The 56,451-nt window shown below is 61.0% G+C and carries 51 protein-coding genes and 12 pseudogenes (1 of these 63 only partly in view); 26 read left to right on the forward strand and 37 right to left on the reverse strand.

What is annotated here, in order from left to right; translation table 11 throughout:
• Positions 1–993 precede the first annotated feature (993 nt).
• The 5 genes and pseudogenes from A4G99_RS26570 to A4G99_RS24185 all read right to left on the reverse strand — a co-directional run.
• Entirely contained in the window at positions 994–1,212 is a 219-nt protein-coding gene (locus tag A4G99_RS26570) for a hypothetical protein (protein ID WP_223301581.1), read from the reverse strand.
• Positions 1,205–1,810, reverse strand: a complete 606-nt coding sequence (locus A4G99_RS01875; RefSeq protein WP_223301582.1) for a hypothetical protein — start codon at positions 1,808–1,810, stop codon at positions 1,205–1,207. The genes A4G99_RS26570 and A4G99_RS01875 overlap by 8 nt, the downstream gene beginning before the upstream one ends.
• Positions 1,811–1,974: 164 nt before the next feature.
• Complete coding sequence (locus tag A4G99_RS01880) at positions 1,975–3,561, reverse strand: response regulator (protein ID WP_066138768.1); 1,587 nt, start codon at positions 3,559–3,561, stop codon at positions 1,975–1,977.
• 123 nt (positions 3,562–3,684) lie between these two features.
• A complete protein-coding gene (locus tag A4G99_RS01885; protein ID WP_066138958.1) occupies positions 3,685–4,407 on the reverse strand; it encodes a ThuA domain-containing protein in 723 nt (240 codons plus the stop codon).
• 282 nt (positions 4,408–4,689) lie between these two features.
• Positions 4,690–5,205 (reverse strand): annotated as a pseudogene (locus A4G99_RS24185) (ferredoxin--NADP reductase); the annotation flags it as partial.
• A gap of 212 nt (positions 5,206–5,417) precedes the next feature.
• Here A4G99_RS24185 and A4G99_RS01890 point away from each other — a divergent pair.
• Positions 5,418–5,789, forward strand: a complete 372-nt coding sequence (locus A4G99_RS01890; RefSeq protein WP_066138771.1) for a DUF4112 domain-containing protein — start codon at positions 5,418–5,420, stop codon at positions 5,787–5,789.
• An 18-nt stretch (positions 5,790–5,807) separates the two neighbouring features.
• Here the strand turns inward: A4G99_RS01890 and A4G99_RS01895 are convergent.
• Together A4G99_RS01895 and A4G99_RS01900 are read right to left on the reverse strand one after the other, a co-directional pair.
• Positions 5,808–6,865 (reverse strand): annotated as a pseudogene (locus A4G99_RS01895) (TrmB family transcriptional regulator).
• A gap of 26 nt (positions 6,866–6,891) precedes the next feature.
• A complete protein-coding gene (locus A4G99_RS01900) occupies positions 6,892–8,985 on the reverse strand; it encodes an alpha-amylase family glycosyl hydrolase (RefSeq protein ID WP_066138774.1) in 2,094 nt (697 codons plus the stop codon).
• A 105-nt stretch (positions 8,986–9,090) separates the two neighbouring features.
• Between A4G99_RS01900 and A4G99_RS29685 the strand changes: the two are divergent.
• A pseudogene (locus A4G99_RS29685) lies at positions 9,091–11,149 on the forward strand (glucan 1,4-alpha-glucosidase).
• A 12-nt stretch (positions 11,150–11,161) separates the two neighbouring features.
• On the opposite strand, the pseudogene A4G99_RS01910 reads toward A4G99_RS29685, so the two are convergent.
• A pseudogene (locus A4G99_RS01910) lies at positions 11,162–12,293 on the reverse strand (ABC transporter ATP-binding protein).
• 191 nt (positions 12,294–12,484) lie between these two features.
• On the opposite strand from A4G99_RS01910, the gene A4G99_RS01915 reads away from it, so the two are divergent.
• The 3 genes and pseudogenes from A4G99_RS01915 to A4G99_RS01925 all read left to right on the forward strand — a co-directional run bounded on the left by A4G99_RS01915 (position 12,485) and on the right by A4G99_RS01925 (position 15,830).
• Positions 12,485–13,768 carry an extracellular solute-binding protein gene (locus A4G99_RS01915; protein ID WP_066138776.1) on the forward strand — a complete coding sequence of 428 codons (1,284 nt, stop codon included), beginning with the start codon at positions 12,485–12,487 and terminating at the stop codon, positions 13,766–13,768.
• A 6-nt stretch (positions 13,769–13,774) separates the two neighbouring features.
• Entirely contained in the window at positions 13,775–14,767 is a 993-nt protein-coding gene (locus A4G99_RS01920) for a carbohydrate ABC transporter permease (protein ID WP_066138779.1), read from the forward strand.
• A pseudogene (locus A4G99_RS01925) lies at positions 14,764–15,830 on the forward strand (sugar ABC transporter permease). Before A4G99_RS01920 ends, A4G99_RS01925 begins: the two are co-directional and overlap by 4 nt.
• Before the next feature lie 279 nt (positions 15,831–16,109).
• Here the strand turns inward: A4G99_RS01925 and A4G99_RS01930 are convergent.
• The 3 genes and pseudogenes from A4G99_RS01930 to A4G99_RS01940 all read right to left on the reverse strand — a co-directional run bounded on the left by A4G99_RS01930 (position 16,110) and on the right by A4G99_RS01940 (position 18,127).
• On the reverse strand, positions 16,110–16,316 hold the full coding sequence (locus A4G99_RS01930; protein ID WP_066138782.1) for a hypothetical protein: 207 nt from the start codon (positions 16,314–16,316) through the stop codon (positions 16,110–16,112).
• 93 nt (positions 16,317–16,409) lie between these two features.
• A pseudogene (locus A4G99_RS29690) lies at positions 16,410–17,403 on the reverse strand (MBL fold metallo-hydrolase).
• 127 nt (positions 17,404–17,530) lie between these two features.
• Positions 17,531–18,127 carry a hypothetical protein gene (locus A4G99_RS01940; RefSeq protein WP_066138785.1) on the reverse strand — a complete coding sequence of 199 codons (597 nt, stop codon included), beginning with the start codon at positions 18,125–18,127 and terminating at the stop codon, positions 17,531–17,533.
• A 373-nt stretch (positions 18,128–18,500) separates the two neighbouring features.
• Here A4G99_RS01940 and A4G99_RS01945 point away from each other — a divergent pair, with 373 nt between their 5' ends.
• From A4G99_RS01945 to A4G99_RS01955, 3 genes are all read left to right on the forward strand, one after another.
• Positions 18,501–18,851, forward strand: coding sequence for a hypothetical protein (locus tag A4G99_RS01945; RefSeq protein WP_066138788.1), 351 nt, complete (start codon positions 18,501–18,503; stop codon positions 18,849–18,851).
• Positions 18,852–18,888: 37 nt separating this feature from the next.
• Positions 18,889–19,077 (forward strand): hypothetical protein, encoded by a 189-nt coding sequence (locus A4G99_RS01950; RefSeq protein WP_066138791.1) that lies wholly within the window; start codon positions 18,889–18,891, stop codon positions 19,075–19,077.
• 182 nt (positions 19,078–19,259) lie between these two features.
• The gene (locus A4G99_RS01955) at positions 19,260–19,448 is read left to right on the forward strand and encodes a hypothetical protein (RefSeq protein ID WP_066138798.1); all 189 of its coding nucleotides are present in this window, start codon (positions 19,260–19,262) and stop codon (positions 19,446–19,448) included.
• Here A4G99_RS01955 and A4G99_RS01960 read toward each other — a convergent pair.
• Positions 19,414–20,052: a uracil-DNA glycosylase family protein gene (locus A4G99_RS01960; RefSeq protein ID WP_066138961.1), complete on the reverse strand. Its 639-nt coding sequence runs from the start codon at positions 20,050–20,052 to the stop codon at positions 19,414–19,416. The genes A4G99_RS01955 and A4G99_RS01960 overlap by 35 nt on opposite strands.
• A gap of 549 nt (positions 20,053–20,601) precedes the next feature.
• Positions 20,602–21,868 (reverse strand): annotated as a pseudogene (gene tuf, locus A4G99_RS01965) (translation elongation factor EF-1 subunit alpha).
• A 170-nt stretch (positions 21,869–22,038) separates the two neighbouring features.
• On the opposite strand from tuf, the gene A4G99_RS01970 reads away from it, so the two are divergent.
• The gene (locus A4G99_RS01970) at positions 22,039–22,476 is read left to right on the forward strand and encodes a hypothetical protein (protein ID WP_066138802.1); all 438 of its coding nucleotides are present in this window, start codon (positions 22,039–22,041) and stop codon (positions 22,474–22,476) included.
• 68 nt (positions 22,477–22,544) lie between these two features.
• Here the strand turns inward: A4G99_RS01970 and A4G99_RS01975 are convergent, their stop codons facing one another.
• Positions 22,545–23,537, reverse strand: a complete 993-nt coding sequence (locus tag A4G99_RS01975) for a YihY/virulence factor BrkB family protein (protein WP_223301589.1) — start codon at positions 23,535–23,537, stop codon at positions 22,545–22,547.
• A gap of 125 nt (positions 23,538–23,662) precedes the next feature.
• On the opposite strand from A4G99_RS01975, the gene A4G99_RS01980 reads away from it, so the two are divergent.
• Complete coding sequence (locus A4G99_RS01980) at positions 23,663–24,718, forward strand: zinc-dependent alcohol dehydrogenase family protein (RefSeq protein WP_066138810.1); 1,056 nt, start codon at positions 23,663–23,665, stop codon at positions 24,716–24,718.
• Between the two features lie 52 nt (positions 24,719–24,770).
• On the forward strand, positions 24,771–24,998 hold the full coding sequence (locus A4G99_RS01985) for a hypothetical protein (protein ID WP_066138814.1): 228 nt from the start codon (positions 24,771–24,773) through the stop codon (positions 24,996–24,998).
• Between the two features lie 22 nt (positions 24,999–25,020).
• Here A4G99_RS01985 and A4G99_RS01990 read toward each other — a convergent pair whose 3' ends face one another.
• Positions 25,021–25,296, reverse strand: a complete 276-nt coding sequence (locus tag A4G99_RS01990) for a helix-turn-helix domain-containing protein (RefSeq protein WP_066138817.1) — start codon at positions 25,294–25,296, stop codon at positions 25,021–25,023.
• A gap of 119 nt (positions 25,297–25,415) precedes the next feature.
• Here A4G99_RS01990 and A4G99_RS01995 point away from each other — a divergent pair, with 119 nt between their 5' ends.
• Together A4G99_RS01995 and A4G99_RS02000 are read left to right on the forward strand one after the other, a co-directional pair.
• Positions 25,416–25,613 (forward strand): HVO_2901 family zinc finger protein, encoded by a 198-nt coding sequence (locus A4G99_RS01995; protein WP_066138820.1) that lies wholly within the window; start codon positions 25,416–25,418, stop codon positions 25,611–25,613.
• Positions 25,614–25,705: 92 nt separating this feature from the next.
• Positions 25,706–26,146, forward strand: coding sequence for a hypothetical protein (locus A4G99_RS02000; protein ID WP_066138823.1), 441 nt, complete (start codon positions 25,706–25,708; stop codon positions 26,144–26,146).
• A gap of 4 nt (positions 26,147–26,150) precedes the next feature.
• On the opposite strand, the gene A4G99_RS02005 is transcribed toward A4G99_RS02000, so the two are convergent.
• From A4G99_RS02005 to A4G99_RS02035, 9 genes and pseudogenes are all read right to left on the reverse strand, one after another.
• Positions 26,151–27,095, reverse strand: coding sequence for a glutamate-cysteine ligase family protein (locus tag A4G99_RS02005; RefSeq protein ID WP_190303663.1), 945 nt, complete (start codon positions 27,093–27,095; stop codon positions 26,151–26,153).
• 242 nt (positions 27,096–27,337) lie between these two features.
• Positions 27,338–29,167, reverse strand: a pseudogene (locus tag A4G99_RS02010) (SLC13 family permease).
• Between the two features lie 302 nt (positions 29,168–29,469).
• The gene (locus A4G99_RS02015) at positions 29,470–30,579 is read right to left on the reverse strand and encodes a cation diffusion facilitator family transporter (protein ID WP_066138826.1); all 1,110 of its coding nucleotides are present in this window, start codon (positions 30,577–30,579) and stop codon (positions 29,470–29,472) included.
• Between the two features lie 139 nt (positions 30,580–30,718).
• Positions 30,719–31,819 carry a TaqI-like C-terminal specificity domain-containing protein gene (locus A4G99_RS26595; RefSeq protein WP_223301590.1) on the reverse strand — a complete coding sequence of 367 codons (1,101 nt, stop codon included), beginning with the start codon at positions 31,817–31,819 and terminating at the stop codon, positions 30,719–30,721.
• Positions 31,816–32,220, reverse strand: coding sequence for an Eco57I restriction-modification methylase domain-containing protein (locus A4G99_RS26600; protein ID WP_223301591.1), 405 nt, complete (start codon positions 32,218–32,220; stop codon positions 31,816–31,818). Before A4G99_RS26600 ends, A4G99_RS26595 begins: the two co-directional genes overlap by 4 nt.
• A 20-nt stretch (positions 32,221–32,240) precedes the next feature.
• Complete coding sequence (locus A4G99_RS26605; protein WP_223301592.1) at positions 32,241–33,005, reverse strand: N-6 DNA methylase; 765 nt, start codon at positions 33,003–33,005, stop codon at positions 32,241–32,243.
• Positions 33,006–33,121: 116 nt separating this feature from the next.
• Positions 33,122–33,394: a hypothetical protein gene (locus tag A4G99_RS02025; RefSeq protein ID WP_066138829.1), complete on the reverse strand. Its 273-nt coding sequence runs from the start codon at positions 33,392–33,394 to the stop codon at positions 33,122–33,124.
• On the reverse strand, positions 33,391–33,762 hold the full coding sequence (locus A4G99_RS02030; protein ID WP_066138832.1) for a helix-turn-helix domain-containing protein: 372 nt from the start codon (positions 33,760–33,762) through the stop codon (positions 33,391–33,393). The genes A4G99_RS02025 and A4G99_RS02030 overlap by 4 nt, the downstream gene beginning before the upstream one ends.
• A gap of 55 nt (positions 33,763–33,817) precedes the next feature.
• Entirely contained in the window at positions 33,818–36,553 is a 2,736-nt protein-coding gene (locus tag A4G99_RS02035; RefSeq protein WP_223301593.1) for a heavy metal translocating P-type ATPase, read from the reverse strand.
• A 207-nt stretch (positions 36,554–36,760) separates the two neighbouring features.
• On the opposite strand from A4G99_RS02035, the gene A4G99_RS26610 reads away from it, so the two are divergent.
• From A4G99_RS26610 to A4G99_RS02050, 3 genes are all read left to right on the forward strand, one after another.
• Positions 36,761–37,585 (forward strand): hypothetical protein, encoded by an 825-nt coding sequence (locus tag A4G99_RS26610; RefSeq protein WP_066138835.1) that lies wholly within the window; start codon positions 36,761–36,763, stop codon positions 37,583–37,585.
• Positions 37,586–37,644: 59 nt separating this feature from the next.
• On the forward strand, positions 37,645–37,998 hold the full coding sequence (locus A4G99_RS26615; protein ID WP_066138839.1) for a hypothetical protein: 354 nt from the start codon (positions 37,645–37,647) through the stop codon (positions 37,996–37,998).
• 82 nt (positions 37,999–38,080) lie between these two features.
• Complete coding sequence (locus A4G99_RS02050; protein WP_066138964.1) at positions 38,081–38,557, forward strand: acyl-CoA thioesterase; 477 nt, start codon at positions 38,081–38,083, stop codon at positions 38,555–38,557.
• 9 nt (positions 38,558–38,566) lie between these two features.
• Here the strand turns inward: A4G99_RS02050 and A4G99_RS02055 are convergent, their stop codons facing one another.
• The 5 genes and pseudogenes from A4G99_RS02055 to A4G99_RS02075 form a co-directional block, all read right to left on the reverse strand.
• A complete protein-coding gene (locus tag A4G99_RS02055) occupies positions 38,567–39,559 on the reverse strand; it encodes a ribonucleotide-diphosphate reductase subunit beta (protein ID WP_066138842.1) in 993 nt (330 codons plus the stop codon).
• 31 nt (positions 39,560–39,590) lie between these two features.
• Positions 39,591–42,038 carry a ribonucleoside-diphosphate reductase subunit alpha gene (locus A4G99_RS02060; protein WP_066138845.1) on the reverse strand — a complete coding sequence of 816 codons (2,448 nt, stop codon included), beginning with the start codon at positions 42,036–42,038 and terminating at the stop codon, positions 39,591–39,593.
• A gap of 16 nt (positions 42,039–42,054) precedes the next feature.
• Positions 42,055–42,539: pseudogene (gene nrdR, locus A4G99_RS02065) on the reverse strand (transcriptional regulator NrdR).
• A gap of 239 nt (positions 42,540–42,778) precedes the next feature.
• Positions 42,779–44,540, reverse strand: a pseudogene (locus A4G99_RS02070) (Rieske (2Fe-2S) protein).
• Between the two features lie 63 nt (positions 44,541–44,603).
• Positions 44,604–45,200: an AsnC family transcriptional regulator gene (locus tag A4G99_RS02075; protein WP_066138848.1), complete on the reverse strand. Its 597-nt coding sequence runs from the start codon at positions 45,198–45,200 to the stop codon at positions 44,604–44,606.
• Positions 45,201–45,466: 266 nt separating this feature from the next.
• Between A4G99_RS02075 and A4G99_RS02080 the strand changes: the two genes are divergently transcribed.
• From A4G99_RS02080 to A4G99_RS02090, 4 genes are read left to right on the forward strand one after another with little or no spacing between them, the layout of a single operon-like run.
• Positions 45,467–45,664, forward strand: coding sequence for a heavy-metal-associated domain-containing protein (locus A4G99_RS02080; RefSeq protein WP_066138851.1), 198 nt, complete (start codon positions 45,467–45,469; stop codon positions 45,662–45,664).
• A gap of 41 nt (positions 45,665–45,705) precedes the next feature.
• A complete protein-coding gene (hemE, locus tag A4G99_RS02085; protein WP_066138854.1) occupies positions 45,706–46,710 on the forward strand; it encodes a uroporphyrinogen decarboxylase in 1,005 nt (334 codons plus the stop codon).
• Between the two features lie 34 nt (positions 46,711–46,744).
• Positions 46,745–46,996: a hypothetical protein gene (locus A4G99_RS26630; protein WP_223301598.1), complete on the forward strand. Its 252-nt coding sequence runs from the start codon at positions 46,745–46,747 to the stop codon at positions 46,994–46,996.
• Between the two features lie 35 nt (positions 46,997–47,031).
• Positions 47,032–47,562 carry an ABC transporter permease subunit gene (locus tag A4G99_RS02090; protein WP_255358982.1) on the forward strand — a complete coding sequence of 177 codons (531 nt, stop codon included), beginning with the start codon at positions 47,032–47,034 and terminating at the stop codon, positions 47,560–47,562.
• On the opposite strand, the gene hemG is transcribed toward A4G99_RS02090, so the two are convergent.
• From hemG to A4G99_RS02105, 3 genes and pseudogenes are all read right to left on the reverse strand, one after another.
• A complete protein-coding gene (gene hemG / locus A4G99_RS02095) occupies positions 47,563–48,846 on the reverse strand; it encodes a protoporphyrinogen oxidase (protein ID WP_066138857.1) in 1,284 nt (427 codons plus the stop codon).
• Positions 48,843–49,892, reverse strand: a complete 1,050-nt coding sequence (hemH, locus tag A4G99_RS02100; protein WP_066138859.1) for a ferrochelatase — start codon at positions 49,890–49,892, stop codon at positions 48,843–48,845. The genes hemG and hemH overlap by 4 nt, the downstream gene beginning before the upstream one ends.
• A 223-nt stretch (positions 49,893–50,115) precedes the next feature.
• Positions 50,116–50,423: pseudogene (locus A4G99_RS02105) on the reverse strand (winged helix-turn-helix transcriptional regulator).
• A 234-nt stretch (positions 50,424–50,657) separates the two neighbouring features.
• Between A4G99_RS02105 and A4G99_RS02110 the strand changes: the two are divergent.
• Both A4G99_RS02110 and A4G99_RS02115 read left to right on the forward strand, forming a co-directional pair.
• A pseudogene (locus tag A4G99_RS02110) lies at positions 50,658–51,105 on the forward strand (universal stress protein).
• Between the two features lie 173 nt (positions 51,106–51,278).
• Positions 51,279–51,530, forward strand: a complete 252-nt coding sequence (locus A4G99_RS02115) for a hypothetical protein (protein WP_223301600.1) — start codon at positions 51,279–51,281, stop codon at positions 51,528–51,530.
• 7 nt (positions 51,531–51,537) lie between these two features.
• Here A4G99_RS02115 and A4G99_RS02120 read toward each other — a convergent pair whose 3' ends face one another.
• Positions 51,538–52,080, reverse strand: coding sequence for a SprT-like domain-containing protein (locus A4G99_RS02120; protein WP_066138865.1), 543 nt, complete (start codon positions 52,078–52,080; stop codon positions 51,538–51,540).
• Between the two features lie 68 nt (positions 52,081–52,148).
• Between A4G99_RS02120 and A4G99_RS25000 the strand changes: the two genes are divergently transcribed.
• Positions 52,149–52,331 (forward strand): hypothetical protein, encoded by a 183-nt coding sequence (locus tag A4G99_RS25000; protein ID WP_150123007.1) that lies wholly within the window; start codon positions 52,149–52,151, stop codon positions 52,329–52,331.
• A 345-nt stretch (positions 52,332–52,676) separates the two neighbouring features.
• Here the strand turns inward: A4G99_RS25000 and A4G99_RS02130 are convergent, their stop codons facing one another.
• Positions 52,677–53,006, reverse strand: coding sequence for a hypothetical protein (locus A4G99_RS02130; RefSeq protein ID WP_223301601.1), 330 nt, complete (start codon positions 53,004–53,006; stop codon positions 52,677–52,679).
• A gap of 164 nt (positions 53,007–53,170) precedes the next feature.
• Here A4G99_RS02130 and A4G99_RS02135 point away from each other — a divergent pair, with 164 nt between their 5' ends.
• The 3 genes from A4G99_RS02135 (at position 53,171) to A4G99_RS02145 (ending at position 55,044) form a co-directional block, all read left to right on the forward strand.
• Positions 53,171–53,737, forward strand: coding sequence for a response regulator transcription factor (locus A4G99_RS02135; protein ID WP_066138874.1), 567 nt, complete (start codon positions 53,171–53,173; stop codon positions 53,735–53,737).
• 72 nt (positions 53,738–53,809) lie between these two features.
• Positions 53,810–54,604: an alpha/beta fold hydrolase gene (locus A4G99_RS02140; RefSeq protein ID WP_066138878.1), complete on the forward strand. Its 795-nt coding sequence runs from the start codon at positions 53,810–53,812 to the stop codon at positions 54,602–54,604.
• A gap of 77 nt (positions 54,605–54,681) precedes the next feature.
• Positions 54,682–55,044, forward strand: coding sequence for a hypothetical protein (locus A4G99_RS02145; protein ID WP_066138881.1), 363 nt, complete (start codon positions 54,682–54,684; stop codon positions 55,042–55,044).
• Between the two features lie 96 nt (positions 55,045–55,140).
• Here A4G99_RS02145 and A4G99_RS02150 read toward each other — a convergent pair whose 3' ends face one another.
• The 3 genes from A4G99_RS02150 to A4G99_RS02160 form a co-directional block, all read right to left on the reverse strand.
• Entirely contained in the window at positions 55,141–55,626 is a 486-nt protein-coding gene (locus tag A4G99_RS02150) for a GNAT family N-acetyltransferase (RefSeq protein ID WP_066138884.1), read from the reverse strand.
• A gap of 77 nt (positions 55,627–55,703) precedes the next feature.
• Positions 55,704–56,231, reverse strand: coding sequence for a DUF192 domain-containing protein (locus A4G99_RS02155; protein ID WP_066138887.1), 528 nt, complete (start codon positions 56,229–56,231; stop codon positions 55,704–55,706).
• A gap of 102 nt (positions 56,232–56,333) precedes the next feature.
• Positions 56,334–56,451, reverse strand: partial view of an EthD domain-containing protein gene (locus A4G99_RS02160; protein WP_066138891.1) — the final stretch only. It continues 638 nt past the right edge of the window; the window shows 118 of its 756 coding nt (coding positions 639–756); the start codon falls outside the window, past its right edge; its stop codon occupies positions 56,334–56,336.

Below are 56,451 nucleotides of genomic sequence, written 5' to 3' on the forward strand. Positions count from 1 at the left end.
CGTCTTCGCCCCGCCACCACCCCTCCACCCCACCCCCACCCTCTCCAACCGCCAAAACAGCGAAACGATGGGGTGGGTGTCCCCTCCCCCATAATCTCGATTTCTCGTTATCGTCCGCTTCGTGTCTTACACACCGAACAACGGAAATCATGGGGTCTCTGTGTTCCCGTCTAACCCACCGATGACAACGAGTTCATGGCAGAATCCATGGGAGCGTTGAATTGCTCTGGAATCGATTTCCGTGATGTCTCGTCCGTTCGATCTCGATTTCCTCTTCCCGAGACTCAGCATCTTTTCTACCCAACTTTATCAATGATCGTTCATACTTGTTTCCGGAACGAAATATGTTGACCCGATTTGTAGTGATCCGACCTCAATACCGGGTGTCTACACGACAAACCGGGATCAAAACGTCGCAAATAACAACGGAAACGATGGGGTCGATTATGACGGACGGTTATCGCCGGAAACAGCGGAAATCACGGGGTTGTTTATATATCACCCGAAATCCGGTGATCATGCGATCCGACATTCAGCGGTGACCCCCCTCGATAGAACTGAACCTGAATTCGTTCCGTTGCCACGAGCTCTCAGCTGCTTACAACAGTGATTAAGCACACTTGGACCGTCTCCCTCGATCCATGCCGCTGGCCGAAACGCTTCTGAGTACTCTTGTACTTCGCTTTAGAACAGCGGAAACGGTGGTGTTGTGATGATCGACCGGTACTCGTATCGAACGACTTCTATACTGAATCCTTCCTGCATTCTTCTTGGACCTATACCGCATCTATTCCGCATCCATACTGCATCTATTCCGCATCCATACTGCATCTATTCCGCATCCATACTGCATCTATTCCGCATCCATACTGCACCCACCCTGCATCCTTTTTGCATCCATACTGCATTCACATCGACCGATACGCGTACTGGTCGGTCGAACTGTAACTGAACAATCTGGCCAAACTATAACTAGTCACTATTCGATTTTCGCTACTGATTCTGTTCGACTTCGAGGATACGGGCATCACATCCTTGGCAGGTGGCGGCGACGACTTCCATCGAACGGCAACAGGATTCGACCGTTTCCTGTTCCGCGGTGATGTCGCCACCGCACTCGGGGCACGTGTCGAGGAAGATGCGGAGACCGCTCAGGATCCGACTCTGGTTATCGACCGAGAGTTTGTCCCAATCGTCGTAGCGATCACTCAACTCGCGAGCGGCGGCGAGGTACGGCGACGAGTGCGGCACGGGATTCCCACTGGCCGAGTCGCCGACCGTCCATTCGGGCGATGAAGGCGGCGTCGTGTTCTTCGAACTCCAATTCCTCCTCGTCCGCGCCGAGGATTCGACTCAAATCGCTCTTTTCCGCGCCGTCCTTCATGACTCGTTCCATGTTGTTGTGCCATACTTGGCGAAACTCATCGTCGAGACAGAGGTCGTCGATTTCCTCACAGGGTTGAACGACGTTCGCATCGACGAGAACGTTTTCCGGTTCGCGGTCCGTCGGTTCCGGTGATGCAGTCTGGACGGTCTGCATTTCGTGTTTGTCGAATTTTTTGAGCAGCCAGTCGGGGAAGTACGTTTTCGTAAACCACGGAGTTCCGGGTACGAGATACCCACGAACGTAAATCGCGGCCATACTGAACACAAAGAATGCGATTCCAATCGGCATCGCCGCAAATGTCAGTATCGTACTAGCGACGACGGCGATAACGACGTTAACGATCGTACACGGCGTACAGCGGTTTTCGCCGATGTATTCCGGCTGCCGGAAGCGGTCGATAACACCTGAAAGCTCGGTACTCATTCCATCTCAATCATTTTGCCTCATCACTATATACTTATTGTTGGATAACTCCGACACTGTTTAAAAACAGATTAGAATAAAACAAAACTGACGCGTTACCCGACGACTGGCAAATTGATTCCGTCGATAGTGGCAAATCGATTCGGTCGGTAATGACAAATCAGCTACTCAGTTGGCGGCTCCGCTTGTTGGAGGCGAACCGTCACGACGCTCCCCTGCGGATGATTGGTTTCGAAGATGAGTTCGCCGCCGAACTTTCCGACTATCCAGTTCGTCAACCACAGGCCCAGACCGCTTCCGTGCTGGAGCGCGGTCTCCCGCCCCTCGTTTAGCACTGCTTGTTCTTCCTTCGGTATTCCCGGTCCATTGTCCGTGACTTCGATCTCGATCCAATTTTCCCGTTCGGACTTCACCGAAATCATCACGCTAGGTACCTCCTGATCGTTATGCTTGATTGCGTTTTCGACGATTTCAGTGATGACCGTATCGAGCGTCTTGTCCGCACAGACCCACGCCGTGTCCGGAAGGTCGGTAGCGAGGTCCACGTTCGGATACGTTTCCCGCAAGTCCGAACACGTCCGCTCGATCAAAGCAGTGACTTCGACGGCTATCCGCTTCTGACTGCGCTTGTCCAGCGTTCGACCGATTTCACGGGCCTTCTCACTGACGTCTATCAGGTCGCTCGCTTTCCGCTTGATGATCTCGGCACTCTCGGTGGCTTCGGGAATCGCTTCCTTGAGGTTGTCCGCATGCCCGAGGACGACGTTGAGGTCGTTTCGAAGGTTGTGTCGGAGGATTCGATTGAATACCTGCAGTCGTTGTTCCCGCCTGAGCAACTCCTGTCGTGTTCGAACCGAGTTGATGGCGTACGCCACGCTGTTCCCGAACTTCGAGAGAACACGTCGTTCCGTTTCGTCGAACGCGTATGGGTGATCGGAGTAGACGCTCAAAACACCGTATACGGTTCCTTCGTGTTGTATCGGAATGGTCGCCTTCGAGTAGTACTCCCGGTTTGGTCCGTTCCACCGTCTTTCGGACGACGAATCGGGACCGATATCGTGTGTCACCTGTATCGCCCCCGTTTTCAACGTACGGGAGGCATGTTCCAACTCGTCTCGATCCGCGTCGTCGGAAACCACCGTATCGAGACGTCCCGTTTCGTCTCCGGCGCGGACCCGAGGGACAACTCGACCATCATCGTCCACTTTCCCCATCCATGCGAAGAGATACGATTCGGACGCCGCGAGTCGTTTGCAGACGGCTTCTTCGATCTCTTCACGAGTCGTTGCTTCGAGGAGCGATTGGCTGACGTCCCAGATGAGGTCGTTGATGGCCATCTGGCGTTGAACCGTTTGTTCGGCCCGGCGGTGAGCCACGGCGTTCTCGATCCGGTTTGCGAGGGCGACGAACTGCCGCTTTCCGGTTCCTTTCTTCAGATAGTCGGTTACCCCCGCGGAAATGGCCTCACTCGCTGTTTTTTCGCTTCCACCGCCCGTCATGAGAATGTACGGTGTTTGGGGGGCGATCTCTTTTACCGCGCCGAGCAGTTCGAGCCCGTTCATTTCCGGCATCTCGTAGTCACTGACGACGCAGTCGAACTGTTCCAGTTCGAGGCGGGCGAGAGCGTCCGTCGGGATGGTCTCCGTGTGAACGGTCACATCCGATATTTCCTGTGTCAGGATTTCGGACGCGACCTTTCCGAAGAACTCGTTGTCTTCGACATGTAGCACCCGAATCGGGCGACGTTCCATTCTACAATACAGGTCTCGTATGTGATCAATATATAACTTTGTCCTCCACGCAGCGATCGAACTGCATTCTCTTTTAGTGATTATTCCTCTCGGTCAGCCTATCGGGGGAAACTTCCACCGACGTCAGTTGGCTTCCGGTGGCTCGGGAACGTTGCCGAACGACGGTCGCGATGCCTCGTCTGGAGCGGCCCATTCGACGGCGTTCCCCAGGATTTTTCGGATTTCCGGCTGTCGGTAAATCGGATACGTCTCGTGTCCCGGTCGGAAGTAGAAGACACGCCCCGACCCGCGGCGGTAACAACAGCCACTTCGGAACACCTCGCCACCCTCGAACCAACTGACGAAGACGAGTTCGTCCGGAGCGGGGATGTCGAACTGCTCGCCGTACATCTCGGCGTTCGGGACGACGACCTGTTCGTCGATACCGTCGGCGATGGGGTGCCCGGAGTCAACGACCCAGAGGCGTTCGCGTTCACCGTCTTCTCGCCATTTCAGGTCACACGTGGTACCCATCAACTCCTTGAATATCTTCGAGAAGTGGCCGGAATGGAGCACGATGAGTCCCATCCCGTCGAGCACGCGTTGCTGTACGCGCTCCACGATTTCGTCCGCGACTTCGTCGTGTGCGATATGTCCCCACCACATGAGGACGTCCGTCTCCGCGAGTACCTCCTCGGTGAGGCCGTGTTCTGGTTCGTCGAGCGTCGCCGTCCCGACGTCGAATCCCTGCTCTCCAAGTGCCGACGCGATGACCGTGTGAATGCCGTCCGGATAACACTCCTCGCTCGCTTCGTCTTCACGTTCGTGTCGAAACTCGTTCCACACCGTGACGCGCGTGCTGTTCATATACGGTTCCTCGTGGGTCGGTCGATTCACTGTTTCGGAACCCGCAATCGCCGCAGGGACGAACCGTTTTTCCTCACTCCTCCGAAACCTCGTCCTCTTCCCACCCTTCGCTGTAAATCCGCTCCTCGGGAACCCCAATCGCCTCCAATTCCTCTTTCGTCTCCACGACCATTCCGGGGACGCCACAGCAGTAGAAGTCGGTGGATTCGGGATCGCGACGACGCTTTCGACGTGTTCTTGGACGTGTCCGGTTCGGCCGTCCCACTCCTCGTCGGAGAGCGAGTAGGCCACGGTCAGGTTTTCGTTTTCAGCTTCCAGTTGATCCAGCGTCTCCCGGTACATCACGTCGTCCTGTGTCTTTTCCCCGTAGAGGAACGTCGCGTGCCCGTCGCCGTCGCGGAGGTAGTGTTTCACCATCGCCACCATGGGCGTGATTCCGGTCCCCGTCGAGACGAACGCCACGTCGGAGTCGAGATTCCGAAGATACAGGTTGCCGTCCGGTTCCTCGATTCGGATGGTATCCCCGAGCGTTCGCTCGTGCATGTACACGGAGGCAGTTCCCTCGTCGTATCGTTTTATCGCCAGGACGAGGTGATCCGTTCCCGGAATCGTCGTGGGCGTGTACGGACGAACGACTTCGTCGTCGCCCGACGCATCCACCTCGCTTGCTTCGCTCGCATCGAAGTGCAACTGTGTGTGTTGCCCGGGTTCGTAATCGAACGGTACGTCGTCGGCCAGTTCGAACTGCTTCACTCGGGGCGTCATCCGATGTATCGACGTGATTTCTACTTCGCGCATGGCAGAGGAGGACGGCACGATTGTCCGTAAACGAACTGCCCTGCACCTTCCACCCTGCACCTTCCACCCTGCACCTTCCACCCTGCACCTTCCACCCTGCACCTTCCACCATTCCACCGGAATACTCCTCAGAATCTAGCGCTGGCGGCTTCGTTTCGACTTTCGACATACGCCGGAACGCATAACCCGCCCGAGTACCTGGATATACTCCCATGAAACACGCCGACCTCCCCGAAAATCTACCCCGCTACAAGCGAAAATCGATCGAGCGGGTCCGAACGGTGAGCGACCTCCTCGACGAGGCGTTCCGCGTTCCCGGCACGAACTTCCGGGTCGGTATCGACCCGATTCTCGGCCTCCTCCCGGTCGGCGGCGACGCCGCGTCGGCGATCATCTCGCTTTACATCGCCCTCGAAGGCTATCGAATGGACGTCCCCCGTCACGTCCTCGGCCGCATGCTCGCCAACATCGCCATCGACGCGTTCGGCGGCGCGGTTCCCGTCCTCGGGTCGGTGTTCGACGCGACGTGGAAGGCGAACCGCAAGAATCGAGAACTGCTCGAAAAACACGTCTCGAACCACTGATCCCCTTTTCGATTTAGACTACTCCGCGAGTTCGAGCGTCACCGCTTCGGCTTCGAAATCCTCGACGAACGACCCCGAACCCCCGACGCTTATCTCGCCCTCGTCGGTTTCGATGACGAGCGCCGCTTCGACCGGGAACGCGTTGGATGCGGGTTCGAGCAGTCCCTGCCGAACGTCGATGAGGAGGCCTTCGATGGTTACCATATCGCTATCACCGCCGACCGGTCGCCCCCGAATTCGTGCGACGATGGCGTCGTTCTCGCGGAGGTGGAGCGTCGCTTGGAGCACGGCCGAGCGGAAGTCGTCGAACGTCTTCGGCAACTCCACAGGTTCTGCGGCGTACACTTCGTTCGCCATCGGCCAGTAGTTGCCGAGGAACGACCCGACGAGGACGGGGACGAGTTGTTCCTGTGCGAAGGTGATCGCCTGTTTTTCGCTGTTCGACCGAACGATCATCTCGGTCGGAGCGACGAGACCGAACTGCTTGTCCACCGTGAGCGTCGTCGCCATCGGTTCGCGCCAGACGCGGACGGTACTTGCGAGTCCACCGAACTCCGCCGCATCGACGTCGTCACGATGGATTCCGCTGAGGACGAGCAGGACGAGGACGCCGCGTTCCACCGCGTCCGCGAGTTCGTCGGCGACTTCTGGGAGATGTTCGTACGGTATCGAGAGGGTGACCTCCTCGTTCGCCTCGGCGAGGCGGTTCTGAATCCGCTTGATGACCGTGACGCGGGATTTGATGACCTCGAACTGGTCCGGTTCGCTCGTCGTCGCGGAGTAGCGTTCGTCCAGCGCGGCCGCATCGTTTCCACCCGGTCGGAGAGCGTCCCGATGACCCGTTCGGGCGGATTCGCGCGGATCATGGTCGGGACGACGTGGTCGTTCACCTCCACGAATCCCCTGTCTGCCAACTTCTCGCTGGTGCTGTAGACGTAGCGTTTCGAGACACCGGCGTCGTCGGCGATGGTGCTGGCTTTCGCCTCGCCCTGTTCGAGAATGGCGAGATAGGTATCGACTTCCTTTTCGGAGAGACCGAACTGGCGGAGGAGGCTTTCGAGCGTGGTGTCGTCCATTTCCTGACTCATGATTTCTCGGGTACCTATTTACTTTCCTCGGTGGTCCGAACGACGACGACGTCCGAAACCGACAGTTCGACTTTCGAATCCCTTCCAGTGGCGGTCGGAACCCGTTCTCCGGACACGAGGTTCACGTCCTCGACGCGCTCGCCGATTCGAACCGTCTCGCTTCCGTCCGCGAAGTTCAACGCAACGACGACCCGCGATTCGCCATCGTCGCGGGCGAACGCGACCACGCTCGAAGATTCGCTCTCCCATTCGATTCCCTCGACCGTCCCGCCTTCGAGCACGGGATGTTCGTTGCGGACTTCGACCAGCGACCGGTGGAACGCGGTCAACTCGTCGTCGCCGTCGTCCCAGCGCATCGTCCCGCGGTACTCGGTCATCCCGCGCTCCTGCCCGTAATAGATCATCGGTGCACCGGGGAGCGTGAACGTCGCGGCGGCCGCGGCTTTCAGCGCGTCGCGGTCGCAATCGTCGAGATACCGCGATTCGTCGTGGTTTTCGACGTACCGGAGGTGAACGGCGCTTTCGGGGAAGCCAGCACGCTCGGCGTCGGAGAGCGCGTCGAACACGGCGGATGCGGGTTTTTCACCGTTTCCGATTTTGCGCAGGGTCCCTGTACAGCGTCGTGTCGTAGTGATAGTGAATTCGCCCTCGTGGTAGGCTGGGTCGCGCGGAATCGTCTCGTCCAACAGCAGGAAATCGTCGGGGACGCGCGCGGCGAGTTCCTTCCAAAACTCGTGTGGGACGCCCCACGCCACGTCGCAGCGGAACCCGTCAACGACCCCCGCCCACTCGTCCACTACGTCGAGCAGGAATCGCCGGACTGCGAGTGAATCGAAGTTGTAGTTCGGGATTCGGTCCCAGTTGAAGTAGCGTTGTGCCTTCGGTTCCCCGGTCTCCTCGTCTTCCTCCCAGATGTACCAATCGCGGTACTCGGGCACCCCGGCGGCGCTCATCTGGAACGCCGGGTGGTCCCGCGAGGAGTGGTTGATGACGAGGTCGAAGACGACCCGAATTCCGGCGTCGTGGCAGGCCGACACGAAGGATTCGAACTCCCCGCGCGTGCCGAGGTCCTCGGCCGTCTCGAAGTAGTTCGTCGTGTGGTAGCCGTGGTCGGTCGGGCTTCCCAAAATCGGGGTCAGCCAGACGCAGTCCACGCCGAGCCATTCGAGATACGGGAGCCGTCGTTCCAACTCCTCGAACGTGGTATCGACCGTCTCGCCCGCGAACGACCGGACGAAAATCTCGTACACCGTGGCGGATTCGGCCCACTCCGGCGGGTCGTTGGGCCTGTGAATTCCCACTCCCTCGCTCCGTGGCACCTCGCTTCGCTCGGACCCGCTCCGCTCGGACAGTCCGAGTTCACTTTTTCCGCCAATCTCCACGCAGTCGGCGATGCTGTGGCGTTCGCCGACTGCGACGGCGTGAATCCTGAGTCCGTCCCCGATGTCGTTGCGGGGAATTCGGACGGTTCGCGGGCCGTCGGTCACGGCCCGCGAACCGTTTTCGTAAAGTTCCACCGTCAACTCGTCGTCCGCGAACTCGCTGTCGGGTGCGGATTCGGTCGTCGCCGTGACGACGACCGAATCCGTTTCCACCGTGGCATCGAGGTGAATCCGTGGCCGTCCCGGTCCGGGGACGGTGAGCGTCCCCTGCACCTGCTCGGTTAGGTCGTCGTTCAGCAGGAATCCGTAGGGGTGCTCGCCCGGCGGAAGTTCCGTCTCGTACACGTACGCCCCGTTTTCGTACGTCGGCCGGTCGCGGCCGACGAGGTGCTCGTTGAACGGCCCCGCGATGCAGACGGACTCCAGTTCCTCGTGGGGAATCGGCAGGTCCGACAGCGGCAGTTCGAAGCGCGCGGGTCGGCGCTCGTCGGGGAACGCGCGGACGGTTCGTTCGTGGTCGCCGTCTGGCGCGGAGAGTCGGAGTCGGTAGACGCCCGGGACGTCCGGCGCGAAGTGGACGACCGGCGCGTCGTCCACGACCGCCGAACTGCCGTCCGGGCGCGTTTCGAGGTGCCACTCGTACTCTCCGTTCGGATTCGGGTCGTGCGGCGCGAGTTCGACCGCCGCTCCGACCGTCGTGAATCGAGGGGGATCAGCAGTGTGCATGTGTTTCACGCCACAGGGGAGTTATAACTATCTTGCGTTCTGTTGAGAATCTGTGAAGGATTATTTCACCAAGTCTTTTACCACCCCGACTCGTGGTGCTACCTGATGACGCTCCGCGACGCACTTTCCGATTTCAAACGCCACCGCGGGAACGCGACCCGCTTCCCCGGTGAGCGCCGGACGACGGCGGGCCGGTTCTCCGGTTTCGACGCTCGACTCGTCCACGTCGGCCCGCATGGGTCGCTCCGCGACTACTCCTACCCGCTCTCCGGCCGCTACGGACTCGACCGCTCACGATTCGGGGTTCGGAGGGACGGAAACGCCGACATCGTGTGGTTCGACGCCGTCGATTCGACGCAACGCTATCACGAGGGGAGCGCCCTCGTCGTCACCGAACACGGGACCGCTGACTGGTCTATCACGCAGTACGATCTGACGTTCGGCGATTTCCATCTCACCCATTTTGCGGTCGACGATGCCGACGAAAACGACGCCGTTCCCGACGAACTCGTGGCCTACTTCGGGTTCGCGCCGGACGGCCGGGACGACAGAATCGGACAACTTCGCCACGGCGACGTGGTCGAGGTGTACCACACCGCGGAACACGATTACCTCGGAATGTCCGCCGCTCCCTCCGAAATAGACGGTCTCGTTCCGGCGGATTTCGAGGCGCTGGTCTCCGAGCAACCCAACGCGGTACCCGGTATCGCCGACACCGGCCGTTACGAGGAGAGTCGCCTCAGCGGCGAACTCGTCGTCTCCCTCCCGCTCGATGGTGCGACGACGTTCGTTTCCCTGCTCGCCGACCACCGTGAACTCCCCCGTGAGGATGCTCTCCGGCGAGTTCGGGAACTCGCCTCCGAGTACGATTCTCCCGCCCGAATTCGGGCCCTCGCCACCGACGAGACGTCCCGGAACCTTCTCGATACGACGCTCGACGCGCCGACGACGGACGGCCATCACCGACGACCTCCGGGTGCTCTCGTTTCTGTCGGCGGAGACGGGGGCGCGAATCGCCGGGCCGGATTTCGACCCGTTCTACCAGTACTCGGGTGGCTACGGCTACACGTGGTTCCGCGACGACGCGGAGATTTCCCGCTTCTTGCTCACGGCCGACGACCACTTCGACCTCTCGCTGGCCGATTGGCACGAGAAAAGCGCCCGGTTGTATTGTAAAACCCAACGCCCTGACGGGACGTGGCCCCACCGCGTCTGGCCCCGCGACGGGACCATCGCCCCGGGGTGGGCGAACGCCCGCGTCGAGGCCGGTGACGGCGCGGACTATCAAGCGGACCAGACAGGAAGCGTGATCGCTTTCCTCGCCACCTATCTCCGAACGTCCGACCTCGATGCGGAACTCGAAACCGAAATCGAGGGAACCCTTCGTGCCGCGCTCGACGGATTGGACGACACCCTCGAAGCGGATGGCCTGCCGATCCACTGCCAGAACGCGTGGGAGAACATGACCGGGCGCTTCGCCCACACCGCCGCGACGTACCTCGAAGCCTACGCGGAACTCGCCCGCGCGCCCGTCTCGGACGACGTTCGGGACCGAGCGCTGGAGGGAACGAAAGCGGTACTCGCCGGACTCGACCGCCTCTGGACGGGCGAGTTCTACGCGCTCGACTTCGTCGAGGACGACCGCGACGAGCGCCGTGATTCGAGCGCGCTCGCGCTCGCGGCCGCACACCGCGCGGCCGCATCGGTCGTCGACCTCGACTCCGAGCAGGTGGACCGACTCGTCTCCCACACCGAAGCCGTCCTCGACGGTCTCTGGCGCGACCCGGAGGAGAGCGAGATTCGCGGCCTCGCGCGTTTCGACGGCGACGATTGGCGCGTGCGCGAGCAGACGACGCCCAAAATCTGGACGGTTTCGACGGCGTGGGGAGCCAACGCCGCGAACGAACTGGCGGACCTGCTCGCCGAGCGTGACGACCGCCGCGGCGTCGAGTTCGCCCGCCGCTCGCGCGACCTCCTTTCGTTGCTCCTGCCCGGCGGTTCGCTCTGTGCCGAAACCGGCTACCTCCCGGAACAGTACTTCGACGTGGGCGAGGCCGACAGCGCGACGCCGCTCGGGTGGCCCCACGCGATTCGACTGGCGACGGTCGCGTCGCTGGACGAACGGGGGGAACTGGGACCGGCAAAACGAGCCGCAAACGACTGAATCGAATCGATTTCAGACCGACGCTTTTCCCGCCACCGTTTCGCTCTCACCGACGACGTCACCGGTCTCGCCGTCGAAGACGTGCAGGTCGTCCTCGTCGAACGTGATCCGAATCGTCTCGCCGGGTGCGGGTTCGACGTCGGAATCGACGCGCGCGATGAAGTCAGGTGCGAGATCGAGATAGAGGTAGTTGTCGCTCCCGATGGGTTCGACCACTTCGACGGTGGCCGAGAGGGCGTTCCGGTCGGACTCCGCCGCGGGGAAAATATCCTCCGGTCGGATACCGATGGTAAACGCCGCATCCGTGTTCTCGATTCGGTCGGAAAAGGACGGGGCGAGACGGCACGAAAACGCACCGTGGTCGTCTTCGAGGACGACGGCGTCGCCGTCGCGCGCGCGCGAACGTCGATGAAGTTCATGCTCGGCGACCCGATGAAACCGCCGACGAAGCTGTTTACGGGTTGTTCGTACACGTTCGTCGTCGCGCGCCCATCTGCTGGAGTTCGCCGTCACGAAGGATAACGATGCGGTCGCCCATCGTCATCGCCTCCTCCTGGTCGTGGGTGACGTACACCGACGTGATCCCGAGTTCCTGCTGGATGCGCTGGATTTCGGTTCGCATCGTGGTCCTGAGTTTCGCGTCCAAATTCGACAGTGGTTCGTCGAAGAGGAAGATGTCGGGTTCGCGGACGATGGCGCGGCCGAGCGCGACGCGCTGTTTCTGCCCGCCGGATAACTCGTCGGGTTTGTCCCCGAGCAGGTCCTCGATACCCATCATCTCGGCGGCTTCGTACACCTTCTCGTGGCGCTCGTCCTTCGAGAGGTCGGTACTCATCCGAAGTCCGAATCCCATGTTCTGCTCGACGGTCTTGTGGGGGTAGAGCGCGTAGTTCTGGAACACCATCGCCACGTCGCGGTTCTTGGCGTGAACGTCGGTCACGTCCTCGTCGCCGATGTAGATGTGACCGTCGGTGGCGCTTTCCAACCCGGCTATCATGCGGAGTGTCGTGGTCTTCCCACACCCGGACGGACCGACGAGCGTGACGAACTCGCCGTCCTCGATATCGAGGTCGAGACCGTCCACGGCGACGATTTGGCCGCGGTCGAACTCCTTTCTGAGCGTCTCCAGTCGAAGGCTTGCCATTACTCGTGTGGTGTCGTACCACGGTAAAGTTCTTTCCCATCGAACCAAATCTGTGATGGGATATTTCATACTACTTTTCAAGGCCGATATTCGACCGATTCGTCCCCTTTCTCAAATATGTCGATGAGAAAACGACACGAAAATCCCTAACGGTTAAATACGTGAAGTCATATTTCATAACGGATACAACCATGTCGTACCCACGGCGGAAAATTCTACAGACAGGCGGCGCAGTGGCTGGTATCACCCTTGCGGGATGCATCAGCGTGAACAGCGACGAGAAAGACGGCAGCGGCGACAACGGCAACGATGGCGGTGGTGGCGACGGAAACGGCGGCAACGGCAACGACGACACCTCCGGCGGCACCGGACAACTCTGGCATTCGCGTCCGAAGGGACCGAAGAAGAGCCTCGAATCGAACGTGAAGAAGTTCGAGGGACAATCCGACTATGCGATAAAACTCTCCGAGATTTCGGACCTGCAGAAGACCATCGAGAACAAACTCCCCGCCGGAAAAGGCCCGCATCTATTCCAGTGGGCACACGACTGGATCGGCGAGTACCAACCCGCCGGGTTCCTCTCGGACCAGAGCGACAACCTCTCGGTGGACCTCGAATCCACGTACACCAGCGCAGCGGCGGAGGCGGTGCAGTTCGACGGCGAAACGCTCGGCCTGCCGTACGCCGCCGAAACCGTCGCACTGCTCTACAACAAGGACATGGTGGACGAACCGCCCGAAACGGTTGCAGAGATGCAGTCCATCATGGAGGAACACCACGACCCGTCGAACGGGAAATACGGCCTCTCGTTCCCCATCGACCCCTACTTCATCAGCGGCTACGCGCAATCCTTCGGCGGCTACTACTACGACGAGAAGAAGGACGAACTCGGCCTCACGAAGTCGGAGACGCTCGAAGGATTCCGATTCGTGCGCGACGAACTGGCGAAGTACATCCCGAAGGATCAGAAATACGACCCGCAGGCCGCCGTGTTCAACGAGGGCAACGCGCCGTTCGCCATCAACGGTCCGTGGTATCTCGGCACCGTCCGTGACAAGGGTCTCGATGTCGGCGTCGCCCCGCTTCCGAAACCGAAGGGCGGCAAACCGAAACCGTACACCGGCGTGAAGATGTGGTACTTCGCCAAGAAGATGAACGAGGAGAACGGGAACACCGCGGCCGCTCGGAAGTTCACCGAGTGGCACACCACGAACACTGACCTGCTCCTCGACCTCGCCAAGGATCACGGCTTCATCCCGGTTCACAAGGACCTCGCGGGCAGCGACGACCTTCCGCCAGCAGTCAAAGGCTTCTCCGAATCCGTCCAGATGGGAGAACCGATGCCGACGGCCCCGCACATGCAGAAGGTGTGGGATCCGGTCAAGTCCGCGTTCCTCAAGGTGCTGAAAGGCAAGCAGGACGCGAAACCGGCGTTCGAAGCGGCGGAGAAGACGATCAAGCAGAACTGGGACTGAGGCCACATGAGTATTCGCTCGACGTTCAATCGCGGCGCAAACGCGCTGGAAAATCCCGTGTTCGACCGGGACGACCTGCCCCTGCTACTGATACTGCCGGGGCTGTTTCTGTTCTCGGCGTTCATGTTCTACCCCATCCTCTATTCGTTTTATCTGTCGTTGACGGATGCGACGAACCTGACGCTGTTCACACACGAGTACTCGTTCGTCGGATTCGACAACTACCGGAGGGTGCTGTTCGGCACGCCGCACTTCAAGCTGATTCTGTTCGGATTCAGCACGACGCTCCCGCTCAACGCGGGCTTTTGGAACTCGATGGGCATCTCGTGGCTGTTCGTGTTCACGAGCGTGGCCCTCAAAGTCGCGCTGAGCATCGGCATCGCGCTCGTGTTGACCAATCCCTACGTCATCGGTCGGCGCTACATGCGTTCGCTCATCATCATCCCGATGGGCCTGCCGACCATCTTCACCATCACCGTCTGGCGCGGCATCTTCAGCAACGCCCGATACGGCCTGGCGAATCAGGTACTCACCGGACTGCACCTTCAGCCGGTTTTGTGGCTCGACCAGCGGTGGACCGCGTTTCTGGCGTACAACGTCACCGAAGCGTGGTTGGCCTACCCGTTCATGGTCATCATCATCGTGAGCGCGCTGCAGGACGTGCCCGAGGAACTCCACGACGCGGCGATGGTGGACGGCGCGGGATTCCTCAACCGGTTCGTGCACGTCACGCTTCCGTCCATCAAGCGACCCGTGCTCTTCGCGTCGATACTGACGGCGGCGGCGTCGTTCCAGCAGTTCCTCATCCCGTACGTGATGAACAAGGGTGGACCGCTCCGCCAGAACGAACTGCTCATCGTCTACGGCTACCGTGAGGCGTTCCGCTTCGACAAGTACGGGAAGGGGGCCGCCATCATGACCGCGACGTTGATCGTTATCAGCGGCTTCATGTTCCTGAACGTGAAACGCGGCCGCCTCGCGGAGGGGGTGAGCGAATGAGCGACGGAATCCTCGGCGGCTTCGCCGAGGACGTTCGACGTGCACTCGGGGCACCCGTCCGCGCGTCGAGTCGGCGCGGTACACCGTCCACGGCCTGCGAACCGGCGAAGTGTCGGCGCGACGAGTCGCGGCGAAACTCGTCGCCACCGCGTTCGCGCTGTTGATGGTCGGGACACTGCTGTTCCCGATCTACTGGATATTCCTCGCCTCCCTCTCCGGGACCGGCGGGTCGCTCTATAGTTCGAGCGGGATCCATCTCCTGCCACAGAAACCGTCGCTCGACGCCTACAAATGGGTACTCGGCGGCATGTCGATACCGAGCTACACGGTCGCGGTTCACCTGTTCGGCACGGAGATAGCGCTACGGACGCCCGGCGTCTCTACCACGGTGAACTGCGCGCGCTTCGACGGCTGTTCGCAGTTTCCGCTGTTCCTTTGGAACAGTTTCACCGTCGCGGTGCCCACCGTCATCCTGACGATGGCAATCGTGATCCCGGCGGCGTACGCGCTCTCGCGGCGGAAGTTCCTCTTCCGATCCAAGGTGCTCTACCTGTACGTCCTGTTCACGCAGGTCGGCGGCGGACTCGGCATCGCGGCGCTCATCGCGCTGTACGCCACGTTCGTCCAGTTCGGCCTCGACAACAGCAAACTCGCGCTGTCGTCGTACGACGCCGCGACCGCCGTCCCGTTCAACACGTGGCTGTTGAAAACCTACATGGACAACATCCCGACCTCCTACGAGGAGGCCGCGATGATGGACGGGGCGCCCACGTGGCGCATCGTCTGGGAGATAATCATCCCGCTGTCGAAGGCGGGACTGGCGACCGTCCTCGTCTTCAGCTTTCTCACCGGCTGGACCGAGTTCATCGTCGCCCAACTCCTGCTCAGCACCGGCAAGTACACCCTCCCGGTCGGCCTCTACAGCCTCGTCGGGAAGTACTCGACCCCGTGGGCGCGGTTCTCGGCTTTCGCGCTGACCTTCGCCACGCCCATCGTCTTGGTGTATCTGTTCGCACAGCGGTACATCGAGAGCGGGCTATCCTTCGGCGGTATGGAAGGTTAGGGCGAGTTGGGTGGATTTGATTCTTTCTTTCGTTCGGTGGCTACTGGGTGGTTCTGGTTTTTCGATGGTTGCAGTCGTTGGGAGTCGGATTTTGAACACTTTATCGGTCGTGAGGTGTTCTGTTTGATCTTGGTTTTGGTCTTGTTGTGACCGCAAATACAGACGTCAGTGAAAACCCCACCGCCCTCTAACCTCCCCAGCCTCCTCGGTTGCTTACTCGCGGATAAACCGCGCACATCAGCGCGCCCGCACGGGGTCTGGGCGACAGTGCTCTCCGACCTAACTCTCCTGATACCCGGCAAACACACTCCAGACCGTGTTTACGAGCGTGAAAGCGATGTACAGTCCGAACGTGAGCATCGCCAACTGCTGCAGCGCGGCGTCCATCGTGTGAATCCTATCGAGGACGGTGTAATCGAGTCCGACGGATATCACCGCGACGACGAAGACGAACAACAACTGGCGCCAATTGACTATCGTGCTCATATACGATAGTGGTCGAAACGCCGCATAAGTCTTCTTCACGCGTTTTCTTTCCAACTCGAACACCGTGGTCTATTCCGGGCGGCGGTGGGCCGGTTACCGCGAACTCACGACCATCCGCTCCGCGAACAGCGCGTCCAAATCCGGTTGCTCGATCAACTCGTACTCGTCACCCGCTCGTTCCACGTACCCTGCGTTCGCCAGATGTTCGAGGTGGGCGTAGGACTCGCCGGGGCCGTGGAGGAGGTGGATTCCTTCGAGTTCGCCGAACAGGTGGGCACCCATGGTCCACGGGTCGGTCGGGCCGTTTTCGTTCAGCACGCCGACCACGTCCTCGGCGCGTTCGCGGTGGTGGGCGTGGATTTCACGGGCGCGGGAGACGGCGTCGAGGGGGTCGCCGTGGCCGGGCCACGCGCGGGTGTAGGACTCCGAAACGACGTGCGAGAGGGTGTCGAGGTAGGCCTCAAGTGGGTTTTCGAGGCGAACGTCCGCGCGCCGACGTTGGGGGTGTACGCTTCGAGGAGGGCGTCGCCGCAGAAGAGTTCGCGGCCGTCTTCGCCGTCGAAGGCGAACCCGGCGAGACCGGCGGTGTGTCCGGGGAGATGGACGGCTTCGAGTTCGTAGTCGCCGCAGTCGAAGGTGTCCCCGGCGGAAAACGGTTCGACGGTGGGGGTTGGGCCGTCGAGGCGTCCGGCTTTGACCGCGTTCCGGAACACGGGTTCTTGGATCGGTTCCGGGAGTCCCCACTCGCCCAGTAGTCGCTGCTGTCTGGTTTCGATGGCGTCCCACGCCGATTCGCGCTGGGCGACGAGCGCGGCGTCCTCCTCGTGGACGTGGACGGTGGCGCCGCTTCGCTCTTGCACGGTCCCGGCCAGTCCGGCGTGGTCGGTGTGCCAATGGGTGATGTACACCTGCGCGATGTCCTCGACCGAACAGCCGTGGTCCGCCAACCCGGATTCCAGCGACGCGAGCGTTTCCGGTTTTCTGACGCTCGTGTCATGAGTGTCGTCGGGCCGTCGGAACTCGCGTTGAGGAGGTACACGCTGTTTTCTCCCTCGAACTCCGTGTTTTCGAGTCGAATTCGGTTCACGGACGTTTTTGGGACTCCTCTAATATGATATTTTTTATAATTATCGCAATAACGAGAGCTGTGCGGTCTTTCTCGAAAAACACACTAAACGGTGTAGCTGTTCGGGTCTAGCGAGTTGCCAGCGACGTTATCGGTCGTCGGTTAGGATTTGGGCGAGCGACAACACGGTGAACGTCGTGACGAGGAGTCCACCCCAGATGAGGTCGGGGATGGATGCTATCGGGGGGATGCCGGCCCACGCCGTCATCAGCAACAGAACGCCGACGGCCGTGACTCGCCGATAGTAGGTCAGCCACGGTACTGCTTGGTCGTCCGAGTCGTCGGTTTCTGGTTCGGTTTCGTAGTCCGTTTCCTCCGCCGTGTCGAGATATGGGTCGAACTGGTCCGCCAGTGGACCGCGTTCGACGATACCCCTGCTCTTGTTGTAGCGGATGACGCCCTCGCTTTCGAGTTTCGGGAGGTGGGACTGGTACAGCGCGATGTACACGCGCTGGCGTTCGTCGGACGTGAGTGCCTGGACCGTCGTGTCGTTTTCCCACGCGGCGACCTGTTCTGCGAGGTCCCGCATCTCGACGGCCCCGTCCGTATCCTTCAGGAACCGGAGTGCATCCCTTCGGCGCTGTGTCTGGAGAATATGGAATATCTTGTCGCGCGAAAGGGGTTCGACCAGTTCCTCGGACGCGTGTTCGAACTCGTCTACCGCCGAGTCGGAACTGACGCTCATTTACCCGGTCCCCGGTATGCGGTGCTTTCCGCTCCTCGAATCGCTGTCAGGCAAGGGGTTTCGTCGGAGCGAGATGATTCATCGTAGAAGTGAATCCCATCAGATTGGAGGAAATCGTCGGGGGAGAGAGTGTCGTCGTTACTTCGGACCGGGACGGACTTCCGTCTCGGTAATCGGTCGTTTCGTTGCTCGCGTGCCATGTAGTTCAATATCGGACGTAGATTTTAAAAAGGTATTGGGTCTACGTCAATGATAAAGCTCTAATTTATCTTCTGGCCGTCATCTGGTACGTTTATGTAGTGGATATGTTCGTTTCCATAGACGGGAGCGTCATCGGTCTTTTACTATACCGAAATGGAACCTTTCTCCGACGATGGCGACCCTCGATGGACGGGAGTATCGGCAGATGGTCCGGCGACTCGCGCGAAAAGTCAACGATCGGATCGATGCCGGGATGAGCATGCGCGCCGCGCTGTATCGATCCGTCGGGGAGTGTATCGGCGACCTCTGGAATCGGGACGTGTCGCTTCGTGTCTGTGAACTCTCCGAACGGGAACCGGAGATCGAGATGGTGACCGAGATCGCCGCCGAGGATGCGACCGACACGCACGCCGATTATGAGGTATTTATTCGCGCCATGGCGTTCTCCGTCCTCGAACAGGACGTGCGCGAGGCGGTCGAAAACACCATCCCGGTCGAACGGGACGCTGCCCGTTCCGACTAGTCCATACGTTTAGGCACGTCCGGGTCGTGGTCCCTCCATGCCCGACACACCCCACCCGGACGAGGAGTTTTCGCCCTGTACCAACTGCGGAAAACTCGTCAATCTCGGTGAGTACCACCCGACGGTCGTCGTTCGTCACAGCGTCACCGCCAATCAAACCGAAAACGTGACGCTCCACTTCTGTAGCGAGGATTGTTTGGACGAGTGGACCGGCCCGTTTCCGTAATATCTCGAAAATTAGCCGCCGTTCCGTTCTACCGCTCCATTGCTCCACCGTTCCGCTCCACCGCTCTGCGCCGTCGATCACTGTTCCGCTGTACGCGGTAATCCGACCATACCCGTAGTTTTCCCACGAATTTCTCCGAAACGCTCAGCGATTTTTACCCGTCTCGGAACCGTGGTTCGGATATGGAGTTCGAACGTCCGGAATCGCGGTGGAAACGAGTTGCAATCATCGTCGGCATCGCGTTCGGGTTTCTCGCCGTTTCGTTCGTCGTGATTCCAGTCGTGCTGCTCGCCGGTGAACTCCTCGCCGGAATCGTCGTCGGGATCGTTCGCGTGATCACCGAACCACGTACGGGTCAGCACCCGGCATGAACCGTCCCAGATCGACCGACTGCTGATACTCCGACGAAAGAATCCCGGTCAGTCGCTCGCGGAGTTCGTCGCCGTCGTCCGCATCCCACTCGCGGGGATCACGAATCGGGACGACGAGGAACCCCCGTCCCTTGATCTCTTCGGCGTGCAGCGCCGCCATGTCCGGTGTTCCGCCGTCGAAGCCGTATTTGTCGGCCTGCGCGGTGAACTCCCAGAAGACGTGCTCCGTCGCCGTTTCGCCGACCGGCAGGAGGACGTGTGCCGCGATGGCTCTGAGTTCGGCGTCGAAAAAGCGCTCCATATCGTCGTACTCCTTCGGCGTCGGTGGCCGACCGTCGGGAAGCCTGCTCATGTGGAGGTAACTCATGAACAGGTTGGCGATGGTCGGTTCGTCGCTGTACACGTCGCCGAGGAGGCCGACGTCGTTCAGCACCGGTTGGAGTTTTTCGCCGACTTCACCGCCGGTGAACGGGACGTTCGTCTCGGTGCCACCGTGCGTTCCCGGGTGGTCGCCGATGAGATGGAAATCCGCGTTCGCATCGCCGTAGCCGAACACTGCACAGTCCCCGTCGTGCCGTTCTTCACACTGACAGGAGGGTCGCATTCCGAACGGGTTACGTACCCGTCCTTCTTCGTGGAGCCATTTCACACCTTTCGTAGCAGTTCCGTATGAAAAAGCGCGTCGGTACGGGTGAATCTCATCGCTGACTGGCCGAGATTCTACGATCGTACGTCGCGTGTATGAACACTGAAAACGGTAGATGCATTGAGTGATGCACCGAACCAGACACAGAGGTATAGATTTGACAGGCGCAAAGCCGTGGATTTTCGTGGGTGATCCAATCCTTATTCGTTCCCTCCTTCCTGGTATGTCATAGCATATTCTACAATGGCCGGTTACTATTTAGTCTTTGTGGTGGTTTTGAACGCTAATCATCTCTATTGGAAACTCCAAGCCGAAAAAACAACACGAATCTAGTACTACGAGCACGATAATTTGAATATGTGGTTTCTCTCCCCCTCGCGTACTTTCGAGATGAGACGTATGACTCATTTCTGCGGATGTGGTCGGTGGTCGGTGGTCGGTGGTCGATGGTCGATGCACCGCTCCCGGGAGTGTCGAACGCGAAAAATCGTGGGTCAACGCTCGTGGTTACTTCTCGTTCACTTCCAGCACTCGGCCCGCCGCGATGGTCTGCCCCATGTCCCGCACCGCGAAACTCCCGAGTTCGGGAATCTCCGAGGACGGTTCGATGGAAAGTGGCTTCTGTGGCCTGACGGTCACGACGGCGGCGTCGCCGCTCTGGATGTAGTCCGGATTTTCCTCCACGACTTCGCCGCTGGCCGGGTCGATTTTCTGGTCGATGGATTCGATGGTGCAGGCGTCCTGTGCCGTGTGGGCGTGGAAAACCGGCGTGTAGCCCGCCGTGATGACCGACGGGTGTTGCATCACGACGATTTGGGCCGTGAACGTGTCCGCCACCTTCGGCGGGTCGTCTGCCGGACCGCAGACGTCTCCCCGTCGGATGTCGTTTTTCCCGACCCCACGCACGTTGAAGCCGACGTTATCGCCTGGCCCCGCTTCGGGAACTTCCTCGTGGTGCATCTCGATGGTCTTCACTTCCCCGCTTACGTCGCTGGGTTGGAACGAAACCGTATCGCCCATGTTCAGCATGCCGGTTTCGACGCGTCCGACCGGAACGGTCCCGATTCCCGAAATCGTGTACACGTCCTGAATCGGCAGACGGAGCGGCGCGTCGGTCGGTGCCTCCGGCATCGGCAGGTCGTTCAGCGCTTCGAGGACCGTCGAACCGTCGTACCACGGCATCTCGTCGCTCTGTTCGACGATGTTGTCGCCCGCGAGCGCCGAAATCGGGATGAACGACGCGTCTTCGGTGTCGAAGCGGACCTGATTCAACAGTTTCGTCACTTCGTCCACGACCTCACGATAGCGGTCCTCGTCGTAATTGACCGAGTCCATCTTGTTGACCGCGATGATGAGTTCGTTGATACCCAAGGTGCGCGCGAGGAAGACGTGCTCCTGCGTCTGCGGTGCAACGCCGTCGTCCGCTGCGACGACGAGACCCAGCGTTGTCCGCTTGGCTCGCGCCCGTGATCATGTTCTTCACGAAGTCGCGGTGACCGGGCGTATCGACGATGGTGAAGTAGTACTCGTCGGTGTCGAACTCCTGGTGAGCGATGTCGATGGTGACACCGCGTTCCCGCTCCTCCGCGAGGTTGTCCATCACGTAGGCGAACTCGAATCCGCCTTTGCCTTTCTCCTCGGCTTCGCGCTTGTGCTGTTCGATGACGTGCTCCGGGACGCTTCCCGTTTCGAAGAGCAGTCGGCCGACCAACGTGGATTTCCCGTGGTCGACGTGGCCGATAATCGCTAGGTTCTGGTGTGGTTTGTCTGGCATTCCCCATTCCCCCGTGTAGGGAACGTATCGGTACGAATGAGCAAAACAGTTGTGCCGACTCCATCGAAATCCGTGGGAGGAGATGCGCCGACCGGACGATCCGACGGTTAGATGGAATACACGGTCGATCGCGTCGGAAGTTTGATGAGAAACGAATCGAATGGTACCGTATGGAAGCGCGGCGGAGAGGCTTCGGAGCGTTCCTCATCGGCGACGACCTCGGGCTAACCACACGATGGGGAGTGATCGCAGTGGGTCTCTTCACCCTCGTCCTCGCCATCTCCGTTTCCGGGTACTACCAAACCGTGTATGCCATCGTCCCCGGACGGGTGATCGTCTACGGTGCGGCGACGCTACTGGTTCTACTGGCGGGGTGGCAGGCGTATCGGAACCGCGGCATCCTCGTCAGTATCTCCCTGTGTCTCGCTCCCGTGAGTGCCCTCTTCATTCGAATCATCGGCGAAGGGCAAACCGGCACCCCGACAGCCGTTGGAACGTTCCTCCTCGGCGTCGGTTGGGGAATGGCGTTCGGCGTTCCTCTCGGTATCCTCGGTTTCCTCCTCGGATACGCAGGGAGAAACGTGATGCCCACGGGAAAATCGGCTTGAATATCCGCCAGTTGGGTTTACACACCGATCAGTTCCTCCTCCGTGCCCCCTCTTTCCGGGCATGGTCCCTATCGTCGCTCCCTCCACTGATTCCTCTTTCCCTCCCGTCTCCGTCCGTCAACGTCAGTTCCTCCCGCAACCGCTTCCGTATCCCGTCCGACGAAACACCGTTCTCGCGCGCCCGTTCGGTGAGTCGATGGAGCGCCTCGCCGAACCCCTCTTCGTCCTCGACACCGCCGTTCGGTATCACTCCGTCCCCGATTCCCGCGGTCCGGTCGCCTGTCCGTCCGGCAGGACGGCGTGACCGCCGCGCCGAACAGGATGACGAAACTGCCGACGTACAGCCAGACGATGACCAACAGGAGGTTTCCGATGGTTCCGTACAGGCTGGTGTTGTACGCCGACACTTGTGCGTACATGTGGAAAATAGCGTGCAGGAGTTGCCATCCCACCGCCGCGATGATCACGCCTGGGAGAACTTCGCGGATGGAAACGTCGATGTTCGGAAAGACGTAGTACATCGGGAAGAACGCGACGCCGAGGGCGAGTACCGACACGATTTCCGTCAGTGAACTGTCGAACGGAACCCGTTGCGGTGTCGGAAGCGTCGCGCTCGTCACGCCAATGGTGACGACGACGATGATCAGTGCGACGAGGACGACGATACCGTCCTCCAGTTCGTCCACGAACGAGGTCTTTCGTTCCACGTCGTAGATGTCAGCGAATGCGGCGTCGAGCGCTCGGAAGATGCGGAACGTCCCCCAGAGAAGCACTCCGACCACGACGATGGAGTCGCCGGGCGAGGGTGCGCCCGTTATCGCGTTTCTGAGGAAGATGTTGGCACTCGCCGGAAGGTAGGAACCGATCTCCTGTACCAACTGTTCCGCGAGTTGCTGGCCGCCGACGGTGGAGACGATGACCGTCAACAGCAGGAGGACGGGAAGCAGGGAGACGAACGAGTGGTACGCGATGCTCCCCGCCATGAACTTGATGTTCTCCTCCCGCACTTCCTGCACGATGTCCCGACTCAGCGAGACCACACGACGGAGCCGAGGGTTCATACCCGATGTACGGGGAGGGAGCCTAAAAGTTCCACTTGCCATCCCACCGAATATCGCTCGTCATTCCAACGAATCCCGCTTGCCCCGTCCCGCCGTTTTAAGCCCTTCTCGTCCCACTTTCGCGTATGAAAGCCGCAGTCCTCAGAGAGTACGGCGAACCCCTCGAAATCGAAGCCGTGCCGCGTCCGGACCCCGAAGACCACGGCGTCGTCATCGAAACCGAGGCGTGTGGCATCTGCCGGAGCGACTGGCACGCGTGGCAGGGCCACGGCGAATGGGCCGACGACCAAGTCCCGCCCGGCCAAATCCTCGGTCACGAACCCGCGGGAACGGTGGTCGAAGTCGGCGAGGGGGTAACGGACGTCGCGGAGGGCGACCGAATCGCGGTGCCGTTCAACCTCGGACGAGGGCACTGTGAGTACTGTCGGAACGGCCACGGCAACGTCTGTGCGAACGGTATCGCGCTCGGTTTCGAGGAGGCCGCGCCCGGCGCGTTCGCCGAGGAAGTGCACGTTCCGTACGCCGACTACAACGCGGTGCGACTTCCCGACGCAGTCTCCCCCGTCGAGATGGCCGGTCTGGGCTGCCGGTTCGTCACGGCGTATCACGCACTCGCTCACCGTGCCGACCTGACGCCGGGCGATTGGGTAGCGGTTCACGGTTGTGGCGGCGTCGGACTCTCGGCGGTTCACGTCGCTGACGCGTTGGGTGCGAACGTCCTCGCGGTGGATTTGGACGAGGACAAACTCGATACGGCGCAGGAACTCGGCGCTGACGAGACGCTCCGCGCCGACGAGGTGGACGTGCCGACGGTGATTCACGCGCGAATCGGCGGGGCACACGTCTCGGTCGATGCACTGGGCATCGCGGAAACCTGTCGCAACTCCATCGACTCTCTCCGTCCGCGAGGGCAACACGTGCAACTCGGGTTGACCACGGACGAGGAACGAGGCGAAATCCCGTTCCCGACGGACGCCATGACGATGCGGGAAATCACGTTTCTCGGTTCGCGCGGGATGCCGCCGACTCGCTACCCCGAACTGCTTCGGATGATGGAGCGCGGTTCCATCTCGCCCGGCAAACTGGTGACGAAGACCGTTTCGTTGGCCGACGTCCCCGACCGCCTCGCCGCGATGAACGACTTCGGCACGTCAGGTATCGAGGTCGTCGAGTTTTCGTAGTTTCTGCCCTCTTTCATCGAATATTTTACATATTTGAAACTCGACTAGCTGTATGAATTCCGACGGTCTCTCCCTCGAACGTGCCGTTCTCATCGGCGCTCTCCTCCTGGCAACGCCGTTCGTCGCGTTCTTCCTCATCGCCGGAGCGATGATGGCGAATACCGGGCTGGTAGGATGGCTGTTGTTGGTAACACTCCCGTTATCCTTGTTCGCCGTCGGTCTCTGGCTTCTGGCTGGCGAGACGCTGGACTGGACGTACTGGGTTCGAAAATTCGCGTAGAAACGCTTCGTTGGTTTCCGATCTAGACCGGCACTTCGTTCAGGCAGTTCACCTGGTCCCAGTCGCCCGTCTCGTCCAATCGATAGAGTCGCTGGCGTGCGTCGGGGATGTACACTTCCTCCGTGACGGCTCCGATTTCCGTCAGGTTTTCCAGCGCGCTCCTGACCGTCCGTGCGGACAACCGCGACCGCTGAACGATTTCCTTCTGCGTATGTGAACCACTGTACTCCAGAACTTTGAAAACGAGCTTCGCACTGGGCGGTAGCTCACATAGGCAGGTCAGGGTCTGCTTCTCCATACGGTTTCCAACGGAACCAACCCACTAAACCGCTCGCTAACCGTATAGTAACCCGGTGGCATCCGTGTCACCGGGGAAAAAACGCAGGTTCTTTCATTGATGCCTGTGAATATAGTGATATGCAGCCTGAACTTGCAAGCAGAACGCGGTCCTCGGACATGGACCGGCTGTTCTGCCAGGAATGTGGGGAACGATTCGACGCCGACGCTGCGACAGACGACGGCTGGCACTATCGATGTCCGAACGAGGACTGCGACGGCGCGGGTATCAGGGAGGACCTCTATCCGGTAGAGGACGTTCTTCCCTCGCGTCGATAACGTTCGACTTCCGATCGAATCGTTCGGTTTCTTTCTTCCCACGTTCGATGGAAACCCTTTAAGTTCCCCGCCTGCGCCACAACGACCATCGAATGCGGTTTGACAGTTTCCTGATTCAGGCGCTCGCAACGCTCATGCTCGTGGCCGGTCTCGTTCTGGCCGGGTACGCACTCATTCAGCCGCCGCAAAGTTCGACGACGTACTCCCTTTCGATACAGCAAGCGGACAAGAACGATCCCGGCGTGCGCTCTTCGTCAGTCAGGTACGGCGACCTATCGGACGAGGCCAGAATCGCGTTCGGTCACGCGAAACTGCACGGCTCGTATCATATGTCCAGCAAACCGCCGGACTCGTTGCGGAGTCACTCGTACGTCATCGACCACGAGAGCGTCTACTCGCTCACTATATCGGAGACCGAACACATCACCGAGCGAATGGCGAACCTGTTCGGCGGGACGATGAGCGCCGTCATCGGGGCGTTCATCTTCGTCTCGTGGTTGGACGTGCTGTCGGGCTTTCGGGCGAACGAGTGACGGTTCAGTTTTCGCCCATCAATCCGTCGATGTCCTCGCGGAGGGCGTCGGCGTACTCACGACGGAGGCGAAGCGATTCTTCGTGTGGAAGCGTCCATCCTCCTTCCATCCGTTCCGAGATGGGGTGATAGCGCGTCACGTCGAACCCCATCGTGGTCAGGTAATCCTGCACGCGTAGCGACCCGATTCCCTCGCTGATGGCCGCCGTGCTGAGACCCCGAAGCTCCGGGAACGGTGGGATTCCGATCTGCTCCGTCCGGATTCCGGTTTCCCCCACGACCACGTCCTTGTAGTCCGCCTGATGCATGAGTTCCGTCACTTCACCCACGAGGCGGATTATCTCGCTCGGCAGGGCGGTGTCCGGGGCGCGCCACTCGACCGTCGGGGAGCGGTGGCGAAGTCGAACCGGCGTCAGCACGGCATCCTCGCGGTCGAAATGTTCGTTGAACGTTTCGGGATCGATGCCGCGTTCCCGCGCGATGAGTTTGAGGATGTAGTACTGCTCGTCGATTCGGGCTTCCCACTGCTCCTCGTTTTCGACGTAGTCCCAGAGGTCGCGGTAGCGGGCGAACGTCGAGTGAGATTCGTAGCGATACACCGCCGCGCGGGACGAACAGGCCAGTTTGCTCCCGTTGTAGTACGGCGAGGAACAGACCAGCGCCAGCGCGGGGTCGAGCGCCGTCAGCAGGTTCAACTGTCGAACGACGTTTCCCTTATCGAAGTGGACGTGCGTCCCCGCACAGTTCATCGCGTACTCCACGTCGTCGGCGTATATCCGCCCCAGCAGTTGCCCGCGTTCGCTCGTAATGTCGAGCGATTCCCGGGCAAGCGGCGTTCCGAGCGGGACGAGCGCGAGACCTTGCTCGTCGGCTTTATCACGGACGGCCTGTAGCACCGTCCCGAACTCGTGGCGCAGTTCCTCCGTGCTCGAAACGGGCGGCGTCTGCACCTCGATCAGCGGTGCGACGAACTCCGGGACGACCGTAGTCGCTCACCTCGGTGAGATCTCCTGTGTCTGTTGCTAATTCGCCTGATTCCTCTATGACCCAGTATTCGGCTTCCAATCCTAGTTTCATCTATCCATCCCCCCGGTCGGTGACGGATGTCTCTCCGCAACAGAACTCGAACGTCACCGAACGATGGTTATAGTACGCCCTTCGCGGTCTAATAAGTTACGCGAATTATTTCAGTTCAGAGTCCCCAGAACGCCACGATTCCCCCGACCGTGACGACCGACAGGAGCAACTGAAGCGGCGCGCCGATACGGAAGTAGTCCGTGAACTTGTAGCCGCCCGGGCCGTACACGAACAGGTTCGTCTGGTAGCCGACCGGACCGAGGAAACTCGTCGAGGCGGCGAAGGTCACCGCGAGGACGAACGCGAACGGGTTCGCGCCGATGCGGGTCGCCGCTTCGACGCCACGGGAATCATCAGGACGACGCTGGCGTTGTTGCTGATGACCTCGGTAATGAGGCCGGTGGCGATGTAGAATATCCAGAGCACGACGATGATCGGGACGTAGTTCGCACTGGCGGCGACGAGACCCCCGAGCAGTTCCGCGCCGCCGGAGTTCTCCAGCGCGATTCCCAGCGGGATGACACCGGCGAGCAGGAAGATGACGTTCCACTCGACCGTTTCGTACAACTCGCTCGCCTTCAGGACGCCGGTCGCGACCATCGCCACCACGCCCGCGAGCGCCGTGACGAGGATGGGGTACACGCCGAGTGCGGCGAGCGCGACGACGCCGACGACGATGGCGAGTGCGACTGGAATCTTTCCCGTGCGGTAGTCGGGGTCGCTCACCTGATGGGCGACGATGAAGTCCCGGTTCGCTGCGAGTCGGTCGATGCTGTCGGCCGACGCCTGCACGAGGAGCGTGTCGCCGACGCGAATCCTCACGTCCTCGGGACGCTCGTGGATGAGTTCACCGCGACTCCGGAACGCGAGGACCGCGGCGTTGTACCGCTCCCGGAACGTCGAACTCGACAGCGTGTCGCCGACGAGTTCGGATCCGGAGGGAATCACGACTTCCACGAGCGTCTGCTCCGTACCGGGGTCGATTTCGGCCTCCGTCGGTGTCCCGACGAGCGTCAGGTGTTCGAGCGTCGTGAGCGTTTCCAGCGTTTGCTTATCGATCCTGAGCGTGAGGTGATCGCCCGCCCGGATCGTCTTCTGGCCGATGGGTTCGATGAACGTCTCGTCGCCGCGGACGAGTTGGATGATTTCGGCGTCGAAGGCGGCCTCGTCGATGCGTCTCGACGGTCTCCCCGACGAACGGCGACCCTTCAGCGACTTCGACTTCCGTGAGATAGTCACCCATCTCGTACTCCTCGATGTAGTCCTCCTCGGGCGGGACGCGTTCAGGCAGGAGTCGGTGACCGACGAACAGCAGGTAGAGGCCGCCGGTGACGAGGACGACGAATCCGAGTCCGGTGAACTCGAACATGCTGAATGTGTGGAGTTCTGGGTTGCCGGTCCTCGCCGCGAGACGCCCCGCCACGTTGCTGGCGAGGATGTTGGTCGAGGTGCCGATGAGCGTGAGCATCCCGCCGAGCATCGAGGCGTAGGAGAGCGGAATGAGCAGTTTCGACGGCGAGGTCTTCCCCTCGTGTGCGAGGTCGGTGATGACCGGAACCAAAATCGCCACGACGGGCGTGTTGTTCACGAACCCGGACGCCGGTCCGGCGACGCTGATGGTGGCGAACAGTTGTTTTCTGAGATCGGTGCCCGCGAAATCAGCGAGCCGACTACCCAGCAACTGGACGACGCCGGTTCGACTGACGCCAGCGCTCAGGATGAGCATCGCCAGCACCGTGATGGTCGCCTCGTTGGAGAATCCGGAAATCCCCTCCGTCGTGCTGATTCCCGTCCACGGTTCGAGCACCATGAGCGTCACCATCACCAGAATCGCGGTCACGTCGACCGGGAGCAGTTCGGTCGCAAACAGCACCAACGCGAGGATAACCACCGCGAACACGACCAACATATCCGGTGTCACGCCCGCCAACCCGGTCTGCATCATACCGTCGTATACGGATTTCCGTGTAAAAAAGGTTGCTGATAACTTATGGGAAACCATTCTGTAGCTCCCAAAAATATTTCTGTACCATCTCCGTTGTTTGTCACATGGCGTTTTCAGTGCTCTCCACGCTCGGTCTAGCCATTGCCGCGTTCGTGGTGTTCACCGTCGTTGGCGGGATTCTCTGAACTTCGCGTTGGCGACGCCACCGGCGGTCGGTAGAACGCATCGAAAAACACTCCCGCTCGATTTTTCGTTTCGGAACCGCCCGCTCTCCGCCCCATTCCCCAATTCAGACCGCGTTCTCAGACCGCGTGACCTGTTTCGCCCGCCGGATAGCAGTCGAAGTCGGCCGTTTCGCAGTCGCCGCTCTCGGACTCGACTTGGATGGTCGCGTGGCCGATATCGTGGCGTTCGTTGAGGGCGTGACGCGCGGTATCGAGAACCGCGTCGCGGTCGGCGTCGTCCGCGACGACGACGTGTGCGCTACAGGCGAGACTGCGGTTGGTGAGCGCCCAGACGTGCACGTCGTGCACGTCGAGTGCGCCGTCGAGACCGCGGAGCGTCTCGGAGATGTCGTCCACGTCCACGCTGGACGGCGTCCCCTGCAGGAGGATGTTGACGCTCTCGATGAGAAGGTCCTTCGCGGAGTAGAGCACCAGCGCGGCGATGACGAGGCTGAAGATGGGATCGAGGATGTAGGCGTCGGAGACGAGGAGTCCGATACCGAGGGCGACGGCGGCGAGGCTTCCGGCCGCGTCGGTCAGCAGGTGCAGGTAGACGCCTTCGACGTTGAGGCTGTCGCGGCCGCCGTGGAGGACGTACGCACCGGCGAGGTTGGCGAAGAGGCCGACGATACCAACGGCGATGGTCGGCAGTGGCTTGACTGCTTGCGGGTCCTGGAACCGCATGATCGCCTCGTAGGCGACGTAGATGACGATGGCGACGAGGAAGATGCCGTTCGCCAGCGCTGCGAGGATCTCGGCGCGCTGGTAGCCGTAGGTCCGCTTGGAGTCGGCGTCGAGGGTCGCGATCCACGCGGCGAACAGCGCGAGGACGATGCTCCCCGAGTCCGTGAGCATGTGCCCGGCGTCCGCGAACAGCGTCAGCGAATTGGCGTACAGCGCGCCAGCGATTTCCACCACGAAGAACGCGGTGTTGATGACGAGCGCGATTTTCAGCGCCTTCCGTCGTCCCCCCGAACTGCTCCCGTGTGCGTGAGCGTGGCCGTGTCCATGCCCGTGACCGTGCTCGTGTCCGTTTTCGTCACCCTCCTCGTCGCTCTCGTGACCACCGTGGCCATGATCGTGGTCGTGGCCACTATCGTGGCTATGTCCGTCATCCTCGTGGTCGTGGCTGTGACCGTGGTCCTCCCGCCCATGGTCGTGCCCGTGACCGTGCGAGTGATCGCTCATGTACAAGCGGAGTCACCTCTCAAATATTAATGCCCCTGTCATCAAACGGGGTTTGAATGGTTGTCTCTAGTAATTATGCGATCTTCAGTTAATAATTCTTTGCGGAACAAACGGGGAAACGTCAGCGTGTATCGGCGACTCAGTCCACGAGCCGCTCGATTAGCGCGATTTCGTCGTTCGAGAGCCCGTACGCCCGTGTGACGAGACGGTCTATTTCCGCGTCCGTTCGTTCGACTTTCGCGTCCAGTTGCGCCGCCGACCGACACGCCTCCACGAACGCCGTTGCCACGTCGAGCGACGGCAGTCGAGCGGCTTCGAGTCGGTCGAGGGGCGAAATGGTCTTCATCGCTTCCTCGGTAAACGCCTCGCTTTCCACGAATTGCGGGACGTACCACTTGAGGACGTCGCGCCACTCGTTGCGCTCGAATCCGCCCTCGTTCGAACCGTCGAAGGCGAGTGCTCGGATCGGTTCGGTCTCCGCGAACCCCCACGAATCGGTTTCACACTCCTCGGCGGGACGGTAGCGCGCCGTGGCCGAGAACACGAGCTCGCCTCCCTCGTCTTCGACCGACACCGACCCGAGGCGAAGTCGTTCCCGCGTTTCCGTCGTCTCGGTGAGTATGGACCCGCCATCGATCCGCCGAACGAAGTTTCCGAGTCGCGGACCGTCGGGCGATTTGGGCAGTCGCGTCTCCATCTCCGCCCGTGTCTCCGTGAGCTCTTCCAATCGCTCCGCCAACTCGACCAGTTCGTCGCGCTCCCCCTCCCCGGTGGGTATCGGAAGCTGCGTCGTGAACATCGGTTTGAACCTGAGATAGCCCCCACTGACGTGAGTACCGCCGTACACCTGCTGGAACCAGCACGTGGAGACGGCGGAGTTGATGACCGAAAGGAGGTACCGAAGCGGGAGTTCGGGACGGGAATCGGCCGATTGGTCGGCGCGTGGGCGAACGCTGTAGAGCGTGTTGAGCGCGTACATCCCGCCCTCGTCGTAGGTCGCAACGGGACGTTCGCTGATGTCCCGCAGCAGTAGCTTTTCGGATTCGAAGACGGAACGGTCGCGCAGCGCCCCGTACTCCCCGTCGCCGATGAGCGACGGATCGAACCGAATCCAATCCCCGTCCCACTCCAATCCGTACCGCGACACGTCCCCGCCGCCGACGAGTCGCTCGCAGTCCGAACCCGGTTCGTCCACGACGAGTTTCTCGCGGACGTTTCCGGTGTGGATGCCCTCGGTCATCGTGACGTACGTTCCGAGCTTTTCGAACTTTCGACAGAGTCGCTCCGCGAGCGACGCGAATTCGGGTCGATACCGACCGGAATCACGCGCCCACCGAGGCAGTCCACGAACGACCGAGAGAGGGTTGCTTGCGGTGATTCACCCGGTGTTACGTTTGCATCGGCCTGCCGAACCGAAATCGTCTCGGTCGGTCCCGAACCGACGTCGAACGTGAGCACCAGCGGGTAGACGCTCGCATCGGCGAACACCGACGCGTTCGAGACGTCGAGCAGTTCCACGATTCGATACCGGTCGAGCAGGTGGTCACGAAGCGTGCGCCCGTATCGCGCCGTCGTCCACTTGTTCGGGACGATACAGGACACCCGTTCGCCGAGTTCCGCCATGCGTTCGACGAACGCCACGTAGAGGTCGAACGCGCCGGTTACGGTAACAAAGCGCTCCCGAAGGTCGGCTTTCCTCCCCGAGGAAACGTGGCGACTTCAACGTACGGTGGATTTCCCACGACGGCGTCGAACGTTCGACCCTCGAACCATTCGGGGTCGGCGGCGAGCGCATCGCCGACCCGTAAGGTTTCGTCCGGCCAGACGCCCGTCTCGAACCAGACGGCGGTTCGGGCGAGTTCGACCGCCAACGGATCCACGTCCACCCCGAAGATGCGATTCTCGGCGACGAACCGCCGCGCTTGCGCTCGCGGTTCGTCACGCCCTCGTGCCAACCGATCGATGGCACAGGTGAGGAAGTTCCCGCTCCCCATCGCCGGGTCGATGAGTCGGGCGTCCTCCGCCCCGTCGAGTGCCTGTGAAACCGTGTACTCGACCACGGCGTCCGGCGTGTAGTACGCACCGACGGTGGCCCGTCGTGTCGCGTCCCCGGCGAGCCGAATTCCACCACCGGTGAGTTCGGGTTCGTAGTCGAGCGACCGTTCGTACAGGCCGCTCACCTGCCGAAACGACAGCGAGTCGAACGCCAGCGACCCGATGGTCTCGTCGAGACGTTCGCTCGCCCCCGCCGACAGGGTTTCGAACCGTGCTCGCTCCGTTCGGAGTTCGTCGCCGGTTGCGAACGGCGGTCGGTCGACCCCTCGTGCGTCCGAAAATTCGTCCACGAGACGGCCGAACACGCCGACGAGGGCCGCGTCGAACGCCGACCGTAGACTCGTCGCTGTCGCTTCGGAATCAGTAATCAAGTCATCTGTGGCGAGTTCGAGCGCCTGCCAGGACGGTTTCGTCCGGGAGTTCGGGGACGGATGGTTCGCTCCTGCGCGGAGCCATTAGTTTCACAACTCCCCGCAGTAGGATAAGTCTATTCCGCGTACAGTGAGTACGCTATCGAAGCGAACCCGAGCACGGTCAGCGTGCTTTCGATGACGAGCGCGAAGTCCTGATTGACGCTGAACGCTTGGTCAGCTACGCCCGCGGCGAAGGCTCCGAGAGTGACGACACCGAACCCGATTGCGAGCGACCTGAGCGCTGGCAGTTCGGTTCGACGGTACGCTTTGAACGCGAAAAACGTGATTATACCGCCGAGCAGGAGCGTGAGCGTTTTGAGGGTGATGATGAGTATCGTGAGGTTCATGTTTCCTTCCGTATCTCCGTCCACAGCCGTTCGAGGCGTTCGTCGGTGGTCTTCGGCGGTCGGTCGATGGTGACTTGAAAGCCGCCGTCCTCGGTTATGGAGATGTTCACCGACTCGACAGTGATCCGGTAGCGAGACGTGTGATGGCCGTCCTCTCGAATCTCGGTCTCTTCGGCCACGAGTGCGGCTTCGCTCAGCAGGTCGAGCTTTCGGTAGAGGGTCGAAAGCGGGATATCCGTGGCGTCGGCGACCTCTCGTGCCGTCATCGGTTCACGTAGTTCCATGATTATCCGTCGACATGCGGGGTCATCGAGGGCGTCGAGAACGTCCTGTAAATCGGGCGTATCGTCTGCCAAATCCCGCACCATTCAATCGAACCTTTCGTTGCTCGGCACATAATTCGTTCGACTGCTGAAACGGTTCTCAGCTGTTGAGAATCATCGAAAATCGACGGACGATACCGCGACGAACACCACCCTTTCCGCTGTTCAGCGCAGGAAGCCCAGGAATCGATAGTCGTGATCCGGAACGTACCGCCGGAACGATAAGCTGTTCGTCAGAACGCTCACGCTGGAGAACGGCCATCGCCCCCGCCGCGAGCGCGGGTTGCAGGAGGCCGAGCGAGGCCAACGGGATCATCGCGGTGTTGTAGCCGAGCGCCCAGAAGAGGTTCTGCTTGATCTTCGACAGGGTGCCAGCCGAGATTCGAATCGCCTTCACCACGTCGCGCGGGTCGTCGCGCATCAGCGTCACGTCGGCCGCCTCGATGGCCACGTCCGTACCGCTTCCGATGGCGGTGCCGACGAACGCCGCCGCGAGCGCCGGGGCGTCGTTCACGCCGTCCCCGACCATCATCGCGTTCCGGCCGCCGTTCGCCGTCCTCGACGACGTCGGCCTTTTCGTCGGGGAGCACTTCGGCGCGAACGTTCGCGGGGTCGTCCCCAGAACGGCTCCGCCGTTCTGGTGTGCCAACCGAGCTTTGCTCGAGACGATGCCGACCTGCTCGGCGACGGCGCGGGCGGTCCGCTCGTTGTCCCCGGTGAGCATGTGCACGTCCAACCCGCGCTCCCGGAGGTCGGAGACGGCTTCCTTCGCGCTCTCTTTCACCTCGTCGGCGTTGGCGACGACGCCGACGAGCGAGTCGTCAACCGCGACCAACATCGCCGTTTTCCCCTCGCGTTCGAGTTGCTCCATCGCCTCTTCGGCCGGTTCGACCTCGATTCCGGCGTCGCGCAGGAGTTTCCGGTTGCCGACGAGGACGTTTCCGTGACTCGTCTCGGCGCGAATCCCGTGACCGGGAACGTTCTCGAACGAACTCGGGTCTTCGAGTTCGACGTCGCGTTCCTCCGCACCCGCCACGATGGCCTGTGCGAGCGGGTGCTCGCTTCCTCGCTCCGCGCTAGCCGCGGCGGAGAGGACGAACGCCTCGGTCCTCGATTCGGCGGCACTCCCCGCCGAATCGGCTACCTGTGCTCCGCCGTCGGCCATCGTCGTCCCGTCCCCGTCTTCGCTCGGAATCGCCACCACGTCGGTTAGCCGCATCTCTCCTTTCGTCAGCGTCCCCGTCTTGTCGAAGATGACCGTATCGACGTCCTTCACGCGCTCCAGCACGTCGCCGCCCTTGAACAGGACGCCGGTGCGCGCGCCGATGGCGGTCCCGACCATCGTGGCCGTCGGGGTCGCCAGACCGAGCGCACACGGACAGGCGATGAGCACCGCGCTGGCGAAGACGACGACGGCGAACTCGAAGGTCGTGACGCCGCCGGTCGCGCCAGTGGCACCGGCCACGTTCGGACCGCCAGCGACCAGTCCCCAGAGCGGCAGGGCGTTCACGAACCCGGCCAGCGTTTCGGGGAAGAGGAACCAGAGGACGCCCCAGACCAGCGCGTTCGTGATGACCGCCGGGACGAAGTACGCGCTGATGCGGTCGGCGAGGTTCTGGATTTCCGGTTGTCGGGCCTGTGCCTCCTTCACCATGCCGACGATTTGTTGCAGTGCGGTCTCCTCGCCGACCTTCGTCGCGCGAACCGTCAGCACGCCGTTTTCGTTGATGGTCGCGCCGATGACCTCGTCGCCTTCGGTCTTCTCCACCGGGACGGACTCGCCCGTCACCATCGACTCGTCGGCGGCGCTTTCGCCCTCCACGACCACGCCGTCGGTCGGGATTTTCTCGCCGGGGCGCACGCGCAGGAGGTCACCCTCCTCGACTTCTTCGAGGGGGATTTCGTTCTCCTCGCCATCGTTCCCAATGACCGTCGCCGTATCGGCTTCCAGTTCGAGCAGTTCGCGGAGCGCGTCGCTCGCTTGGCCTTTCGACCGGGCTTCGAGCCAGTTACCGAGCGTGATGAACACGAGGATGAGCACCGCGCTGTCGAAGTAGGTTCCGCCCGGGATGAGCGACAGCATCACCGCGACGCTGTAGACGTATGCCGTGGTCGAACCCAGTGCGATGAGCACGTCCATGTTCGCCGTCCGGTTCTTCACGAGCGCCTTGTAGGCGTTGCCGTAGAACTCCTTGCCCAGCCAAATCTGGACGGGCGTGGCGAAGACGAACTGCACCACTGCGACGTCGATTCCGAAGAGCGTCTCCCCGATCAGATCCGGGAAGAACAGGTGCTCGAACATGAAGAAGACGAGCGGTATCGCGAAGACGACTCCGAAAATCAGCAGACGGGATTGCTTTCGAATCTCGTCGTGGCGGGCGGCCTGTCGGGCGTCCTCCGCTTCTTCCTCCGCGCCGTCCTCCCGAACCGGGTCGTAGCCCGCGTCCTCCACGGCGTCGTAGAGGTCCGAGAGGCTCACTTGCGCGGGGTTGTACTCGACGCTCGCCTCGTCGGTGGCGTAGTTGACGTCGGCGTTCACCACGCCGGGCACCGATTCGAGGGCCGTCTCGTTCGTCTCCGCGCAGTTCGAACAGGACATCCCCGTGATGCCGATGGTCGCGCTCGCGCGAACTGGGTCGTATCCGGCGCCCTCGATGGCCGCGTAGATGTCCGCCAGCGAGACGACCTCGGGGTCGTACTCGACGGTTCCCTCGTCCGTGGCGAAGTTGACGTTCGCCTCCCGGACGCCGTCGAGCGCGTTCAACGCCTCGCTGACCGTCCCTGAACAGTTCGCGCAACTCATCCCTCTGATTTCGAGTTGCGTTTTTTCCATCATCGTGGCTCTTGTTCATTCATACGGGACCCGGGTTCATTCACGTTGCCGTTTAGAAACTGCGATTTGTTGGATCAGAATCCTTCGATAGTAATGTCGAATCGAGGTTGGACGCTGCCACCGAAACTCTATTCGGGAATATCCTTTCTTGCTGTCCCCGTATCGGCTGTTCCGTACCTTTTTATATCATATCGATTCTATTTTCCCTCGATGCGTCGTGCCCTCCTCGCATTCGTACTCGTCCTCTCGCTCGTCACGGCCGGGTGTAACGCGTTCACTTCGTCGGAGCCGAATCCCGCACCGAAAACGACGACGGAACTCTCCGGCCAACTCGTTCCCGGTCTGTCGGCGAGCGGGTTCACCGACCGGGAGAAACTGACCGCCGCTCATGATGAGATTCTTCGGGAGGATTCGTACACTGCTCGATATCGGGTCACCGAAAGGGCCAGCAACGGGAGCGTACTCGGTTACTTTCGCACACGCTACCGATCCGGTACGAACCGTGACCACTTCACCTATCACACCGTCCAGAACGGAACGCTGCTCGACGTAAACTCGTCGAAATACGTGGCTTCCGTGTGGTCGAACGGTAGTCTGTCGTTGCTCGCTCAAACGGTCGACGAGACGACGAATTACCGACGGATAGGCAATACGGCTGCACGAGAAGGGCGAACCACGAACCGTGACCGACTGTACGTTCTCACCTCCGTGCTGAACGTGACGCGGATCGAGCGGACGAATGACTCGGGAACCCCGATGTATCGAGTCGTCGCAAACGACCTCGTCCATCCATCGCTTCTCACAAACTTCGACACCGTCCACAACGCCTCGCTCGTGGCGGTCATCGATACGTGGGGCGTCGTCCACCACTACCGATTCGAGGTATCCGGGACGAACGACGGCAAGGCGGTTTACCGAACCGAGACGTTCGACGTTTCGGACGTCGGGGCGACGGAAATCCGCCGACCGCCGTGGTACGCGGCCGCGATGAACGCCACGTCACGTCGTGGCAATTCGACGGCCCGATCATCCTAGTCCCCGCCGACCTCGTTCGCGTCGGTTGATCGACTCGCATCGAACGACGCGCCTCCCGAATGACGCGGCCGCCGAGGAAACAGAGGAGAACGCCGATGGCCGCGTCGCCCCACCGGGGAACCGGCCCGGTGGTTGCGACGAGGAACGGACGTGTCACCTGCCACAACCCGAGCAAGGCGAGGAGTATTCCCGCCGCGATGCTGATTCGTTTTTCTCGCCAGATACAGATCATCCCGTACAAAGCGAGAATCAGCACGGCCGTGCCGACGATGATGTCGTTCCAGAAGTTCGGCGCGAGCATTTCTCCGTACACCGCGAACGGCGCGACGAGCAACCAAGCGCCGAGCGGTGCCCCCGCGATGATGGTCTTGTCTCCCCACATCCGTCCATCCGCACGATGTGGGGGTGAATAAGTGAGACGGCCGTGAAAGCAAATAAACTTTCAATAACGCAAGTACAGATGATTTATCTGTGGGCGTCGTGTACGTCCGCTCGATGAACGAAACGGAGACCCTCTCGGAATCCCACACGGTCATGAGCGAAATCCTGATGCCGAACGATACGAACAACCTCGGGCGGGCGCTCGGCGGGTCGGTGCTCCACTGGATGGACATCTGCGCCGCGATTTCGTCCCGCCGATTCTCGCGGCGGCAGGTCGTGACGGCGTCGATGGATCACGTCGATTTTTTGGGTCCTATCGATCTCGGCGACATCGTGACCGTGGAGGGGTACGTGTTCGAAACGGGGAAGACGAGCATGGACGTCGTCGTCACGGTCCGCGCCGAACGGCCCAGTCGGAACGAGAAGCGAGACACCGCGACGTCGTTTTTCACCATGGTCGCGCTCGACGAGGACGAGCGACCGGCGTCGGTCCCGGACCTCGACTGCCCGACCGACGACCAGAAAACCCTGCGCGACGACGCGCTTCGTCGCCGCGAAAAGCGTCGTACGTCGATCAGCGCATCCCAATAAGAACGACCGTTACCAGTCGAGCGACCCGCCGCTCTGATACTCGGTGACCTGCGTCTCGAAGAAGTTCTTCTCCTTGTTCAGGTCCACCTGCTCGGACATCCACGGGAACGGGTTGTCGGTGCCGTACTGCTCCGGGAGGTCCAACTGTCCGAGTCTGCGGTCGGCGACGTGTTCGACGTACTCGGCGAACTGTTCCGCGCTCATGCCGAGGATTTCGTCGGGGCACGCCTCGTAGGCGTAGATCTTCTCCAACTCGACGGCCTCGGTGATGAGCTCGGTCACCTCGTCGCCGAACTCGTCGGTCCACACGCCCGGGTTCTCGGTCCGAATCTCGTTGATGAGGTCCACGCCGAAGCCGACGTGAAGCGACTCGTCGCGCATGATGTACTCGAACTGCTGGCCGATGCCGACCATCTTGTTCTGGCGTTTCAGCCCGAGCATCATGGCGAACCCGGCGTAGAAGAAGACGCCTTCCATGATGACATAGAAGCCGACCAGGTCGCGCAGGAATTCGCGGACGTCGTCTTCGGTGTCGATGGTGAAATCCGGGCGGTTGATGGCCCGCGTCAGGTTCACCACGAACTCGTCTTTCTCCTCGATGGAGGGAACCCGCTCGTACATCCCGTACAGGTAGTCCGGGTCGAAGCCGAGCGAGTCACAGCAGTAGATGAACGTGTCCGTGTGAATCGCCTCCTCGTAGGCTTGTCGGAGGAGATACTGACGACACTCGGGCGCGGTCACGTACTCGTACAGCGCGAGGACGATGTTGTTCGCGGTGAGCGATTCGGCCGTCGAGAAGAAGCCGAGGTTCCACTCCACGAGTTGGCGCTCGGCATCCGAGAGGGCGCTTCCGTTCCACTGGGAGATGTCGTCCTGCATGGGAATCTCCTCGGGAACCCAGTTGTTGTTGACGCCCGCTTGGTAGTAGTCGCGGGCCCAGTCGTAGTCCAGCGGGAGTATCCTGTTCGGGTCGTGTTCGGCGTCGTTGTTGATGAGTGGCATGGATGGGTTGAAATGGTGATCGTGTGATCGATTACTGACAGGCGTCGCACGTCGGGTCTTCGACGGTACAGAGGTCCTTCCCGTCCGCTTCGTCCGCCGGTCGTCCGCCGTCGGTCTCGGCCTCGTCGGCTCCGAACTCGTCCCGGTGCTGGCTCTTACCGTACTCGGCCATGTCGAGCGTCGACTTTTCGATTCCCGACGCGCCGAGCGTCCGCAGGTAGTAGGTCGTCTTCAGGCCCAACCGCCACGCAGTCTTGTACACGTCGTCGAGGAGCGTACCGTCCGTGGACGGGAAGAAGACGTTGTGCGAGACCGATTGGTCGATCCACGTCTGCCGGTGGGCGGTCAGTTCCAGTTGGTGGCGCGGATCGATCTCGAACGCCCCGCGATACAGTTCCTTCAGGTCGTTCGGAACGGCGTCTATCTCCTGAATCGAACCGTCGTGATACTTGATTCGGTCCACCATCTCTTCGTCCCACTCGTCGATTTCTTGTAGGTCGTCAACGAGGTGGTCGTTGATGACGGTGAACTCGCCGGACATGTTCGATTTCACGTAGAGGTTTGAGTACTGCGGTTCGATGGACGGCGTGGTTCCGTTGATGGTCGAAACCGTGGCCGTCGGCGCGATGGCCATCGTGTTCGAGTTGCGCATCCCGTGCTCCTCGACGTGTTCGCGGACGACGTACCAGTCGAGGGTCTCCTCGCGGTCGGTCGGAATCTCCCTCCCTCGTTCCGCTTCGAGCGAATCGACGGTGTCCTGCGGGAGCAGGCCGCGATCCCACTTCGAACCGTCGTAGGACGGATAGGGTTCTCGCTCGGCGGCGAGTTTCGAGGAGTTCAGGATGGCGTGGTAGGAAACGAACTCCTGCCAGCGGTTCGCGGCCTCGATACCCTCTTCGGAGTCCATCGGGATTCCGAGTTCCATCAGCGCGTCGTGGAATCCCATCGTTCCGAGTCCGACCGGCCGGTGTCGCATGTTCGACTCCTCGGCCTCGTCGGTGGGGTAGAAACAGAGGTCAACGACGTTGTCCAACATCCGCATGGCGGTTTCGATGGTGTCCGCGAGGTGGTCGCGATCGAGTTCATTTCCTTCGACGTGCGTAACGAAGTTCACGCTGCCGAGGTTGCAGACGGCGTGTTCGTCCTCGCTCGTGTTCAGCGTGATTTCGGTGCAGAGGTTCGAGGAGTGAACCGTCCCGACGTGGTCCTGCGGCGAGCGGACGTTACACGGGTCCTTGAACGTCAACCACGGGTGGCCCGTCTCGAACAGGCGCGTGAGGGTTTTGCGCCACAGTTCCTTGGCATCGATGCGCTCGTACTGACGGAACTCGCCCTCGTCCGCCATCGCTTCGTACTCGCGATATTTCTCCTCGAAGGCGGCACCGGACAGGTCGTGGAGGTCCGGCACCTCGTCGGGGCTGAACAGCGTCCATTCCTCCCCCTGTTCGACGCGCTTCATGAACAGGTCCGGAATCCACGCCGCCGTGTTCATGTCCGGCGTGCGTCGGCGTTCGTCGCCCGTGTTCCGTTTCAGGTCGATGAAGGCGGGGAAGTCCAGATGCCAGCAGGCGAGGTACCCACAGGCCGCCCCGCGCCGCTTCCCGGAGCGGTTTATCACCGCCGTCACGTCGTTGCTGATGCGGAGGAACGGCACGACGCCGGTGGATTCCACGCCCGTCGATTCGATGAGCGCGCCGCCCGCGCGGAGGTTGGTCCAGTCGTTGCCGAGGCCGCCGCTCCACTTCGAAAGCTGTGCGTGGCCTTTGTACGACTCGAAGATGTGTTCGAGGTCGTCCGAGACCGTCGTCAGGTAACACGACGACAGTTGCGGGTGGGTCGTCCCGCTGTGGAACAGCGTCGGTGTCGAGGGGGTGAACTCCAGTTTCGAGAGGACGTCGTAGAACTCCTCGGCCCGGCGCTGCGGTTCGTCCTCTTCGACAGCCAATCCCATCGCGACGCGCATCCAGAACGCCTGCGGCAGTTCGAGGTGCTCGCCGTTCTCCTCGGTTTTGAGGAAGTACCGCTGAATCAGCGTGTCCATCGCCATGTGCTCGAACCGCTCGTCTCGGCTCAGTTCGAGGTAGTCGGCCAGCGATTCGAGGTCGAAGGTTTCGGTTAGTCGCGGGTCGAGACGGCCGATTTCGACGCCGTGTTCGAGGTTGTCGACGAACGTCGAGCGGTACTCCTTGTCCAGTTCGTACCCTTCCAAATCCTCGCCGATAACCTCGCGGTAGTACCGCTGGCGCGCCGCGGCCGCGGCGATTCTCTTGAACGTCGGGTCGCGTTCGACGCGCGCGGAGAGCGCGTCGACGACGGCTCGATACAGTTCGTCGGTGCTCGCGCCGTCGTAGGAGTTCCGCTCGATTTCGGTGACGATGTCGTCCCAGTCGTCCGCCGAAAGTATCGTTTCGTGGCCCGTTCGTGCTCGGTCCAGAATCGACCGAGCGTCCGTCGTCGTCGCTGTTGATTGGTGGCTCATAAATCGTTAACTCGTTTTACTTGTCGGTCGGATGAGGAGGGTCGTCGTCCAGTTCCGCGTCGAGAACCGCGTCGAGTTCGCGGAGGAACTCCTCCGGTTCGGAGAACGCCTTGTACACGGAGACGAACCGGATGTACGCGACTTGGTCCAGTTCGCGCAGGCGCTCGGAGACGAGGTCACCGACGAGGCTGGACGAGACGATGCGCGTGTCCCGGTTCTGGAGGTCGGACTCCACTTCCTCGACCAGACTCGTCACGGATTCCTCGCTCACGTGGCGTTTTTCGACGGCTCGGTCGATCCCCGCACGGAGCTTCCGGCGGTTGTACGACTCGATGTTCCCGTCGCGTTTCTTCACCTGGAGGGAGTCCCATTCCGGACGCTCGTACGTCGTGAATCGAAACGAGCACCGTTGGCATCGCGCCGCCGTCGTACCGACGTTCCGTCGGCGCTCGTGGTGTCGATGACTCGCGTCCGTTCGTTCCCGCAATCCGGGCAGTTCATGGTTGTCACTCCTTGTACCTCCTGTTGCTTAAACCCACATATGGGGTCTCGCTTCTTCCAACCGCTATATGTGGTGTCCAGTCACTACGGCATAAACGTTTCCCAATCGAGTTTCAGTAATACAAATTTACTTGATTTGTGTCTGGCACGGCACTGCGTACTCCGATGGACGGCCTTTCCACTACGAGTCCAAACCGACCAAAAAACGGTCCACCCGCCCGCTCGTAGTTACCGTCCGCTCAGTCCATCTCGTGGATATTCTCGCCTCGGTTGAGCCGTTCCGCGATTTGGAACGTCTGTTCGCCCGCCCGCCGCGTCGGCGTGTGCGCCGAGAGGTAGCGAGCGGTTCCGATGAGGTGAATCCGCGCTCTTTCTTCGCTCTCCTCGATTCCTTCGCCCGCGAGCGTGTCGTACTGATCGAACGCCGCCTCGACGTTCTGCCGGGTGTGGAACCCGACGTCCTCGCGCAGGAGCGCCTCGCCGAGTTTCCGTTTCAGCAGGTCCGTGTCTCCCTCGGCTTCGAGATACTCCGCTGTCAGCCTTCCCGCTCTGTCCACTTCCGCGTTGGACTCCACCTCGAAGGTCTCCATCAGTTCGTCCAGCACGGCGTCGGGCGAGCGGTTTCCGTCCGGTTCCGGAAGTCGCGTCGGCGGCGTGTTGAGGAACCTGTCGAGGTAGACGCTCATCGCCGCGTCGAGACGCCGCGATAGGCCTCGGGCGCGTCCGTCCGCCCCGCGAGTCCGTACACCGCGTTCGCGTAGGTGTAGGTGTGGTGGACGGTGTTCCAGTCGCGGAACTCGTTCGACGTTCCGAACTGGGCGACGCGTCGCGCGGCGGCGAACGTCACGACTTGGGCGAGTTCCGCCGCCGTCGCGCCGTCCTCGATTGCGCCCGTGACCGCGTCCATGATGGCGTGCGGGTCCTCGCCGAGGAGAGTTTCGACGAAGTCGTCCGGTTCCGTCCACGTTTCTCCCTCCCCCGTTTCGAGCAACTCCGGCAGTTCGTCGGCGGCGTCGAAACACAATTCCGCCACGTCGATGGGTTGCCGCCACGAGGAGTTCTCTTCCGCCCGGTTCGCCGACGCGAGCCCCGGAACGAGGCTGGGGAGCACGTCGTCCGCGTGCTCCCACCCGACGTGGTCCAGCGTCTGGAACGCCTTGTTGATGAAATCCAGTCGGTGACCGGTGCCGAGGTAGAGGTGGTCGGTGACGGCGCGACGAGCATCCCCGCGATTTTCGACTCGTCCAGTCCTTCGCCGATTGCGGCTCTGAGTACGCGTTCCGCCCCGTCCGAGTCCCGCACCTCGATGTTGTCGCGGAACCACTCGGTCAGGCGCCCCGCGGACACGTCCTCCGTCGAGAGCGACTCCTGGACGAAGAACGGCGGTTCGCCCGAACACTCGTCGGCGACTTCGGTCAGTCCGACGTAGAGCGCTCGCCGACGGTCCTCCGCCCGCACGTCGTCCAACAGGTTCGCCATCACGCCGAGCGTCGTCAACCCTCGTCCCCATCCGGCCTGTCGATAGTGGGTGCCGAACTCCGCCCCGAGTTCCACCGGGACGGTGGACGGGACGCCTTCGGACTCCAACCCGATGACGGCTTTGGCGACCACGAGGTCGATGTTCTCCTGCAATCCGTGTTCGAGACGGTTGCGCCAGTGCTCCTCGGGTGGTTCCGTCCGCGGCGGGTTCGGTTGGACGTACACCTCGCCGTCCCGAATCTCGACGGGGTAGGTCTGCACGTCGTCGGCGAACGGATCGAAGGTATCCCCGCAGGACATCTCGAATCGCGCGTGATGCCAGTGGCAGGTCAGGACGCCGTCGTCCACCGATCCTTTCGTCAGTGGGAAACCCATGTGCGGGCAGCGGTTATCTATCGCGTAGAACTCGTCCTCGTGGAAAAATAGCCCGATGGAGTGGCCGTTCGCCTGTACGATCTGCGGGGTGTCCTCTCGGAGTTCGTCCGCGTCAGCGACTCGGACGAACGAACCTTTCGTTGCCATGGTTGGTATATTGTCACATGGAATCAAAACCCTTCCCTGAAACGGATTTATGTAACCGTCCCGTCAGTCAGCCACGCCTTCCTGCAGGCGCTCGTACCGCTCGGCGAACTGGGATTTACACGACGAACAGCAGAAGTGATACAGTTCGTCCTCGATGCGCGTCGATTCACCCTCGTTCGTGACGGTGTTGCCACATTCCACGCAGTCGGGGGCGAACTCGATGGTTCCCGGTTGCGGGTTCCACTCCTCGTCCACGAGCAACTGGACGTCGTAATCGCGGACGGCGTCACCTTCGATGGCGTCCGAGAGCAGCGTTTCGACCGCCCGTTCGTGGAGGTTCGCCTTACAAACGACGTGCGAGTCGGCGGTGACGAAGATGTGTTCGACCCCGTCGAACGACCCGAGCGATTCCTTGATTGCATCGACGTGACCCGGTTTGGCGTTGATCGTGACGAGCAGCGCGAGTCCGTCGATGAGGATTCCCTGATCCAAATCCGCGGTGAACCGGCGGATGATTCCGATCTCTTGGAGGCGGTCGACCCGGTCGGAGACCGTCGGCGGGGAGAGATCGACCGTGTCGGCGATTTCGTTGTAAGGGCGGCGTGCGTCCTCTACGAGCAACCGGATGATTTCCCGGTCAGTGTCGTCGAGTTGTCGCATTGTGCTGTTCTTCGTGTTATAGGTGGAAAACAGTTTTTGTCATCACGCATCTCTGCCGGTGACTTCGAATATATATTCGGGTGAATACAAAATTTCACTTGTTTAAAAAATGAATTATCTGTTCCATCTGGAACTCCTCCGGTATCCATCCGACGTCAGTTCGGCACCGGACGGAAACGGTGGTTCTCTCCCCCTTACCTCGTTCCGCTGGCTACCTTCGGATTTTTCCCGAAATCGCAAAAAGTAAGCGGTGAGTATGCTGTTGCATGGTCGAAACCATCGACGTAGACGGAATGAGTTGTGGCGGTTGTGAACGGAACGTCGTCGAAGCGCTCGAAGACGTCTCGGGTGTCTCCGACGCCAACGCCGACCACGAGGCCGGGACTGCGACCGTCGAGGGCGACGCGGATACCGCTGACCTCGTCACCGCGGTTCAGGATGCTGGCTACGACGCCTCGGCCTGAAGAGTCGAAACGCTTAGACGCTATCCGGCCAATTTCGAGCCATGAGCGACCTGTTGGTTCGTGCCGCGCGCGGCGAACGTACCGAACGCCCGCCGGTCTGGTTGATGCGGCAGGCCGGACGATATATCCCGGAGTACCGCGACATCCGAAGCGACTACTCCTTCAAGGAGGCCATCAAGACGCCGGAGGTGGCCGAACGAATCACCCTTCTGCCGTGGGAGTTGTTCGAACCGGACGGTCTCGTCATGTTTTCGGACATCCTCACCGTCCTCGAACCCCTCGGCTTCGAGTACCACATCGAGAGCGGCGTCGGTCCGGTCGTCTCGAATCCCGTCAGCGGTCCGGACGACGTCCCGACGGCGTTCACCGACGTCGCCACCGAAATCGACTACGTCGGGAAACTGCTGAATCGATTGCAGGACAGCATCGGCGACAAAACGAGCATCATCGGTTTCTCCGGTGGGCCGTACACGCTCGCCTCGTACGTGGTCGGCGACGAACCTACGTCGCGGAAACCGATCCGTCGGTTCCGGACGAACCACCCCGAAGCGTTCCGCGACCTCCTCGAAATCTTCACCGACGTCGTGGTGGAGTACGTCAAGTACCAACAAGCACAGGGTGCGGACGTGATACAGGTGTTCGACACGTGGTCGGGCGTGTTGACCCCCGACGACTACCGGGAGTTCGTCCTGCCACTCCACCAACGCATCTTCGACGCCATCGACGTGCCCTCCATCGTCTTCGCGCGCCACCCCGGCGGCAAACTCGACCTGCTCGCCGAATCGGGCGCTGACGTGGTCGGCCTCGACTGGACCATCGACATGGCCGACGCCCGTGAGCAGTTGGGCGACACGCCGGTTCAGGGTAACCTCGACCCGTCCTACCTGCTCGGCAGTCCGGAGTTCATCAAGGAGATGACACACGAGGTCATCGAGAAAGCGGGCGACTCGGGCCACATCCTCAACCTCGGCCACGGCATCGACCGGACGACGCCGGTCGAAAACGCGCAGGCGTTCGTCGAGGCGGCGAAGGAAGTCGAACGATAGGAAATTTTATTTCTACCTGACGACACGACCCTGTATGTCCCTCCGATTGGTGGCCCGCAAGGATTTTCTCGATTTTGCTCGGAAAAAGTCGTTCTGGGCCGTTTCGGTCGTCCTCGCCCTGCTCGTCGTTCTGTGGTCGTACTTCTACACGATTCACTCCTACAGCACCGGAACCGCGGTGGACGTAGTGCAGTACGTTTACTCCGCGGCACAGGTGCTCGTTCCCCTGATCGGACTGTTCGTCGGGTACAGCGCGGTCGCGCCGAACGCGAGTCGGGAACGCTAAAGCTCCTGCTCGGACTGCCCCACTCCCGGCGAGACGTGTTCGGCGGCAAGTTCATCTCCCGCTGCGGCGTCGCCCTCATCCCCTCGTTGGCGAGTTTCCTCCTCGCCGTCGTCTTCATCGTCTCGCAGTTCGGCCGGTTTTCGTTCGGACCGTACGCGCTGTTCACGGCGGCGACGGTCCTCCTCGGTGCCGTGTACGTTGCGATCGGCGTCGGACTGTCGGGATTGGCGAAATCGAACCGCCGCGCCGGAATCCTCGCGGTCGGCGCGTTCGCCCTCTTTCAGTTGTTCTGGGGTACGCTGGTCAATATCGTCGCGTACCTCAAAACGGGTTCTTCGATGATGGTCGCTCCCTACCCGGCGTGGACCTACCTCGTGAAATGGCTGAGTCCGTCCGGCGCGTACGAAGGATTGCTTCATTTGTCCTTGCTCCCGTCCCTCCGAATCGCCTCGGGCGGCCAACCCCCGACGTATCTCTCCCCGTGGCTGGTCGTCGTCCTGCTCGTCTGGGGAATCGTTCCGTTCGCAGTCGGTTACTGGCGGTTCGAAAATGCCGAACTGGACTGATTACTTCGCCAACTGCCCCGCCAACGCCTTGGCCTCCCGAATTCGGCTTGGAACGCCCATCCTCGCGGTGTAGTTCGTGGCGAGGTGGACTCCGTCCGGCGTTTCGAATTCATCCAGCGCGTCCCACGACTCGTCGTAGGCCGGGAATCCCCGGTGGAGTTTGTGAACGCTCAGCACCTCGGCGTCGCTTCCCATCACCTCGGCGAACTCCGTGGCTGCAATTTCGCCGAGCGTCTCGTCGCTCTCTTCGAGCAGTTCCGGGTTCTTCATCCCGCCGAGGAAGACGGTGTACACTCCTTTACTCCCCGACTTCCCGGTCCGTCCGAACATGCTCGCATTCCAGGAGACGCCGAGCGTGTCGAGTCCTTCGTCGTGGCGCACTTGATAGCCGAAGCCGTCCCGGTCGGAATCGGCCCGGAGGTGCACGAACGCGAGCGGGTTGTAGTTCAGCCTTCGGAGCGATTCGGCCGTGTCGCTGAGATTCGACAGGAGGTCGGCGCTCACCGCGGCGGGCGTGGTGACGACCACGTCGTCCACGTCGAACGACCCGTCGTCGGTTTCGAGGACGAACCTTCCATCCCCATCTCCCTTTTTTCGAATTTCGGTAACCGGCGTTTCGAGACGGACGTTCTCCTCGTGGGCGTCGTAGAGTGCCTCCGGGAGCCGCTGGACACCCTCCTCGAAGGTCATCGCGGGGGCGGAACTGCCGTCGGCCATCGCGCGTTTGAGGACGGGCGTCAGCAGGTCGCCGTACGTTTCCTCCATTCGCATGACGCCGGAGAGCGAATGCTTGACCGGCATTCGATGGGGGAGTGAGCCGTACGTCCCGCCGAACAGCGGGCCGATGAGGTTCTCGTACGCTTCCTCGCCGAACTTCCGGGTGAACATCTCCGCCGCGGTTTCCTCGGGGTCCACCGGGTCGGTTTGTGGCTCCTCCAGCACGTCCAGTTTGCCGCGCCAGGACAGCAGGTCGGTGGTGCCGAACTCCTCGATGGAGAACGGCGCGCGACGGAGCGCGCCGTTCGCGTAGACGAACAGTTTCGTGTCCCCGGCTTCGATGACTTCGTCCTCCAGGCCGAGGTCGGCGATGAGTTCGTCCACCGGTCCCGTGCGTCGCAGGCGCTGTGGTCCCCACTCCAGCAGGTAGCCGTCGACGCGGCCGCTCCGAATCACGCCGCCGGGTTCGTCGTCGGCTTCGAGGATGACGTGGTCGATTCCCGCCTCGTCGAGATTGTGTGCGAGCGCGAGGCCGGTGATGCCCCCGCCGACGATTCCGACCGTCATTCGTCGAGGGGAGCGTTGAGACACATCGTTCCCGGCGTATCCTTACACTGACACTGGCGGAACTGGTAGTACGACGGGTCGAACCCGGCGACGAACGGTTCCACGAGGTCGGCGAGAACGTCGGCGAATCGCTCGTCGTCGTGCGGAACCGGTACGCGGTAGAAGTCGAGACCCGCTTCTTCGGCTTCCTCGCGGAGTTCGTCGTCCAGTTCGGACAGCGTCTCGCTCTGTTCGTGCATGAAGCTGATGGGGTCCACGACCACGCGCTCCGCGTCGAGGTCGGCGACGACCTCCTCGACTTCGGGTTCCGTCCACGGAATCTCGCGGTTACCGTGGTTCTGGAAGCCGAGCGCGTACGATTCGAGGCCGAGTTCGCTCGCCATCACGTCGCAGAACTCGTTCACGTACACGTCGTAGCGACTGCCCTCGTCCAGATAGTGGCTCGGCGTTCCGTGTGCCGAAAACAGCAGTTCGGTGTCGTCGTCGGTCAGGTCGAGGTCTTCCTCGTCGGCGTACTCGCGGATGTTCTCCGCGCGGATCCGGTTGTACGTCGGGTGTCTGTGCCATCCCGTCACCTCGTGGACCGGCACGTCCCAGTCCCGCTCCTCTACCGCGTTCGTGAGTTCTTCGAGCGAGGCGACGGTGGTCGAGGCTCCACAGAGCGGGTAGGCGGGAAGCCCGATGAGTTCATCGACGCCGTCCTCGCGGGCCTGCTCGACTGCGTCCCCGATGTACGGTTCGGTGAACTGGAACCCGACGTAGGTCGTCGCGTCGAATCCCCGTTCGTCGAGTTCGGCCTCCAGCGCGTCGGCTTGCGCTTTTGCCTGTGGGTCGAGCGGCGAACCGCCGATTTCCTCGTACTCCTCGATGAGTCCGGGGGCGCGTCGCTCGGCCAACTGCCGGGACCGTTGGCGCGCTTCCTCCTCGGTGGTGTCCCCTTCGAGGTCGGCGTTGTTCATGAAAATGCGCTCGAGATAGCCGAGCACGTTCTCCCGCGTCGGTTCGTCCGGCTCGCCGAAATTGAGTACCACGACGCCAGTCGTCATAGTCGATGTTCGGGGCGGATACGCCGAATAGTTGTCGTTTGCCGCGTCGTCGAGGATTTTATCACGGGGTAGACGGCGTCCAGTTTGGGAAACGAATGTCATCCGAAACCCCGCATCTGTGCCGTCGAATCGTCCGAAAAGACGCATATTTCGTTCGATACGGACATCGCCGGAGATGTCTCTCGTGAACGATTCCCAGTTTTCCCCTCGATTCCTTTTTAGGCTAGAGCCACTCGGCGGCCCACAGTTCTAGCTCCTCGAAGATCGGACAGAGCGAGCGACCTTTCTCGTTGAGGCTGTAGTAGGTCGCTATCGGCGCGTCTTCCTCGGTACGGCGACTGACGAAACCCATCTCGCCGAGGTCGTCCAACACGCGCGAGAGCGTCCGCGAACTCGCACCCGTCGAGCGTTTGAGTTCGTTGAAGCGCTTCTCGCCGTCCTGTAGATCGTGGAGGACGACAACCGCCATTGGGACCCGATTTGCTCGACCGATTTTACGACCGGGCAGACGTCAAGAGATTCCGAAGACATACGTGTTCTCGTTGCACCCAACTCCGCGAAGGTATATATCGGTTCGTATTCCAACCACGTAACAAAGTGATACCGAACATAGTCGGCAGGTTGGTCGGAAGGTCGAGCGTCGGATCGGGAGGTTTCTCACCGACTCGTCGAAACGTTTCGAGCTAGTAACTCGTCGACCCACTCGCTCGATGACGCCAACCTCTAACCTAAATTATTTATTCTCTGGGTTTGGCAATATTTGGTATGAAACGGGCACTCGCCGTCATCGAGGCATCCGAGTCGGCAAAAGAATTGGTTCGGGAAGCGGGCGAACTCGCTGCGGGCGTCGAGGCGGAACTCGTCTTGCTCCACGTCACGACCAACGACGAGTACGAGGAGACGCGAACGTCCCTGGAACGAATTCCGAACCTCGAAAGCTCCTACACCGCAGGGCAAGCGCTCGAAGGTGCTCGACAGTTCGCTGCTGACCTCGGGCGACGAGGTGCTCGACGGCGTCGACGTCGAACACGAGTCGGTGGGTCGCATCGGCGACGAGCGCGACGAAATTCTCGCCACCGCGAACGACCTCGGCTGTGACCACGTCTTCCTCGCGGGCCGGAAGCGTTCCCCGACGGGGAAAGCGCTGTTCGGCGACCGAACGCAGTCGGTCATCCTCGATTTCGACGGCGCCGTCACCGTCGTCACGGAATGATCCTCCCGTCGTTTCCTCCGAACCACAACACGTAAGTTGATGCTCCGCTGACAATCGTATCAATGTTGGGACGATTGTTCGGTAGTGAACCTGTTTCTTCACCGATAGAGCTGTCCCACGACGACCTGTTCAACCTGTGTCGCGTCGAACGCCGACGACACGCCATCTCCATCATGGCGAACGTGTCAGACGTGATTCCGATGCGGACGCTCGTGGACGAAGTCACCGCTCGGGAGTTCGGCTCTGATTGGACGACGGACAACCGAACGACCGTCTACACGACGTTTTATCAACAGCACATCTCGGTCCTGGAGGACGCCGACGTGTTGTCCGCGCCCGACGGTCCCAGCGGCACGCTGTATCCGGAAGGCAACGCGGAACCGCTCGCGGAGCTGATCACGTTCATCGGGACGATTACCGACTGACTCGTCGTTACCAATCGCCATCGAGCTTCCGTCGTGCGACCAGATAACCGGCGTGCGTTCGCCATCGTCTCCCGCTCTCGACGTGCTCCACCCGGTACCGCGAACCACAACTTCCGCACCGTCGTTCCGCCGGTCTCTTGACCGCCTCGGAGGCACGAAACCGCCGTGCCTCCCAGTCACAGGACGAACAGACGAGGCGGAGACGCGCGTCCGCGAACGAACGACAGTGACGTGGTGCGTCGAGTTCGCGCGCCTTCGCTTTGAACCGTCGTCCGTGTCCGGACTCGCTGAACCGTTGAAACTCCCACGCGTGAACCAGTTCGTGTCGAATCGTCCCCGTGAACTCGTCCCACCCGAACGAGCGATAGGCCTCCCACGTCAACCGAATCGTCACCTGCTCGGTTCGGTGATCGTAGAGACAGGCACCCGCACGGCGGACTGCGCGGTCCGAACACTCCCACTCGATCCGTTCGAAATCTACCGGGATCGGAACCGTTCTGGCGTAGCGTTCCGCTGCGTCGAGCAACTCATCGCGGGTTTCCGGCCCCATCGGACGATGGTTCGAATCGACGGATTATAGCGTTGCCCGTCTCCACCAGTCCGACCCGACTACAGCCGATGGAGCCGACCGGTCTGACAGTAGGGGCACCTATCGTCGGGTTCCGGCCGTGTGCTGACCCGTCCACACATCGAACACACCCGAAGGACTCGTTCCCACCGCTCCCGTTCCGCTTCGAGCGTCGCCACTCTTCGCTGGGTTTCCGCGAGGCGTCGATGCAGGGACTCGATTTCGGCGTGTAACCGCTCGTAAAGTCGATGTTCCGTTTCGTGTTGTGGGTCCGAAGCTTCGATTCGTGGACGGCGAGAACCCATTCCACCGTGGTTGTCCGACGTCATGCTTCTCGATAAACGAACGTGACGAACGACCATGAATGGGACGGCGCCGTCCGACCGGCCCTTGCTATATAATGCACTTGTAATGGAAAGCCGAACCGCGAATAGCCGAGGGCTTTTTGTTTTCGTTGGGGACGGTGGCGGAACGTGTTGACGACTATCAGTCAGGCTACGCACCTTCCCGGTGCGTTTATCTATACTTTACACTCACGAGACTATTCTTCCTATATTTCGCAAGAATGGGAGGTTTAGCTACTCCGTCACATCGTCGGGTCGCACGACTTCGAGTGGTGCGTAGAGTCGCTTTCGAGCGTCGGGAAGATATAACCGTTCCTCGATGAGGTTCTCCTCTTTGAGTTTCATCAGTGCATCACGTGTCGTGCGTGCCGGTAGCAAGGCATCCGTCCGAACCTGCTGTTGTGTCATCGGCGCTTCGTCCGTGAGAACCCGATAGACGAGTTTCGCACTCGGTGGCAGTTCGATGAGCCGTTCGAATCGGTCTTGGGGGGTAGTGTTACTGCCGGAGCGTCCGGCAAAATCGACCACTGGAGTTCGGCATACCAGTCCTTTCTTCGGAGTCATCCCTGTTATTTATTCCGGTATTGGTGAATGTATGCTAGACCGGATGCTTAAGCACATATTTAACTATTCTTGGATTTCGTAACCACAAGATATAAAGATGCTTTAGCGAATGGTTCATTAACAAATTCCGTTCGGTGGAAAAACCGGCACACTCGAATCCAATCATGGCTGTTGAAGAACCAACGATACTCGTCGTCGATGACGAGGCAGACGTAACCGACCTCTATGCGACGTGGTTAGAGGACTCCTACGACGTTCAGCGAGCGTACGAAGGCCGTGAGGCGCTGGACATGCTCGACGACGAGGTCGATGTCGTCTTGCTCGACCGACGAATGCCCGGTCTCTCCGGCGACGAGGTGCTCGCGGAACTTCGAAACCGCGAACTTCACTCCCGAGTCGTGATGGTGACTGCCGTCAAACCCGATTACGACATCATCGATATGGGATTCGACGACTATCTCGTCAAACCCGTCTCGAAGGACGACCTGTACACGACCGTCGGTGGAATGCTGACGCGGGTCGAATACGACGCGAAGATGCAGGAATACTTCTCGCTCGCCTCCAAGAAGGCCGTCCTCGAAACGGAGAAGGACGAAGACGAACTCCACCGGAACGAGCAGTATCAGGAACTGCAGGCGGAAGTCGAGCGACTTCGTGAGTCCGTCGACGACTCCCGAGACGACCTTGACAGCCACGACGACTTCGTCGGCGCGTTTCGCGACCTCGACTGAATCGACCGATTCGACCGATTCAACTGATTTTCCGGTCGATACGTTTTTGGGTTCGTTCCGACCTGTTCTCGTATGAATCTTCCCGACGACTGGACGACGGACTCCCGTCCCGTGAACGGAGTCGATTTACAGTACTACCGCACCGGCGAGGGACCGTCGTTGGTCATGGCACACGGCTTCTACGCCAACGGTCGATGTTGGGAACCGCTGGTGGCCGATTTGGCGGACGAGTACGACATCGTGACGTACGACGCCCGCGGTCACGGTCGGTCCGAGGCCCCAGAATCGGGGTACGGAATCGAGGACCGCGTCGCCAACCTCGTCGGACTCGTCGAAGCGCTCTCCCTCGACGACCCGATCCTGCTCGGCCATTCGATGGGTGGCTCGACGGCGGCGTGGACGGCCGCGACGCACCCCGACCTCCCGCGTGCGATCGCTCTCGAAGACCCCGCGGGGATGTACGGACCGCCCGATATGGGTCCGGACGAGCGGGCGGAGACGGTTCGTGAGAACGTCCGCGAATGGTCGAACAGTACGCTTGAGGAACTCGAACGCGACCATCCGAACTGTGATCCCGGGTTGGCGCGTCGCCTCGCCGTTGCGAACACGGAATGTCGCCCGCAAATCGCCGAAATACCGCGCGAAGGCTATCCCCGTCTGGAGAGGGCGTTCGCGGATATCACCTGTCCGACGCTCGTGCTCAAGGCGGACGCCGATACGGAGACGCGGGCCGAAGATCTCGACATCGCCGAAAACCTGTCCGATGGGCGATTGGTTCACATCCCCGACGCCGGTCACTGCATCTTCCGCGAGCGATACGACCCCGCATACGCCGAGTTACGGGCGTTTCTTCATCGGCTGTCGTGACGAATGCGCTACCACCTAACGAAATTCTGATGTGATTATCCAAAATGGTAAAGTAGCTGAGTTCACAGCTTTCGGACATGGGTGACGAGGAGGAAGCGGAGATACGGAGCGCCCTCGGGTTGGACGACGGAGCGGCCGAATCACCGGAACGACGGTTCGAACGGCGATTGTGCGCCGCCTTGGTGGATGCACGCCGTGCCGGTGTGGATTACTGGCGACTGTTCGAACTTCTCGAAGGGCAGCAACGCGCGGCGGTTCGAGCGTCGTTTTCGCAGGGTGAGTTCGGTCCCGACCATTCGACGGTATCCGAGGAGACCATCCAGTACTCGGAGGTGGTTTACGCCACCGCGACTGCGCTCGATGCGGGCGGGTCGAAGCGCCAACTGCTGTTCAACCTCGCCAGCGCGTATCAGTTGTTCGAGGACGATTGGTCGGAATAGCCGCCGCTACCCGTGTAGATAAAGAAATACCTCGTGTACCCCTACCCGAGGTACGCGAGAATTGACGGGGATGTGGTAAATGCTTTGTGTTCTTACTCAGAGTGCGACCGTGTATACCGATTCCCCGTACTCCCCGTCGCCGATTTCCACCGTCGCCTCGTCGCTCTTCTCGAACCCTAACCGCCGGTAAAATCCGGTTCCCCTCGTGTTCTCCGAGAGCACCATCGCCCGGATTCGTTTCATGTTGATGTCGCGCAAGTCGCTCCGTAACCGCTCGTACAGCGCGCTTCCGATGCCATCCCCCCAGTGGTCCGGATCGACGTACAGTCGGAGCAGGTCCCCTTCATCCTCGTGACACATCGCGTGACAGAAACCGAGCACGTCGTCGTCCCTGGTCGCCACGAGAAATATCGTCCCCGGTCGCTCGACTGCATCCGTTAGCGAGTCGTCGGAGTACCACGAGGCAATCGTTCCGTCGATACTCTCGCCGTCCATGATTTCGGCGTAGGCGTCGCTCCACGCACGACGTGCGACGTCCCGAACCGATTCGAAATCGTCCTCGTTCGCTGGCCGAATCTTCATTTGTCTCCCCCGGATGGGGGTTCGCCGTGCTCCGTGGTAACGATGATGAATCACAACTCGTGTTGCGGAACGAAAAGTCAGCTTTGTTCGGTCGTCGGTGTTCCGTCCTCGAACACGAGTTTCGTCCCCGACTCGATGCCCGCCCGCTTTGCGAACCCCTGTCGCATCTCGACGACGTACTTCGCGTTCCCGTCGCTCCGGTACTCCCGAAGTTTCCAATCGCTCGCGTTCGGTTGCGTGTCCGCGTGGGCGACGTTGAGGACGGTGCCGTCCGGGCCGACGAAGATCATATCGAGCGGAATCAGCGTGTTCTTCATCCAGAACGACTGTATCTGCGGGTTGCCGAAGACGAACACCATCCCGTGGTTTTTCGGCAGCGATTTTCGGTACATCAATCCGTGTTCGCGCTCGCTCGGCGAGTTCGCGACTTCGAGCGTCACCGCCGTCCGGTTCTCACCCGCGACGAACGCGGCACCGACGGTCTCTTCGACCTTTGTCGTCCGATGTTCGTCCCCGTTTCCACGCTCCTGCCCGAATCCGATGCCCCCGGTACACCCGGCCAGTACGACGAGACAGACGACCAACAGGGTCGCGCTCACACGCATGCGCCTGAAAACGGGAGCAACTGACAAAAATACGTGGTGCGATTCGACTGACCGTCATCCGTTTACAATTGCCGAGAACCGAACTCGCTTCGTCTCTCCGCCTCACTCCTGCGTCTCGTCCTTCTGGACCGTCTCCTCGCCGATGAAACGGGGACGCTTTTCGAGCGCGAGGAAGTTGTTCACGTCCTCGCGGGCCTCCTTCGCTTTGCCCTTCTCGGGA

The organism is Haladaptatus sp. R4 (assembly GCF_001625445.1).
Lineage (GTDB): Archaea > Halobacteriota > Halobacteria > Halobacteriales > Haladaptataceae > Haladaptatus.

Bases quoted from the DNA above. Each gene is read 5' to 3' on its own strand.
- A4G99_RS01875 (WP_223301582.1), bottom strand. From the start codon at position 1,810: ATGAGTACCGAGCTTTCAGGTGTTATCGACCGCTTCCGGCAGCCGGAA.
- A4G99_RS01880 (WP_066138768.1), bottom strand. From the start codon at position 3,561: ATGGAACGTCGCCCGATTCGGGTGCTACATGTCGAAGACAACGAGTTC.
- A4G99_RS01885 (WP_066138958.1), bottom strand. From the start codon at position 4,407: ATGAACAGCACGCGCGTCACGGTGTGGAACGAGTTTCGACACGAACGT.
- A4G99_RS01890 (WP_066138771.1), top strand. From the start codon at position 5,418: ATGAAACACGCCGACCTCCCCGAAAATCTACCCCGCTACAAGCGAAAA.
- A4G99_RS01900 (WP_066138774.1), bottom strand. From the start codon at position 8,985: ATGCACACTGCTGATCCCCCTCGATTCACGACGGTCGGAGCGGCGGTC.
- A4G99_RS01915 (WP_066138776.1), top strand. From the start codon at position 12,485: ATGTCGTACCCACGGCGGAAAATTCTACAGACAGGCGGCGCAGTGGCT.
- A4G99_RS01920 (WP_066138779.1), top strand. From the start codon at position 13,775: ATGAGTATTCGCTCGACGTTCAATCGCGGCGCAAACGCGCTGGAAAAT.
- A4G99_RS01930 (WP_066138782.1), bottom strand. From the start codon at position 16,316: ATGAGCACGATAGTCAATTGGCGCCAGTTGTTGTTCGTCTTCGTCGTC.
- A4G99_RS01940 (WP_066138785.1), bottom strand. From the start codon at position 18,127: ATGAGCGTCAGTTCCGACTCGGCGGTAGACGAGTTCGAACACGCGTCC.
- A4G99_RS01945 (WP_066138788.1), top strand. From the start codon at position 18,501: ATGGCGACCCTCGATGGACGGGAGTATCGGCAGATGGTCCGGCGACTC.
- A4G99_RS01950 (WP_066138791.1), top strand. From the start codon at position 18,889: ATGCCCGACACACCCCACCCGGACGAGGAGTTTTCGCCCTGTACCAAC.
- A4G99_RS01955 (WP_066138798.1), top strand. From the start codon at position 19,260: ATGGAGTTCGAACGTCCGGAATCGCGGTGGAAACGAGTTGCAATCATC.
- A4G99_RS01960 (WP_066138961.1), bottom strand. From the start codon at position 20,052: ATGCGACCCTCCTGTCAGTGTGAAGAACGGCACGACGGGGACTGTGCA.
- A4G99_RS01970 (WP_066138802.1), top strand. From the start codon at position 22,039: ATGGAAGCGCGGCGGAGAGGCTTCGGAGCGTTCCTCATCGGCGACGAC.
- A4G99_RS01975 (WP_223301589.1), bottom strand. From the start codon at position 23,537: ATGAACCCTCGGCTCCGTCGTGTGGTCTCGCTGAGTCGGGACATCGTG.
- A4G99_RS01980 (WP_066138810.1), top strand. From the start codon at position 23,663: ATGAAAGCCGCAGTCCTCAGAGAGTACGGCGAACCCCTCGAAATCGAA.
- A4G99_RS01985 (WP_066138814.1), top strand. From the start codon at position 24,771: ATGAATTCCGACGGTCTCTCCCTCGAACGTGCCGTTCTCATCGGCGCT.
- A4G99_RS01990 (WP_066138817.1), bottom strand. From the start codon at position 25,296: ATGGAGAAGCAGACCCTGACCTGCCTATGTGAGCTACCGCCCAGTGCG.
- A4G99_RS01995 (WP_066138820.1), top strand. From the start codon at position 25,416: ATGCAGCCTGAACTTGCAAGCAGAACGCGGTCCTCGGACATGGACCGG.
- A4G99_RS02000 (WP_066138823.1), top strand. From the start codon at position 25,706: ATGCGGTTTGACAGTTTCCTGATTCAGGCGCTCGCAACGCTCATGCTC.
- A4G99_RS02015 (WP_066138826.1), bottom strand. From the start codon at position 30,579: ATGAGCGATCACTCGCACGGTCACGGGCACGACCATGGGCGGGAGGAC.
- A4G99_RS26595 (WP_223301590.1), bottom strand. From the start codon at position 31,819: ATGACCGAGGGCATCCACACCGGAAACGTCCGCGAGAAACTCGTCGTG.
- A4G99_RS02025 (WP_066138829.1), bottom strand. From the start codon at position 33,394: ATGAACCTCACGATACTCATCATCACCCTCAAAACGCTCACGCTCCTG.
- A4G99_RS02030 (WP_066138832.1), bottom strand. From the start codon at position 33,762: ATGGTGCGGGATTTGGCAGACGATACGCCCGATTTACAGGACGTTCTC.
- A4G99_RS02035 (WP_223301593.1), bottom strand. From the start codon at position 36,553: ATGATGGAAAAAACGCAACTCGAAATCAGAGGGATGAGTTGCGCGAAC.
- A4G99_RS26610 (WP_066138835.1), top strand. From the start codon at position 36,761: ATGCGTCGTGCCCTCCTCGCATTCGTACTCGTCCTCTCGCTCGTCACG.
- A4G99_RS26615 (WP_066138839.1), top strand. From the start codon at position 37,645: ATGACGCGGCCGCCGAGGAAACAGAGGAGAACGCCGATGGCCGCGTCG.
- A4G99_RS02050 (WP_066138964.1), top strand. From the start codon at position 38,081: ATGAACGAAACGGAGACCCTCTCGGAATCCCACACGGTCATGAGCGAA.
- A4G99_RS02055 (WP_066138842.1), bottom strand. From the start codon at position 39,559: ATGCCACTCATCAACAACGACGCCGAACACGACCCGAACAGGATACTC.
- A4G99_RS02060 (WP_066138845.1), bottom strand. From the start codon at position 42,038: ATGAGCCACCAATCAACAGCGACGACGACGGACGCTCGGTCGATTCTG.
- A4G99_RS02075 (WP_066138848.1), bottom strand. From the start codon at position 45,200: ATGCGACAACTCGACGACACTGACCGGGAAATCATCCGGTTGCTCGTA.
- A4G99_RS02080 (WP_066138851.1), top strand. From the start codon at position 45,467: ATGGTCGAAACCATCGACGTAGACGGAATGAGTTGTGGCGGTTGTGAA.
- hemE (WP_066138854.1), top strand. From the start codon at position 45,706: ATGAGCGACCTGTTGGTTCGTGCCGCGCGCGGCGAACGTACCGAACGC.
- A4G99_RS26630 (WP_223301598.1), top strand. From the start codon at position 46,745: ATGTCCCTCCGATTGGTGGCCCGCAAGGATTTTCTCGATTTTGCTCGG.
- hemG (WP_066138857.1), bottom strand. From the start codon at position 48,846: ATGACGGTCGGAATCGTCGGCGGGGGCATCACCGGCCTCGCGCTCGCA.
- hemH (WP_066138859.1), bottom strand. From the start codon at position 49,892: ATGACGACTGGCGTCGTGGTACTCAATTTCGGCGAGCCGGACGAACCG.
- A4G99_RS02115 (WP_223301600.1), top strand. From the start codon at position 51,279: ATGGCGAACGTGTCAGACGTGATTCCGATGCGGACGCTCGTGGACGAA.
- A4G99_RS02120 (WP_066138865.1), bottom strand. From the start codon at position 52,080: ATGGGGCCGGAAACCCGCGATGAGTTGCTCGACGCAGCGGAACGCTAC.
- A4G99_RS25000 (WP_150123007.1), top strand. From the start codon at position 52,149: ATGGAGCCGACCGGTCTGACAGTAGGGGCACCTATCGTCGGGTTCCGG.
- A4G99_RS02130 (WP_223301601.1), bottom strand. From the start codon at position 53,006: ATGACTCCGAAGAAAGGACTGGTATGCCGAACTCCAGTGGTCGATTTT.
- A4G99_RS02135 (WP_066138874.1), top strand. From the start codon at position 53,171: ATGGCTGTTGAAGAACCAACGATACTCGTCGTCGATGACGAGGCAGAC.
- A4G99_RS02140 (WP_066138878.1), top strand. From the start codon at position 53,810: ATGAATCTTCCCGACGACTGGACGACGGACTCCCGTCCCGTGAACGGA.
- A4G99_RS02145 (WP_066138881.1), top strand. From the start codon at position 54,682: ATGGGTGACGAGGAGGAAGCGGAGATACGGAGCGCCCTCGGGTTGGAC.
- A4G99_RS02150 (WP_066138884.1), bottom strand. From the start codon at position 55,626: ATGAAGATTCGGCCAGCGAACGAGGACGATTTCGAATCGGTTCGGGAC.
- A4G99_RS02155 (WP_066138887.1), bottom strand. From the start codon at position 56,231: ATGCGTGTGAGCGCGACCCTGTTGGTCGTCTGTCTCGTCGTACTGGCC.